61 protein-coding genes are annotated in these 56028 nt (G+C 62.7%); 58 read left to right on the top strand and 3 right to left on the bottom strand.

The genetic code is table 11. The features are described 5' to 3' along the window. Positions 1 to 277 precede the first annotated feature (277 nt). The gene (locus Q0J74_RS00590) at positions 278 to 1285 is read left to right on the top strand and encodes a hypothetical protein (RefSeq protein ID WP_297208996.1); all 1008 of its coding nucleotides are present in this window, start codon (positions 278 to 280) and stop codon (positions 1283 to 1285) included. Positions 1286 to 1447: 162 nt separating this feature from the next. On the opposite strand, the gene Q0J74_RS00585 is transcribed toward Q0J74_RS00590, so the two are convergent. Then, entirely contained in the window at positions 1448 to 3445 is a 1998-nt protein-coding gene (locus Q0J74_RS00585; protein ID WP_297208993.1) for an alkyl/aryl-sulfatase, read from the bottom strand. Positions 3446 to 3872: 427 nt separating this feature from the next. Here Q0J74_RS00585 and Q0J74_RS00580 point away from each other — a divergent pair, with 427 nt between their 5' ends. Beyond that, positions 3873 to 4136: a DUF6870 family protein gene (locus Q0J74_RS00580; protein WP_297208990.1), complete on the top strand. Its 264-nt coding sequence runs from the start codon at positions 3873 to 3875 to the stop codon at positions 4134 to 4136. A gap of 12 nt (positions 4137 to 4148) precedes the next feature. Beyond that, positions 4149 to 5831, top strand: a complete 1683-nt coding sequence (locus Q0J74_RS00575) for a recombinase family protein (protein WP_297208987.1) — start codon at positions 4149 to 4151, stop codon at positions 5829 to 5831. A gap of 15 nt (positions 5832 to 5846) precedes the next feature. Here Q0J74_RS00575 and Q0J74_RS00570 read toward each other — a convergent pair whose 3' ends face one another. Further along, positions 5847 to 6203, bottom strand: coding sequence for a hypothetical protein (locus Q0J74_RS00570; protein ID WP_297208983.1), 357 nt, complete (start codon positions 6201 to 6203; stop codon positions 5847 to 5849). Between the two features lie 195 nt (positions 6204 to 6398). Here Q0J74_RS00570 and trxA point away from each other — a divergent pair, with 195 nt between their 5' ends. The 52 genes from trxA (at position 6399) to spoIVA (ending at position 52664) form a co-directional block, all read left to right on the top strand. After that, entirely contained in the window at positions 6399 to 6713 is a 315-nt protein-coding gene (gene trxA, locus Q0J74_RS00565) for a thioredoxin (protein ID WP_297208980.1), read from the top strand. Positions 6714 to 6733: 20 nt separating this feature from the next. After that, a complete protein-coding gene (gene trxB, locus Q0J74_RS00560) occupies positions 6734 to 7651 on the top strand; it encodes a thioredoxin-disulfide reductase (protein ID WP_297208977.1) in 918 nt (305 codons plus the stop codon). Positions 7652 to 7667: 16 nt separating this feature from the next. Next, positions 7668 to 8096 (top strand): RrF2 family transcriptional regulator, encoded by a 429-nt coding sequence (locus tag Q0J74_RS00555; RefSeq protein WP_297208974.1) that lies wholly within the window; start codon positions 7668 to 7670, stop codon positions 8094 to 8096. A 4-nt stretch (positions 8097 to 8100) separates the two neighbouring features. Next, on the top strand, positions 8101 to 9381 hold the full coding sequence (locus Q0J74_RS00550) for a cytochrome c biogenesis protein/redoxin (RefSeq protein ID WP_297208971.1): 1281 nt from the start codon (positions 8101 to 8103) through the stop codon (positions 9379 to 9381). A 65-nt stretch (positions 9382 to 9446) separates the two neighbouring features. Continuing rightward, positions 9447 to 10577 (top strand): tRNA guanosine(34) transglycosylase Tgt, encoded by a 1131-nt coding sequence (tgt, locus tag Q0J74_RS00545; protein ID WP_297208968.1) that lies wholly within the window; start codon positions 9447 to 9449, stop codon positions 10575 to 10577. Positions 10578 to 10744: 167 nt separating this feature from the next. After that, positions 10745 to 11032, top strand: coding sequence for a preprotein translocase subunit YajC (gene yajC / locus Q0J74_RS00540; RefSeq protein ID WP_297209005.1), 288 nt, complete (start codon positions 10745 to 10747; stop codon positions 11030 to 11032). A gap of 64 nt (positions 11033 to 11096) precedes the next feature. Continuing rightward, entirely contained in the window at positions 11097 to 11522 is a 426-nt protein-coding gene (locus Q0J74_RS00535; RefSeq protein WP_297208965.1) for a TIGR04086 family membrane protein, read from the top strand. A gap of 58 nt (positions 11523 to 11580) precedes the next feature. Next, positions 11581 to 11721: a six-cysteine ranthipeptide SCIFF gene (gene scfA, locus Q0J74_RS00530; protein WP_007489363.1), complete on the top strand. Its 141-nt coding sequence runs from the start codon at positions 11581 to 11583 to the stop codon at positions 11719 to 11721. 65 nt (positions 11722 to 11786) lie between these two features. Beyond that, on the top strand, positions 11787 to 13166 hold the full coding sequence (scfB, locus tag Q0J74_RS00525) for a thioether cross-link-forming SCIFF peptide maturase (RefSeq protein ID WP_297208962.1): 1380 nt from the start codon (positions 11787 to 11789) through the stop codon (positions 13164 to 13166). Positions 13167 to 13478: 312 nt separating this feature from the next. Further along, complete coding sequence (locus Q0J74_RS00520) at positions 13479 to 14111, top strand: stage II sporulation protein M (RefSeq protein ID WP_297208959.1); 633 nt, start codon at positions 13479 to 13481, stop codon at positions 14109 to 14111. A 25-nt stretch (positions 14112 to 14136) separates the two neighbouring features. Continuing rightward, complete coding sequence (xerD, locus tag Q0J74_RS00515; protein ID WP_297208956.1) at positions 14137 to 15015, top strand: site-specific tyrosine recombinase XerD; 879 nt, start codon at positions 14137 to 14139, stop codon at positions 15013 to 15015. A 164-nt stretch (positions 15016 to 15179) separates the two neighbouring features. Continuing rightward, positions 15180 to 15890 (top strand): site-2 protease family protein, encoded by a 711-nt coding sequence (locus Q0J74_RS00510; protein ID WP_297208954.1) that lies wholly within the window; start codon positions 15180 to 15182, stop codon positions 15888 to 15890. 1 nt (position 15891) lies between these two features. Next, positions 15892 to 16728 carry a segregation and condensation protein A gene (locus Q0J74_RS00505; RefSeq protein ID WP_363315538.1) on the top strand — a complete coding sequence of 279 codons (837 nt, stop codon included), beginning with the start codon at positions 15892 to 15894 and terminating at the stop codon, positions 16726 to 16728. Next, positions 16719 to 17375: an SMC-Scp complex subunit ScpB gene (gene scpB / locus Q0J74_RS00500; RefSeq protein ID WP_297208950.1), complete on the top strand. Its 657-nt coding sequence runs from the start codon at positions 16719 to 16721 to the stop codon at positions 17373 to 17375. Before Q0J74_RS00505 ends, scpB begins: the two co-directional genes overlap by 10 nt. Continuing rightward, the gene (locus Q0J74_RS00495) at positions 17372 to 17977 is read left to right on the top strand and encodes a DUF2953 domain-containing protein (RefSeq protein WP_297208947.1); all 606 of its coding nucleotides are present in this window, start codon (positions 17372 to 17374) and stop codon (positions 17975 to 17977) included. Before scpB ends, Q0J74_RS00495 begins: the two co-directional genes overlap by 4 nt. Positions 17978 to 17979: 2 nt before the next feature. Further along, on the top strand, positions 17980 to 18393 hold the full coding sequence (gene ytfJ / locus Q0J74_RS00490) for a GerW family sporulation protein (RefSeq protein ID WP_297208944.1): 414 nt from the start codon (positions 17980 to 17982) through the stop codon (positions 18391 to 18393). A 37-nt stretch (positions 18394 to 18430) separates the two neighbouring features. Next, complete coding sequence (locus tag Q0J74_RS00485) at positions 18431 to 19528, top strand: D-alanyl-D-alanine carboxypeptidase family protein (protein ID WP_297208942.1); 1098 nt, start codon at positions 18431 to 18433, stop codon at positions 19526 to 19528. Positions 19529 to 19587: 59 nt separating this feature from the next. Beyond that, complete coding sequence (locus Q0J74_RS00480; protein ID WP_297208939.1) at positions 19588 to 20301, top strand: pseudouridine synthase; 714 nt, start codon at positions 19588 to 19590, stop codon at positions 20299 to 20301. A gap of 152 nt (positions 20302 to 20453) precedes the next feature. Next, positions 20454 to 21323 carry a MurR/RpiR family transcriptional regulator gene (locus Q0J74_RS00475; protein WP_297208936.1) on the top strand — a complete coding sequence of 290 codons (870 nt, stop codon included), beginning with the start codon at positions 20454 to 20456 and terminating at the stop codon, positions 21321 to 21323. Beyond that, complete coding sequence (locus Q0J74_RS00470; protein WP_297208933.1) at positions 21320 to 22579, top strand: NAD(P)/FAD-dependent oxidoreductase; 1260 nt, start codon at positions 21320 to 21322, stop codon at positions 22577 to 22579. The genes Q0J74_RS00475 and Q0J74_RS00470 overlap by 4 nt, the downstream gene beginning before the upstream one ends. Beyond that, on the top strand, positions 22576 to 23259 hold the full coding sequence (gene cmk, locus Q0J74_RS00465; protein ID WP_297208930.1) for a (d)CMP kinase: 684 nt from the start codon (positions 22576 to 22578) through the stop codon (positions 23257 to 23259). The genes Q0J74_RS00470 and cmk overlap by 4 nt, the downstream gene beginning before the upstream one ends. Then, on the top strand, positions 23256 to 23852 hold the full coding sequence (locus tag Q0J74_RS00460) for a lysophospholipid acyltransferase family protein (protein ID WP_297208927.1): 597 nt from the start codon (positions 23256 to 23258) through the stop codon (positions 23850 to 23852). The genes cmk and Q0J74_RS00460 overlap by 4 nt, the downstream gene beginning before the upstream one ends. Beyond that, a complete protein-coding gene (locus tag Q0J74_RS00455; protein WP_297208925.1) occupies positions 23849 to 25801 on the top strand; it encodes a bifunctional 4-hydroxy-3-methylbut-2-enyl diphosphate reductase/30S ribosomal protein S1 in 1953 nt (650 codons plus the stop codon). The genes Q0J74_RS00460 and Q0J74_RS00455 overlap by 4 nt, the downstream gene beginning before the upstream one ends. A 423-nt stretch (positions 25802 to 26224) precedes the next feature. Then, positions 26225 to 26701 carry a CarD family transcriptional regulator gene (locus Q0J74_RS00450; protein ID WP_297208922.1) on the top strand — a complete coding sequence of 159 codons (477 nt, stop codon included), beginning with the start codon at positions 26225 to 26227 and terminating at the stop codon, positions 26699 to 26701. 99 nt (positions 26702 to 26800) lie between these two features. Next, positions 26801 to 27535 carry a 2-C-methyl-D-erythritol 4-phosphate cytidylyltransferase gene (gene ispD / locus Q0J74_RS00445; RefSeq protein WP_297208919.1) on the top strand — a complete coding sequence of 245 codons (735 nt, stop codon included), beginning with the start codon at positions 26801 to 26803 and terminating at the stop codon, positions 27533 to 27535. After that, on the top strand, positions 27532 to 28005 hold the full coding sequence (ispF, locus tag Q0J74_RS00440; protein WP_297208916.1) for a 2-C-methyl-D-erythritol 2,4-cyclodiphosphate synthase: 474 nt from the start codon (positions 27532 to 27534) through the stop codon (positions 28003 to 28005). Before ispD ends, ispF begins: the two co-directional genes overlap by 4 nt. A 54-nt stretch (positions 28006 to 28059) precedes the next feature. Then, the gene (locus Q0J74_RS00435; RefSeq protein WP_297208913.1) at positions 28060 to 28314 is read left to right on the top strand and encodes a DUF3343 domain-containing protein; all 255 of its coding nucleotides are present in this window, start codon (positions 28060 to 28062) and stop codon (positions 28312 to 28314) included. Then, positions 28311 to 29432: an aminotransferase class V-fold PLP-dependent enzyme gene (locus Q0J74_RS00430; protein WP_297208911.1), complete on the top strand. Its 1122-nt coding sequence runs from the start codon at positions 28311 to 28313 to the stop codon at positions 29430 to 29432. Before Q0J74_RS00435 ends, Q0J74_RS00430 begins: the two co-directional genes overlap by 4 nt. A gap of 177 nt (positions 29433 to 29609) precedes the next feature. Next, complete coding sequence (cdaA, locus tag Q0J74_RS00425; protein WP_297208908.1) at positions 29610 to 30497, top strand: diadenylate cyclase CdaA; 888 nt, start codon at positions 29610 to 29612, stop codon at positions 30495 to 30497. Further along, on the top strand, positions 30478 to 31725 hold the full coding sequence (locus Q0J74_RS00420) for a CdaR family protein (protein ID WP_297208905.1): 1248 nt from the start codon (positions 30478 to 30480) through the stop codon (positions 31723 to 31725). Before cdaA ends, Q0J74_RS00420 begins: the two co-directional genes overlap by 20 nt. Before the next feature lie 17 nt (positions 31726 to 31742). Further along, positions 31743 to 32171, top strand: a complete 429-nt coding sequence (locus Q0J74_RS00415; RefSeq protein WP_297208903.1) for a SoxR reducing system RseC family protein — start codon at positions 31743 to 31745, stop codon at positions 32169 to 32171. Between the two features lie 11 nt (positions 32172 to 32182). Further along, the gene (locus tag Q0J74_RS00410) at positions 32183 to 33040 is read left to right on the top strand and encodes a DUF5685 family protein (RefSeq protein WP_297208899.1); all 858 of its coding nucleotides are present in this window, start codon (positions 32183 to 32185) and stop codon (positions 33038 to 33040) included. Then, positions 33037 to 33657: a J domain-containing protein gene (locus tag Q0J74_RS00405; RefSeq protein WP_297208893.1), complete on the top strand. Its 621-nt coding sequence runs from the start codon at positions 33037 to 33039 to the stop codon at positions 33655 to 33657. Before Q0J74_RS00410 ends, Q0J74_RS00405 begins: the two co-directional genes overlap by 4 nt. Positions 33658 to 33660: 3 nt before the next feature. Beyond that, positions 33661 to 34197 carry a hypothetical protein gene (locus tag Q0J74_RS00400; protein ID WP_297208890.1) on the top strand — a complete coding sequence of 179 codons (537 nt, stop codon included), beginning with the start codon at positions 33661 to 33663 and terminating at the stop codon, positions 34195 to 34197. An 86-nt stretch (positions 34198 to 34283) separates the two neighbouring features. Next, positions 34284 to 35162 carry a YicC/YloC family endoribonuclease gene (locus tag Q0J74_RS00395; RefSeq protein WP_297208887.1) on the top strand — a complete coding sequence of 293 codons (879 nt, stop codon included), beginning with the start codon at positions 34284 to 34286 and terminating at the stop codon, positions 35160 to 35162. A gap of 14 nt (positions 35163 to 35176) precedes the next feature. Beyond that, positions 35177 to 35449: an extracellular matrix/biofilm regulator RemA gene (gene remA, locus Q0J74_RS00390; protein ID WP_297208884.1), complete on the top strand. Its 273-nt coding sequence runs from the start codon at positions 35177 to 35179 to the stop codon at positions 35447 to 35449. Beyond that, positions 35446 to 36057, top strand: a complete 612-nt coding sequence (gene gmk, locus Q0J74_RS00385) for a guanylate kinase (RefSeq protein ID WP_297208999.1) — start codon at positions 35446 to 35448, stop codon at positions 36055 to 36057. The genes remA and gmk overlap by 4 nt, the downstream gene beginning before the upstream one ends. Before the next feature lie 6 nt (positions 36058 to 36063). Then, a complete protein-coding gene (gene rpoZ / locus Q0J74_RS00380; RefSeq protein ID WP_297208881.1) occupies positions 36064 to 36264 on the top strand; it encodes a DNA-directed RNA polymerase subunit omega in 201 nt (66 codons plus the stop codon). Positions 36265 to 36356: 92 nt separating this feature from the next. Further along, positions 36357 to 38837: a replication restart helicase PriA gene (gene priA, locus Q0J74_RS00375; protein ID WP_297208878.1), complete on the top strand. Its 2481-nt coding sequence runs from the start codon at positions 36357 to 36359 to the stop codon at positions 38835 to 38837. A gap of 12 nt (positions 38838 to 38849) precedes the next feature. Then, positions 38850 to 39353 carry a peptide deformylase gene (def, locus tag Q0J74_RS00370; RefSeq protein WP_297208875.1) on the top strand — a complete coding sequence of 168 codons (504 nt, stop codon included), beginning with the start codon at positions 38850 to 38852 and terminating at the stop codon, positions 39351 to 39353. After that, entirely contained in the window at positions 39350 to 40267 is a 918-nt protein-coding gene (fmt, locus tag Q0J74_RS00365) for a methionyl-tRNA formyltransferase (protein ID WP_297208874.1), read from the top strand. The genes def and fmt overlap by 4 nt, the downstream gene beginning before the upstream one ends. Positions 40268 to 40279: 12 nt before the next feature. Then, positions 40280 to 41527 carry a glycosyltransferase family 39 protein gene (locus Q0J74_RS00360; RefSeq protein ID WP_297208872.1) on the top strand — a complete coding sequence of 416 codons (1248 nt, stop codon included), beginning with the start codon at positions 40280 to 40282 and terminating at the stop codon, positions 41525 to 41527. 12 nt (positions 41528 to 41539) lie between these two features. Continuing rightward, positions 41540 to 42238 carry a zinc metallopeptidase gene (locus tag Q0J74_RS00355; protein WP_297208869.1) on the top strand — a complete coding sequence of 233 codons (699 nt, stop codon included), beginning with the start codon at positions 41540 to 41542 and terminating at the stop codon, positions 42236 to 42238. Position 42239: 1 nt separating this feature from the next. Next, positions 42240 to 43574: a 16S rRNA (cytosine(967)-C(5))-methyltransferase RsmB gene (gene rsmB, locus Q0J74_RS00350; protein WP_297208867.1), complete on the top strand. Its 1335-nt coding sequence runs from the start codon at positions 42240 to 42242 to the stop codon at positions 43572 to 43574. Between the two features lie 90 nt (positions 43575 to 43664). Continuing rightward, positions 43665 to 44705: a 23S rRNA (adenine(2503)-C(2))-methyltransferase RlmN gene (gene rlmN / locus Q0J74_RS00345; protein WP_297208864.1), complete on the top strand. Its 1041-nt coding sequence runs from the start codon at positions 43665 to 43667 to the stop codon at positions 44703 to 44705. 77 nt (positions 44706 to 44782) lie between these two features. After that, positions 44783 to 45514 (top strand): Stp1/IreP family PP2C-type Ser/Thr phosphatase, encoded by a 732-nt coding sequence (locus Q0J74_RS00340; protein WP_297208863.1) that lies wholly within the window; start codon positions 44783 to 44785, stop codon positions 45512 to 45514. Between the two features lie 16 nt (positions 45515 to 45530). Further along, positions 45531 to 47624, top strand: coding sequence for a Stk1 family PASTA domain-containing Ser/Thr kinase (gene pknB, locus Q0J74_RS00335; protein ID WP_297208861.1), 2094 nt, complete (start codon positions 45531 to 45533; stop codon positions 47622 to 47624). Position 47625: 1 nt separating this feature from the next. After that, a complete protein-coding gene (gene rsgA / locus Q0J74_RS00330; protein WP_297208859.1) occupies positions 47626 to 48519 on the top strand; it encodes a ribosome small subunit-dependent GTPase A in 894 nt (297 codons plus the stop codon). Beyond that, the gene (locus Q0J74_RS00325; RefSeq protein WP_297208857.1) at positions 48492 to 49151 is read left to right on the top strand and encodes a thiamine diphosphokinase; all 660 of its coding nucleotides are present in this window, start codon (positions 48492 to 48494) and stop codon (positions 49149 to 49151) included. Before rsgA ends, Q0J74_RS00325 begins: the two co-directional genes overlap by 28 nt. Before the next feature lie 58 nt (positions 49152 to 49209). Then, complete coding sequence (locus Q0J74_RS00320; protein WP_297208855.1) at positions 49210 to 49380, top strand: hypothetical protein; 171 nt, start codon at positions 49210 to 49212, stop codon at positions 49378 to 49380. A 144-nt stretch (positions 49381 to 49524) separates the two neighbouring features. Then, the gene (locus tag Q0J74_RS00315) at positions 49525 to 51051 is read left to right on the top strand and encodes a DUF3794 and LysM peptidoglycan-binding domain-containing protein (protein ID WP_297208853.1); all 1527 of its coding nucleotides are present in this window, start codon (positions 49525 to 49527) and stop codon (positions 51049 to 51051) included. A gap of 134 nt (positions 51052 to 51185) precedes the next feature. After that, positions 51186 to 52664: a stage IV sporulation protein A gene (gene spoIVA / locus Q0J74_RS00310; RefSeq protein ID WP_297208852.1), complete on the top strand. Its 1479-nt coding sequence runs from the start codon at positions 51186 to 51188 to the stop codon at positions 52662 to 52664. A 40-nt stretch (positions 52665 to 52704) separates the two neighbouring features. On the opposite strand, the gene Q0J74_RS00305 is transcribed toward spoIVA, so the two are convergent. Beyond that, positions 52705 to 53319: a Crp/Fnr family transcriptional regulator gene (locus tag Q0J74_RS00305; RefSeq protein ID WP_297208850.1), complete on the bottom strand. Its 615-nt coding sequence runs from the start codon at positions 53317 to 53319 to the stop codon at positions 52705 to 52707. A gap of 96 nt (positions 53320 to 53415) precedes the next feature. On the opposite strand from Q0J74_RS00305, the gene leuC reads away from it, so the two are divergent. From leuC to leuB, 3 genes are all read left to right on the top strand, one after another. Next, positions 53416 to 54675: a 3-isopropylmalate dehydratase large subunit gene (gene leuC / locus Q0J74_RS00300; RefSeq protein ID WP_297208848.1), complete on the top strand. Its 1260-nt coding sequence runs from the start codon at positions 53416 to 53418 to the stop codon at positions 54673 to 54675. A gap of 13 nt (positions 54676 to 54688) precedes the next feature. Continuing rightward, positions 54689 to 55174 (top strand): 3-isopropylmalate dehydratase small subunit, encoded by a 486-nt coding sequence (locus Q0J74_RS00295; RefSeq protein WP_297208846.1) that lies wholly within the window; start codon positions 54689 to 54691, stop codon positions 55172 to 55174. Further along, positions 55171 to 56028: 3-isopropylmalate dehydrogenase (gene leuB, locus Q0J74_RS00290; protein WP_297208845.1), on the top strand; the 858-nt coding region annotated here is incomplete at its 3' end. The genes Q0J74_RS00295 and leuB, both read left to right, overlap by 4 nt.

Below are 56028 nucleotides of genomic sequence, written 5' to 3'. Positions count from 1 at the left end.
GCAGTCAAAAACGAAGATGGAAATTATACAATGAAGAGTGGAGCGTGTACACCGGCTCGGTCACCAGCGAGGATGGCTGGAAGGATTATCAGGATTACTACTACGAAAACTGCGTCCATGTACCCTCTTGTACATCGTTCACCCGGAATATGAGGGTGGGCGGACGATCTCTGCCCTCACCAGCCATCTGGACCTGGCGCCCACCTTTTTGGATATGACCGGTCTGGACGATGCGGAAAAGGCGTAGCTCAGCCAGGGGCTTCCCGGCAGCAGCCTGATGGATCTGATGGACGGTTCCAAGGAGTCTGTCCGGGACGGCGCGCTGTTCTGCTATGAGTCGCTGCTGATGAGTGCGGTCCAGGTGGACGTAAATCCGGACAAGACGATGAGCTATCAGGCGGATCTCTCCATCCGGGGCATGGTGCGGGGACTGATCACGGAAGACTATAAGTTTGTGCGCTACTTCTCTCCGCTGGAGTTCAATACCCCCACCACAATTGAGGAACTCTATGAGAAAAACGATGTGCGGCTCTTTGATCTCAACCAGGACCCTGAGGAGCTCCACAATCTGTATCGAACGAGGGAGGACGGCTCCAGGTCCTTTCAAGCCACGATGGAAGGCGTCCGGCGGCTGCGGCGGCATGGCGTTCCCTTCAGCGCGCTGACCATGGTCAACCGGGCCAACATGAAATATCCCCTGGAGGTCTACCGCTTTCTGCGCGGGCTTACCGACTACATCCAGTTTCTTCCCGTAGTGGAGGCCCTGCCTGCTGCGTATGAGACGGATATGGGGCAGCGTACGGCCACCCCGCCCGGGATCCACCCGTTGGGAATGCCCCATCCGGTTGCCCCTTTCTCCGTCACGCCGGAGGGGTACGGCGAGTTTCTGTGTGCCGTCTGGGAGGAGTGGCTCCGACAGGACGTGGGGAAGCTCCATGTGAAGCTGTTTGATGTCACGCTGGGGCATCTCCAGGGCCTGCCCTCCATCCTGTGCGTCCACGACCCGCTGTGCGGCTGTGCTTCGGCGGCTGCCCAAAGGGCCGGCTCAGCGGGGGAAAAAATTACCTGTGCAAGGGCTATCAGCGCTTTTTTGCCCGGGTTTTGGCCGACTGGAAAGAAAGTACTTGAGCAGAATGGCCCACCATATGAAAAGGGATGGCGGACTGCATTTATGCAGTCCGCCATCCTGAGACTGTCGAAAAAGGCACATGTGCCTTTTTCGACAAGAGGCTGCATGACGGATGGGGCTCGATTTCTTGCGAAAAAGTCACCCCATCCGTCATGAGAAGTGTCATTTCCGAGGCACATGTCCCCGGAAATGACGGATTTTGATTTTATTCCGTCGCCTGCGGGCGACGGAACTCTGCGAGGCTTCCTCTGAGGAAGGTTTTTCGACAGACTGGGGATGGCGATGCAGTCCGCCATCCTTCTTGTAGGAGATCCATCGTTACGGCTCGATGATCGCAAAATCAGGCGTAAAGATCTGGATATGCGCACAGAGGGAGTCCAGCAGATCCTCGCCGCCCTGAAGCTGCGCTGCCTGCCGCACGCCGTCCGCATTGCCCTGGAGCAAGGCGAAGAGAGCCGCCTTGGGCATGCTCCAGGTGGCATCGGCCTCAGAGCTTTGAACGTCTTCCTGATAGAGGAGCACTCCAGAGCGCAGAGTGATCACATACGCTTCCTCCAGATCGGTGACCACCAGGTTGATGGTGCCGTTCAGGTCCTCCGCCGCATTGCTGTCCAGGCGGATGCCCAGATACTCCAGCATGAGATCCACGCCCATTTTCATCTGCATCTCCGCGGCACCGCTCATGGGATTGGAGGCAGGCGGCTGCATGCTGCGCAGTTCCTGGGCGCCGGTGAGGTAGGCGTTGCGCCAGGGGCCGGACTCGGCCTGATAACCCAGCTGCTCCAGAGCGTCGGCGCACAGGTAGCGGGCGTCCAGATTTTCCGGGTCCGCGTATACCAGGGCGTTGGTAATCTCCGCCACCCACTGGTACTCGCCCTTCTCAAAGTCCGCCTTGGCCATCTCCAGCACCTTGTCCGTGTCCCCCAGATATTCCACCAGCTTCTGGGCGTATTCCGTGGGAGCCAGCTCATCCAGGTGGATGGGGTTGGCATCGTACCAGCCCATGTACTTCTGGTAGACCGCCTTGACGTTGTGTTTCAGCGTACCATAGTACTGGCGGGTATACCACACTTTCTCCAGGTCCGCGGGCAGCTGGATCATATCTGTGATCTCGGTTTCGGTGTAGCCCTGATTGATGTATAGGAGAGTCTGATCGTGGATGAATTTGTACACCGCCGCCGTGTTCTCCATATACTCCTGGATCACGTCGCTGCCCCAGTGAGGCCAGTTGTGAGACTGGAACACTACCTGGGCCTGCCCGCCGTAGCGGGCCAGGGCCTCCATGATGTAGTTGGCCCAGGCATTGCCGTCCCGAACCTGGGCGCCCCGGAGGGTGTACAGGTTGTGCAGGGTGCCGGTGCAGTTCTCCGCCAGCCACAGGGCGTTCTTTTCGGGCAGCCAGGTGTTCATCTCGGCGGGGGCTTCGGTGCCGGGAGTCATCTGGAACTCAAAGGTAACCCCGTCGATGACCCGGATCTCACCGGTCTCACAGATGATGTCGGTGGGGGAGAGGTAGGACAGGGTACCCTTAGACTGGCCCATACCGATGCCGATACACATGGCGCCCTCCTCATCCTTGTCCAGCAGGGTGCCGTACTGGTAGGCCGCCCGGCGGCCCATGGCGGTTCCGGCGTACACGTTTTCGCTGATGGCATGCTCCTCAAAGCCCTCGGGGGCGATAATGGGAATGTTCCGCTCCGCCACCTCCTCCTCGGAGACAATGCCCTTGATGCCGCCGAAGTGGTCCACGTGAGAGTGACTGATAATAACGCCCATGATGGGATACTCACCCAGCTGCTCATCTACCAGCTCCTTGGCGGCCTGAGCACATTCCACCGACATGAGGGGATCAAAGACGATCCAGCCGGTTTCTCCCTTGACAAAGGTGATGTTGGACATATCGTAGCCCCGGACCTGGTAGATGCCGTCAATCACCTCAAACAGGCCGTAGATGTGGTTAAGCTGGGTGTTGCGCCACAGGCTGGGGTTGACGGTGTCGGGGGCGTCGGCATCCTCCAGGAAGGCGTAGGCGTCCTGGCTCCAGATCACTTTGCCGCTCTCGTCCCGCAGCTCCAAAGATTCCGGGGCGCTGATAAGGCCCCGCTGGGCAAACTCCAGCTCCTGCTGGTCGTCAAAGTCCAGCAAAGCGTATACCTCCTGGTTGAGCTGGGCGGTGATCTGGGTGGCGCCCTTCTGCTCCCCGTTCAGCGCGGATGCCTCGCTGTCCGCCGCCGGAGCCTCCCGGCAACCGGAGAGGAGGGAGACCGTCATACCCATCAGGCAGAGAACGGACACCCACGGTTTCCAATGCTTCATCTCTCATTCCTCCTTGTCTTTGCTTCAGATCCGATCTCAAAAGTTCCCTGAGAGTCCTGCCGGAAGCGGTCCGGACCACTGGCAGAGGTGGAAAAGCGCAGCTCATAAGTTCTGAGTCTGGTCCAGAGCTCCGCAGTTTGGCTTGATGAATTTTCCCCAGATGCAGACCGTTCGACCGAGCGAGGATGCCTGCGCGGAGGGCATAATCTGCCGCGGGCCTCCGGTTGTCTGCCTGGGCCGCATGAAACATCTCTGCTTTTGCAGCGATGGTGCCGCCAGATCCATAAGGGAAAATCGATCCAGCTCTTGCCGGTTATTATACCATCTGCCGCATCCCTTGACAACGCGGGAATCTCATACGGAATTGCCCGATCCATCATGGGACAAGCAATTGTGCCATAACTATGATTGGAAGGGGGGAATACGCATGAATGATCCCATCACGCGCTTGGAGCTGGCAAGTGTTGAGATTCAGAAGATAAACAAGGATGAATTAACGGATGTCAGCGGTCTGGCTCTTGATCCCGGCATCCCACGGAAACTTCGGGCGGGGCATCTCTTAAAAGCGACGGGGAATCCCTACTGTTTCCGCGTGGGAGACTTGGGTGTTCAGCTGGAGTTTCTGGACAGCGTCCCATCCTTACAGGATGCCCTTTTCGAGTTCTTTCGGCGAAAAAAGAGCGGACTTTAAGGAGGGAAGCGCATGGAGCGAACAAACAGAGCCGCCGTTCACGCCGCTGCTCCAAAGGAACGGGTGTGGAGGATCGCCATCTATATCCGCCTTTCCAGAGAGGACACTCGCTGTCTGTACGAATCCGAAAGCGTCACCAATCAGCGGGCAATCATTGAGGAGCATATCGCCGCCTTTCACGACGGCGACCAGTACATGATTGTGGACGAATATGTGGATGACGGCATTTCCGGCACAACGGATGATGAGCGGGATGATTTTCAGCGGATGCTGGCCGACATCAAGCGGGGACGCGTGAACTGCGTGATCGTCAAAGACCTGGCCCGTTCCTTCCGTAATTACAGCGATCAGGGCTATTATCTGGATGACTGGTTCCCCCGGTACAAGGTCCGTTTTATTTCTCTGTTTCACCAGCCCCTGGACAGCTACAAAGAGCCCCAAAATATGCGGAGCATCGCGGTTCCCATCCAGGGGGTGCTCAATGAAAACCATTGTGCGGAAACCTCTGACAAGGTGCGGGAGGTATTTGACATGAAACGCCGCAACGGGGAGCACATCGGCTCCTTCGCGGCCTATGGCTACCTCAAGGATCCGGGCGACAAAAACGCCTTGGTGGTGGACGAGGAAGCCGCTGCCGTTGTCCGGGAGATCTTCTCCATGTTCCTGGACGGCATGAGTAAAAATGCCATTGTCCACTATCTCAACGAGCACGGTGTTCTCTGTCCCGCCGCCTACAAACGGGAACGCCTGGGGCTGAACTACCAAAACCCCAGCATTGATCCCGCGAAACGGCCCTTGTGGTGCGCAATGTCGGTAACTACCATCTTGAAAAACCGGATGTACTGCGGGGATATGGTGCAGGGGCGCTACCGCAAAAAAAGCTACAAGGTGCATATTCAAGAGGTGGTTCCCAAAGAGGAATGGTACATCGTGGAAAACACGCACGAGGCAATTATTGACCGGGACACGTTTGAAAAGGTGCAGCGTCTCTTGAACCGGGCCACCCGCACAGGCCCCCGGCAGAAAAAGCTGTATCTGTTCAGCGGGTTTCTGAAATGTGCCGACTGCGGCAAGGCCATGAGCCGGAGCAAGGTGGACGGCGTGGTGTACTACTACTGCCGTACTTATAAAGACCAATCCAAAACAGCCTGCACCAAACATACCATCAAGCATGACCGCCTGGAGGCCGCTGTCCTCTGCGCCATTCAGCAGCAGGTCTATCTGGCGGTGGACTGTGCCGGGATCATTGAGCGGATCAGCCGGACCCCGCTGGAAAAAGGCCAGTCCCGGAAGGTAATGGATGCGATAAAACAAAAAGAACGGGAGCTATCGAAAATCTCCCGCTACAGGCAGTTGATCTATCAGGACTGGAAGGACGGAGAAATCAGCCGCTCGGAGTACCGACACATGAAAGAGGACTATGAGCAGCGGGCCCAGGCTCTGGAGAAAGTGCTGCAAACCCTCCGGGCAGAACAGTCGGAGCTGAAAAACGGCGTGGACACCGAAAACCCATGTTTGACCGCATTTCGCCAGAATCAGAATATCGACAGGCTGACGCGGGACATTCTCATTGAGCTGGTGGATCATATCAAGGTGTATGAGGGCGGAAAGATCGGCATTGTGTTCCGCTTTGCCGACGAGCTGCGCCGGCTGGAAGGATTTATGGAGCTCAATCCCCACAACGAGGCGGTTTGATAAGAAACCGCGTTTTTACAGGGCGTTGCCTTTCCTATGCAAAGCGCCCCGGTGGCGCCGTCCGGACCGGGGATACCCTGGGGGCCGGTTGGTCCGGTGGGACCAGTCGCTCCCGCTGGGCCGGTGGGGCCGGGGGTGGCGGGTCCGGCAGGTCCGGCAGGTCCGGTGGGACCCTGCGCACCGGTGGGTCCGGTGGGTCCGGCGGCTCCCGTGCCGGCGGGTCCGGTGGGACCGGTGGGACCAGTCGCTCCGGCAGCACCGGTGGGACCAGTGGGGCCGGTAGGACCTGGAATGGGACGGGGAGGTGGACAGGGGGGCGGGCAGCAGCCCGGCGGACAGCAGCAGGCTGCGCCCTCTTGCTTCCGTTTCCACTCCCAGTCGGTGGGATGATAGTGATTCATGATATACTCCTTTATCCGCTTGGCTTGTGGCTGTGCCACATGACAGTTTATGCCGGGAATAAAAAGGAGGTGTGCGGGCAAAAAAGGATTGACAAGGGGATCTGTAACTGTTATAGTTACAGTATAATTGAAACTAAAAAAGTTACAGATAGAAAGGACGTTTTATATGAACATCATCGACCTTACCAAAGAAAATTTCGACTCCGTGGTGCTCCAGTCCCAGGTGCCGGTACTGGTGGATTTTTGGGCGCCCTGGTGCGGCTACTGCCGGAGAATCTCTCCGGTGCTGGATCAGCTCTCCCAGCAATATGACGGCCGGCTGGCGGTGTGCAAGGTGAATATTGACCAGCAGCCCGAGCTGGAGGAGCGGTTCGGGGTGGAGGTCATCCCCACCCTGTATCTCTTCCGGAACGGGCAGGCGGGAGAGCCCATTGTGAATCCCGGCTCCAAGGCGCAGATTGTGGCGTGGGCCGGGCTGTAAAAGAGAGGGGGAGCGGCGTTGTGAAGAGCTATGATGTCATTGTGGTGGGCGGCGGCCCCGGCGGCTATACCGCGGCGCTGTACGCGGCCAGAAGCGGGCTGAGCGTGGCGGTGCTGGAGAAACTGTCCGCCGGCGGGCAGATGGCCACCACCTCCACCATCGAGAACTTTCCCGGCTTTCCCGACGGCGTGGACGGCTTCGAGCTGGGTGAGCGGATGGCGGAGCAGGCCCAAAAATACGGGGCGGAGACTATCTACGGCGAGGTGACGGAGGTAGAGCTGGCCGGAACGCCGAAGATCATCCGCAGCAGTGAGGGGGAGTTTGCGGGCCGGACGGTGATTCTGGCCACCGGAGCCTATCCCCGAGAGCTGGGACTGCCCGGGGAGCAGGAACTGCGGGGCAGGGGAGTGGCCTACTGCGCCACCTGCGACGGCATGATGTTCCGGGGCAAGACGGTGGTGGTAAACGGCGGGGGGAATACCGCGGTGGAGGACGCCCTCTACCTGTCCCGGCTGTGCGCCAAGGTTTACCTGGTCCACCGCCGGGATCAGCTCCGGGCCTCTCCGGTCTACCGTAAACGGCTGGATGAGCAGGGGGTGGAGATCCTGTGGAACAGCCGGGTCACCGCCCTGCGGAAGGATACGCGCCTCACCGGCGTGGAGCTGGAGGACGTGCAGACCGGAGCCAGGCGGGAGCTGGCCTGCGACGGCATTTTTGTGGCCGTGGGCCGTGTGCCGGACACCGGGCTGTTTGCCGGCCAGGTGGAACTGGACTCCGCCGGCTACCTTGTGGCGGACGAGAGCTGCCGCACCAGCCTGCCCGGCGTGTTTGCCGTGGGGGACGTGCGCACCAAGGCGGTGCGCCAGGTGGTCACCGCGGCGGCGGACGGAGCCAACGCCGCCTATTTTGCGGAAGCCTATCTTCTGAATAAACAGTAAAGGGTGACCGCCTGACATGAACGGACTGTTTTGCGTGGCGGTACACGCCCTGATCTATCTGGACAAGCGGGGATGTATGCTCTCCAGCGAAGAGCTGGCGGCCAACATCTGTACCAACCCCGCCCGGGTGCGGAAGGTGATGGCCAAGCTGAAAAAGGCTGGTCTGGTAGCCACTAAGGCGGGGAACGAGGGGGGGTACTGCCCGCTGCTGGCTCCGGGGGAGCTGACCCTGGACCGGATTGCCGCCGCGCTGGAGGTGCGGTTTGTGGAGCCGGCCTGGCACAGCGGCGGGGAAGTGGATTGCGGCTGTCTGGTGGCCTCCGGCATGGCCGGGGTGATGGACGGGCTGTTTGACGATTTGGACCGGCGGTGCCGGGCGCGGTTGGCCCAGCTGAGCCTGGCCGACCTGGAGGCCCGGCTGGAGCCGGCCGCCGGAAAGGAGTGAGCCTGTGGGCTTTGATCTTGAGACCAGCGTGCCGGCCATTACGGTACTGCTCCAGGGACTGCTGAGCTTTTTCTCCCCCTGCGTCCTCCCCCTGGTTCCCCTCTATGTGGGCTATCTGGCCGGCGGGACCGGCAGGGTGGACCCAAACGGCATCATCCGCTATCCCAGGGGAAAGGTGCTGCTGAACACGGTGTTTTTCGTCCTGGGGATCAGCTTTGCCTTTTTCCTGCTGGGTTTCGGCTTTACGGCGCTGGGCCGCTTTTTTACCCGGTATCAGACCTGGTTTGCCCGGATCAGCGGCATTGTGATGATCCTGTTCGGCGTATATCAGTTTGGCTTCTTCGGAAAGGCCGCCGCGCTGGAGCGGGAGCACCGGCTGCCCTTCCGGCTGGACCGGTGGAGGGTCAACCCCCTGGTGGCCCTGCTTCTGGGCTTTACCTTCAGCTTTGCCTGGACGCCCTGTGTGGGACCCACCCTGAGCAGCGTGCTGCTGATGGCCTCCTCCGCCTCCAGCGCCTCCCGGGGCTTTCTGCTCATCGGCGTCTACACCGCCGGCTTCATTCTCCCCTTCCTGGCGGTGGGCCTGTTTACAGGCACGGTGCTGGGCTTCTTTAAACGCCACCAGAAGGTGGTGCGCTACACGGTGAAGGTGGGCGCGGCCCTGCTGGTTTTTATGGGCGTGATGACCCTGACCGGCTTTATGAACGGAATCACCGGCTATCTCTCCGGGGTAGCCGGGACATCGGGGGCAGCGGAGAGCGCGGCGCCGGAGGCTGTGGAAAGCCAGGCAGCGGAGTCCCCGGAGCCGGAGGAGAGCCAGCTGCCGGTGATCCCCGCGCCGGATTTCACCCTCACCGACCAGTACGGCAATTCCCACACCCTGTCCGACTATGTGGGCAAAACGGTTTTTCTGAATTTCTGGGCCACCTGGTGCGGCCCCTGCAAAAGCGAGATGCCGGATATCCAGGCTCTCTACGAGGCCTACGGGGAGAACGAAGGGGACCTGGTGGTGCTGGGGGTGGCCACCCCCAGGACGGAGGAGAACCCCTTTACCAACGAGGGAACCCAGGAGGAGGTGGAGCAGTTCCTGGAGGAAAACGGCTATACCTTCCCGGTGGTGATGGATCTGACGGGGGAGCTGCTGTCCTACTACGCCATCTCCGCCTTTCCCACTACCTTTATGATTGATTCCAACGGCAATGTGTACGGGTACGTACCCGGCGCCCTGACCGGCGAGATCATGGAGTCCATCGTCCAGCAGACCATGGAGAGCGTGGCCGGATGACTCTTGTTATTTGCCTGCCGGTCTGGTATGATAAACACACTTGACGACAAAGGGGTTTCATTGCTGTGTTTGAAGTAATCAGGACGGAGGGCAAGGCCCGGCGGGGGATCTTCACCTGCGCCCACGGCACGGTGCAGACGCCGGTTTTCATGAATGTGGGGACTCAGGGCGCCATTAAGGGTGCGGTGTCCGCCTTTGACCTCAGGGAGATCGGCTGCCAGGTGGAGCTGTCCAACACCTACCACCTCCATCTCCGGCCCGGAGACCAGGTGGTGCGCCAGCTGGGGGGACTGCACAAATTCATGAGGTGGGACGGACCCATCCTCACCGACTCCGGCGGCTTTCAGGTGTTCTCCCTCTCCGGCCTGCGGAAGATCCGGGAGGAGGGGGTCACCTTTGCCTCCCACATCGACGGACGGCGGATCTTCATGGGTCCGGAGGAGTCCATGCAGATCCAGTCCAATCTGGGCAGCGATATCGCCATGGCCTTCGACGAATGCGTGGAGAATCCGGCCACCTACGAATATGCCAAGGCCTCCTGTGCGCGTACCCTGCGCTGGCTGGAGCGGTGCAAGGCGGAGCACGACCGGCTCAACGCCCTGCCGGATACGGTAAATCCCAGCCAGATGCTCTTCGGCATCAACCAGGGCGCCACCTATCCCGACCTGCGGATCTGGCACATGCAGCAGATCGCCGGGATCGATTGCCAGGGATACGCCATCGGCGGCCTGGCGGTGGGGGAACCCACTCAGGTGATGTATGAGATCATTGAGGCGGTGGAACCCTATATGCCTTCGGACAAGCCCCGCTACCTTATGGGGGTGGGTACACCCTCCAACATCATCGAGGGGGTGGCCCGGGGGGTGGATTTCTTCGACTGCGTCATGCCCGCCCGCAACGCCCGCCACGCCAAGCTCTTCACCTGGTCCGGGGCGCTGAACATCCGCAATGAGAAGTACAAACTGGACGAGGGTCCCATTGACCCGGAGTGCGACTGCCCGGTGTGCCGGAGCTTTTCCCGGGCCTATCTCCGCCACCTGTTTGTGGCGGAGGAGATGCTGGCCATGCGCCTGTCGGTGCTCCACAATCTGTATTTTTACAACAAGCTGACCCAGCGCATCCGGGAGGCGCTGGACGGCGGAGCCTTTGCCGCGTTTCGGGCGGAGTACAGCCAAAAGTTGGCGGGCCGGCTGTGAAGTTTTGGGAAAATAGCGGAAAAATGCTTGTCAAATCCTCAAATTCGTTTTATAATGTCCCATTGATGATGTACCACATCAAGTAACTATCGGAGGGGATCAATTTGCTGACACAGATTGCGGGCGGACTGCTGACCAATGTGGGAGGCACAGGCGGCGGGGTAAGCATGATCGTCATGGTTGTGGCCATGATCGCCATCTTCTATTTCCTGCTCATCCGTCCCGAGAACAAGAAGAAAAAGGCGGCCGCCAAGATGCGTTCCGAGCTGGCGGTGGGGGATCAGATCACCACCATCGGCGGAATTGTGGGAACCATCTGCGCCGTGAAGGAAGACACGATTGTGATTGAGACCAGCGCCGACCGGGTCCGCGTTGAGTTCACCAAGTGGGCCGTCTCCACCAAGGGAACTCAGGCTGTGGAGGACGGTGCCGGCGAGACCAAGGACAAAAAGTAAGACATAACAGCGCCCTCCCTGCATAGGCTTCCAGTAGGAACCGACGGCAAGGGAGGGAGTTTTTATGCGAAAAAGGGAGGAGGAGCAGAGCGCGCGGCTCATCCGCTGCGGCGTGGGAATTCTGCTGGGCGGCGTGATGGCGCTGGCAATCTGCTGCCTGTTTTTGCTGGGGGCCTCGGTGGCCATTTCCAGCGGCGTGGTGGGCGAAGGGCTGATCTACCAGCTCACCATTGTGGGGTGTGTGCTGGGGGGCTTCGGGGGCGGCATGTTCGCCGCCAGGCAGTGCAGCGGCGCGCTGCTCACCGGTCTGGCGGTGGGCGGAGTGCTGTTTCTGCTGCTGCTCACTATTGGAACGCTGTTTTTCCAGACGATAGAGCTGGAGGCGGGAGGGATCGGCCTGCTGTGCGGCGGCCTGTGCGGCGGCGCGCTGGCCGGCCTTCTGAACGGCGGGAAAGGGAGACCTGCCCGGAAAAAATACAGAAAACGTTGAAATCCGCCTGTTCCTGTGGTATAATGCCTCTAACCTTTGTTTGGGGAGGGAAATCGAAATGAAGCATGTTAAGACGCTCAACGGCGCGACCTTGAAGAAGAGCGCCGCCCACGGCGGCTGCGGCGAGTGCCAGACCTCCTGCCAGTCCGCCTGTAAGACCTCTTGCACCGTGGCCAACCAGAAGTGCGAGAACCAGTAACAAACACAGGGGAAAGGTGGGTGTGCAGCCCACCTTTTTCTATGCTCTGAGGAAGGAACAGACATATGGTACATACCTTTCGGTGCCTCGGCGTCAATGTGGCCGTGGACGTAAACAGCGGCGCCGTCCATGTGCTGGACGGCGTCATATTCGACCTGCTCACCGCGCTGGCGGAGCGGGATGACAATGGGGAGCTGCTGGCCGGTCCGCTGCCGGCGGAACTGGTGGCGCTGCTGCCCCAGCACGACCCCGCCGCCCTGGCCGACGCCTGGGCGGAGCTGGGCCAGCTGCGGGAGCAGGGTCTTCTGTTTGAGGAGGACGACTACATTGACCGGGAGAAGGCGGCCTCCATGCAGCAGCAGGCCTTGGTGAAGGCCCTCTGCCTCCACGTCTCCCACGACTGCAACCTGCGCTGTAAATACTGCTTTGCCTCCACCGGCGACTTCGGCACCGGCAGGCGGATGACCATGGATGTGGAGACCGCCAAAAAGGCCATTGACTTTGTGGTTGCCAAGTCGGGGGGGCGGCGCAATATCGAGGTGGACTTTTTCGGCGGAGAGCCGCTGATGGCCATGGACACCGTCAAGGCCACCGTGGAGTACGCCCGCTCCATCGAACAGGAGCACGGAAAGTGCTTCCGCTTTACCATTACCACCAACGGTGTGCTCCTCAACGATGACACCATCGACTATATCAACCGGGAGATGTCCAACGCGGTGCTCTCCCTGGACGGCAGGCGGGAGGTCAACGACGATCTGCGGCCCACCATCAGCGGCAAGGGCTCCTACGATGTGATCGTACCCAAGTTCAAAAAGCTGATTGCAGGCCGGGGCAAGAAGGACTACTACCTTCGGGGAACCTTCACCCGGTTCCACAAGGACTTTGCCCAGGATGTGAAGGAGCTGGCCGCCATCGGCAGAAATGTGTCGGTGGAGCCGGTGGTGGGGAAGGAGGAGGACCCTTATGCCCTCCAGGAGGCCGACTTGCCGGAGCTGAAGGCGGAGTACGAGCGCCTGGCGGAGTATCTGCGGGATCATCCGGAGACCAACTTCTTCCACTTCAATGTGGACCTGGCCCAGGGACCCTGCGTCATCAAGCGGCTGCGGGGCTGCGGCGCCGGGTGCGAATATGTGGCTGTCACCCCGGACGGGGAAATCTACCCCTGCCATCAGTTTGTGGGCAACCCGGATTACCGGCTGGGCAGCGTGTACGACGGCAGCTTTGACACGGCCCTCTCCGGACGATTCGCCGCCCTGAACATCTACACCCGGGAGGCCTGCTCCCGCTGCTGGGCGCGCTTCTACTGCTCCGGCGGCTGTTCGGCCTCCAACCTGCTTGTCAACGGCGACATAAAGCAGCCCCACAAGGTAGGCTGTGAGCTGGAGCGCAAGCGCCTGGAGTGCGCCATTGCCCTGCGGGCCATTGCCGCGGGTCTGGCGGACTAGCCTATACGGAGCGTAATTATACAAAGCGTAATCGCCTGGCGGGCCTTAAACCAGATCTATGCCGGGCCGGCGGCATCAAATACCACATCTTGAGCTTGGGGCGACGCATCCCGGGATGCGCCGTCCCTTTTCCTTTACTAAGTTTACATAATTAAGTATACATAATATTTCGGCATAATAGACAAAAATGGTGTTTTTCTTTGACGGTTCTTGCACAAGGGCCAAGGGTAAGCTATAGTAATATAAAATTGGGTGTGTTTTCCGGTTCTTGCGTTTGTCCAGGGGACATAAACTGCCCTGGGGGTGAGGCTGATGCGCAGAGCCGTGGGAGGCGCCTGGAATGTGCCGGAGGAGGGAATGCTGCCCGCGCTGGCGGTGATCTCGGTCAGCTTTTTTCTGGGCGGCGTAGCGGGCTGCTGTCTGTCCACTTTTGTGGGCGGGGCGGGCGCGGAGAGCCTCAGGCTGTATTTGGAGGCCTTTCTCACCACGGCCCAGGGAGAGGGGGCTGCCGCGCCCGGTCTGGCGGCTCAGCTGTGGGACGTGCTGCGCTGGCCCGCGCTTGCGCTGCTGCTGGGCTTTACGGCGCTGGGTGTGCTGGGCCTGCCGGTGCTGTTTGCGGCCAGGGGTTTTCTGCTGGCTTTTTCCATCTCGGCTTTTGTGCAGATGTTTGGCAGCGCCGGGTGTGTGCTGGCCTTCCTGCTCTTCGGCGTGGGGGGCTGCTTTTCGGTGCCGGCGCTGTTTGTGTTGGGGGCGCAGGGCCTGACGGCGGCCAGGGCGCTGGCCAGCCGTTTTTTAGGCGGAGGAAAGGCCCCATCCCCCTATGGGCGGGCCTATTTTCTCCGCTGCGGCGGCTGTGGGGCCGCGCTGTGTGTGTGTTTGCTGCTGGAGCGCTTTGCCGTGCCGGTGCTGGTGTCCGGTGCGGCGGGTATGATCCTGGGCGGATAGAGAAAGGTGAGAAGGTGTTGGATGGATGGAGTATCTGGCGGAATATGAACAATATTTAAAAGAGGAGAAGAAGGCTCTGCCCAATACCCTCAGTTCCTATCTGCGGGATATCCGGCAATATCTGTCCTGGCTGAATGGTGAGGGGCTGACGCCGGAGCAGGCCGCCCAGGGCGATGTGGAGGGATATATCAGGACCCTGAGCGCCAAGGGAAAGTCCGCCGCCACGGTGACCCGCTCCCTGGCGTCTCTGAAGTCCTTCTATACATACCTGATGGAGCGGGGGCTGGTGGTGGTCAATCCGGCCAGAGGGCTGGCGCCGGCCAAGGTGGAACGGAAGCTGCCCCGCATCCTCACCGCTAAGGAGGTGGAGGTTTTTCTGGAGCAGCCCGACGCCTCGGAGGCCAAGGGATGTCGGGACCGGGCCATGCTGGAGCTGCTGTATGCCACGGGAATCCGCGTATCCGAGCTGATCGGGCTGGATTTGGAGAACATCAACCTCTCCGCCGGCTTCATCCGGTGTACCGGCCACGGGAAGGAGCGCATCATCCCTCTGTATCCGGCGGCGGTGAAGGCCCTCCAGGACTATCTGGAGCATGTCCGCCCTCAGGTCATTGAGCACCCGGAGGAGCGGGCGCTGTTTGTGAACATGAACGGGGAGCGGATGAGCCGTCAGGGCTTTTGGAAGATCATCAAGCACTATCAGGAGACGGCGGGAATTCAGAAGGACATCACGCCCCATACGCTGCGCCACTCCTTTGCCGCCCATCTGCTGGAGAACGGAGCGGACCTGCACTCCATTCAGGAGATGCTGGGCCATGCCGATATCTCCTCCACCCAGATTTACGCCCAGCTGGTCAATCAGAAGCTGAAGGATGTCTACAACAAAGCCCATCCCAGGGCGTAGAGGGGCCGGCACCCGGTGGTGCCGGCTCTTTTGCCTGCCGGGGCTGGGATTGTCTCCCTTGTGTTTTGGGGAGGGGTTTGTTATAATAAGGACTGCTGAACAACTCCGTGGCGGCAGATTTGCAGCGGAACGGAGCCGGCGGATATGGATGGGGGAATTACACGGTGGCGTCTTTTGCGGAATTTGCACGGCAGATGGACTGGTGGGGGCTGATCACCCTGCTTATCAGCGCGGTGGCCGCCCTGCTGTGCATTACGCTCCACGAGCTCTCCCACGGCTTTGTGGCCTGGAGGCTGGGAGACCCCACCGCCAAGCAGGCGGGGCGCCTGACCCTGAACCCCATCAGGTATCTGGACCCGGTGGGGCTGCTTATGATGCTCATCGCCAAGGTGGGCTGGGCCAGACCGGTTCCGGTGGACATGCGGTATTTCAAGCGGCCCAAGGCGGGTATGGCGCTCACCGCCCTGGCGGGTCCGGCGGCCAATTTTCTCACCGCCCTGGCGGCGGTGGCGCTGGCCTCCCTGATCTGGAACTTCGGCCGGGTGAGCCACGCCGCCCTGCTGGTGCTGTGCTTTTTGTCCAACGTGGCGCTGCTGGGGGTGGGCATGGGCCTGTTCAACCTGATTCCCATTTCTCCCCTGGACGGCTCCAAAATCCTGTTTGCTCTGCTGCCCAGCCGGGTATATTACCGCATTCTCCGCTATGAGCGGTATGTGGGCATTGCGCTGTTCGTCCTGGTTATGCTGGGGGTGTTCAGCGGTCCGCTGAGCTTTTTGATGATCCATGTCCTCCAGGGCATGTGCCGGGCGGTGGGTATGCCGGCGGAGGTACTGTGGATTTGTCAGGATGTCTCCGCCATCCTGAATCTGTTTTGAGGTGAGTCCCATCGAAACGCCGATTTACCATCTGGAAAAAGTGGTGAAGAACCGGGAGGACATGGAGGACTTTGACGGTCCGCTGGACCTCATTCTCCACCTGCTGTCCAAGAACAAAATGGAAATCAAGGACATCCAGATCTCTCTGATTTTGGAGCAGTATCTGGCCTGGATGGACCGGCGCAAGCAGCTGGATCTGGAGGTAGCCAGCGAGTTTGTCACCATGGCCGCCCAGCTGGTGTTCATCAAAACCCGGATGCTGCTGTCCATCCACGACGAGGAGGCGCTGTCCGAGCTGGAACAGCTGATGGCCTCTCTGGAGGAGCATCAGCGGCATGAGAGCTTTGCCCGCATCAGGGCGGTGGTACCCCAGCTGTCCGACCGCTATGCCGTGGGCCGGGACTACCTGACCAAGACGCCGGAGGTGCTGCCGGTGAACAAGACCTACCGGTACGTCCACCATCCGGAGGATCTGCTGCGCGCCATGCAGAGCGTGTTGGCCCGGGCGGACCACCGGCTGCCGCCCCCCATGGCCGCCTTTGAGGGGATCGTGGGCCGGGAACCCTATCCGGTGGCGGACAAGGCGGATGAGATTCTGACCCGGCTGGCCCGGTTCGGGGTGACCCGGTTCCGGAGCCTGTTTCAGGGCAACCGCAGCCGCTCGGAGATTGTAGCCACCTTTATCGCGGTGCTGGAGCTGTGCAAGGCCCGCCGGCTGCGCCTGGCAGGCACCGAGACGGACTGCACGGTGACCTCCACCGACGGGGAAGAGGGGGAGCGGCTGGAATTTTCCACGGATGTATATGAACCGGCGGACGGGGGAATGACATGGAGCTGAAGGAACTGGAAGCCGCCATTGAGGGCATTCTGTTTGCCGCCGGGGAGCCGGTGGGTGTGGAGCGGCTGTGCCTGGCGCTGGACATTGACCGGAACACGGCGGACGCGGTTTGCCAGCGCTTGGCCGACTATTACAGCTATGAGCGGCGGGGCATCCGCCTGCTGCGGCTGGACAGCAGCTATCAGCTCTGCTCCGCCCCCCAGTTTGCCCCCAATATCCGCCGGGCCTTTGAGAGCCGGCGTCCGGCCCGGCTGAGCCAGCCGGCTTTGGAGGTGCTGGCCATCATCGCCTACTATCAGCCCGCCACCCGGGCCTATGTGGACCAGATCCGGGGGGTGGACAGCTCCTATACCGTGGGCCTGCTGCTGGAGCGGGAACTGATCGAGGAGTGCGGCCGCCTGGCGGTACCCGGCCGGCCCATCCAGTACCGCACCACCCAAAATTTCCTCCGCTCCTTCGGGCTGTCCAGCCTGGAGGAGCTGCCCGAGCTGCCCAACACCGCGCCGGAAGACGGCCAGCTCACCCTGGAGATGCAGGCGGCGGTGGCCCGGCTCCAGCAGTCTCAGGACGTGTCCGATGTGACGGAGGCTGAGCTGGAGCAGGCCGCCCGGGACATGGCCCGGACGGAGGGAGGCACGGAGCAGTGAAGGGAGTGCTTATCCTGGCGCTGATCGCGGCGGCGCTGGCACTTGTCAGTCTCCTCCGCCTTGGGGTCCAGGTGAGATGGAATTCCGACCAGCTGACCCTTCGGGCGTGGGTGGGGCCGGTGAGGCTGACCCTGCTGCCCCGGACCGGACGGAGGCGGCGCAAGCAGCCTCCCCGCCAGACGCCCTCCGCCCCGCCAAAGGGCAGGGGGGATATGCTGGAGCAGCTCCGCCGGATGCTGCCCCTTGTGGCGGAGGCGGCGGGGCATCTGCGGCGGAAGGTGCGCCTGGACCGGATCGAGCTGGACGTGACCGCCGCCGCGCCGGACCCCGCCAGCGCGGCCCTGGCCTTCGGTGGGATCAACGCGGCTGTGGGTATGATTTGGCCCATGGTGGAGCAAAATTTTAACGTGAAGGACCGGAACATCCGCACCCGGGTGGACTTTGAGGCCGACAAGCCCACCGCCAGCCTGAACGCGGAGGCCACCCTCACCGTGGGACAGGCCCTGGCGCTGGCAGTTTGGCTGGCGCCCAGGCTGCCCCAGGCAATGGGGAAAGAGCGGGGACGGAGCCGGACAGATACAGCACAGAAAGAGGCGGTTTGAACATGGAAAAGCAACATCCAATCGGCGATCTGATGACCACCACCATGCAGAAGATCCGGGAAATCGCGGACGTGAACACCATCATCGGCCAGCCCATCCAGGCGGGGGAGATCACCATCATCCCCATCTCCAAGCTGACGGTGGGCTTTGCCTCCGGCGGCAGCGATTTTGTATCCAAAAACCAGAAGCCGGAGAGCGACAACTCTTTCGGCGGCGGCAGCGGCGCGGGGATGAATCTCTCCCCGGTGGCTTTCCTGATCATCAAGGGGGACACGGTCAAGCTGATGCCGGTGGCGGCGCCGCCCTGCAACACGGTGGACCGGGTGGTGGAGCTGGTGCCGGAGGTCATCGACAAGGTGACGGACTTTGTGGAAAAACAGCAGGACAAAAAGGCGGGGAATAGTTCCCCCTTCTGAGGACCATACTAGGGGCATCAAGGTGAGGTGATGTTCCTTGCGGCGTGCGTGCGCTCTGCTGCTGGCCCTTCTGGTTCTGACCGGCTCCGCCCGCGGTGCGGCGGAGGTAACGCTCTCGGCATCCGCCGCCGTCCTGATGGACGGCGAGAGCGGCCGGGTTCTCTATGCCCGGAACCCGGACCAGCGGCGTCCCATTGCCAGCATCACCAAACTGATGACGGCGCTGGTGGCGGTGCGCCTGTGTCCGGACCTGTCGGCGGAGGTGACGGTGCGTCCGGAGTGGACGGGGGTGGAAGGTTCCTCCATGTACCTCAGGCCGGGAGAGCGGCTCACCAGGGAGGCACTGCTGTACGGGCTGCTGCTCTCCTCGGGAAACGACGCGGCCCTGGCCATTGCCGGCAGCTGCTGTGAGACGGTGGAGGCTTTTGTGGCCCGGATGAACGAGACGGCGGCCGGACTGGGCATGGACAACACCCATTTTGCAAATCCCAACGGCCTGGACGACCCGGAGCACTATTCCACCGCCTACGACATGGCGCTTCTGGCCCGGGCGGTGTTGGAGGAGGAGTCCCTGCGGCGGATTGCCGGCTCCAGAACCGCCGCTGTCGCCGGGCGCAGTCTGGCCAATCACAACAAGCTGCTGTGGCGGTATGAGGGCTGCACCGGCCTGAAAACCGGTTATACCGACGAGGCGGGGCGCACTCTGGTGTCCAGCGCCCTGCGGGACGGGCAGGAGCTGATCGCCGTCACCCTGAACGATCCCAACGACTGGGCGGATCACGAGGCGCTGTTTGACTACGGCTTTTCCACCTACCCCAGGACCTTGGCCGTGGAAGCGGGGACCGGCTGGCTGATCCCCTGCGGGGGCAGTCTGGGCCGGTTTGTCTCCGCCGGTTTGGAGCGGGAGGTATACTATCCGCTGGCGGAGGGGGAGCGCCTGTCCCCGGCGGTATCCCTGCCTCAGCGGGTGGAGGCGCCGGTGACCGCCGGCGCGCCTGCCGGGGAGCTGGTGCTCAGCCTGGAGGGGGAGCCGGTGATGCGTCTGCCCCTCTGCTATCAGACGGGCGCGGCGGATGACCGGGCGCCCGCCGGCTGGCTGGAACGGCTGCTGGGACTGACAGCCGCAATCGGATAAAAACAGGAGCAGAGGTCTGCCGCCAGGTTGCGGCAGACCTTTCCTGCGGGAGGAAGCAGATGGAAGAGAGACTGCAAAAAATTCTCTCCGCCCGGGGGGTGGCCTCCCGGCGGACGGCGGAGGCCTACCTGGAGGCCGGACGGGTGATGGTCAATGGCCGTCCCGCCGGGCTGGGCGACCGGGCCGACCCCCAGCGGGACGACATTCGGGTGGACGGCCGGCCCCTGCCGCCGCTGGAACGGCGCACCTACCTGATGCTCAACAAGCCCAGGGGCTGCGTGACCACCCTCTCCGATGAAAGGGGGCGGCGTACGGTGGCCCAGCTGGTGAGCGGCTGCGGCGCCCGGGTGTGGCCGGTGGGCCGGCTGGACCTGGATTCGGAGGGACTGCTGATCCTGACGGACGACGGCGCGCTGACCCAGCGGCTGCTCCACCCCAGCCACCAGGTGGAAAAGGAGTACCAGGTTTGGGTGGCGGGGGACGTGGAGCGGGGGCTGCCCGTTCTGCGGGGACCTCTGGCCCTGGATGGCGTGGCGCTCCACCCCGCCCGGGTGGAGGTGCTGGGTCCGGGTCTGCTCTCGGTGACCATCCACGAGGGCCGCAACCGGCAGGTGCGGCGGATGTGCCAGGCCGCCGGGCTGACGGTGCGCCGGCTGCGCCGGGTGCGGGAGGGCGGCCTGACCCTGGGGACGCTGAAAAGCGGCTGCTGGCGGCATCTGACGGCGGCGGAGCTGGAGCTGCTGCTGGAAGTACATGGGAATCAGGAGCGCTGATTTGCAGGAAAATTAGCCTTACTTGCAAAAAAGGATTGCTTTTCTGCCGGATTCCCGGTATCATAGTACGTGCTGAAATTTTTGCGTCAGACAGGATGCGTGGATGAGCCGGTCCGAGGCGGAATATGGGCCGGAATCCGGGAGGTTGGGACATGTCCAAGGACATTTTATCGGTGATCCAGAGCAATATGGGTACCTTTTCCAAAGGGCAGAAGCTCATTGCGAATTTTATCCTGGAGTCATACGACAAGGCCGCCTTTATGACGGCCAGCAAGCTGGGGAAGACCGTTCAGGTCAGCGAATCCACAGTGGTCCGGTTTGCCGCCGAGCTGGGGTATGACGGATACCCCGCCATGCAGAAGGCGCTCCAGGAGATGATCCGCAGCAAGCTCACCTCCATCCAGCGCATTGAGGTCTCCAACGACCGGATTGGGGACCATGATATTTTGTCCATGGTGATGCAGGCGGATATTGAGAAGATCCATATGACCATGGAGGAGACCGACCGGGCGGAGTTCAGCCAGGCGGTGGAGGCCATTGTCGGCGCCAAGAGGATCTACATTCTGGGCGTGCGCTCGGCCGCCGCGCTGGCCAGTTTTCTGGGGTTCTATTTCAACCTGATTTTTGAGCACGTCACCATCATCCACACCACCTCTATCAGCGAGGTGTTTGAGCAGCTGCTGCGCATCGGGCCGGGGGATGTGATCATCGGCATCAGCTTTCCCCGCTACTCCCGCCGCACGGTGTCCGCCATGCAGTTTGCCCATGACCGGGGCGCCACCGCCATCGCCCTCACCGACAGCGAGACCTCGCCCCTGGTCCCCTATTCCACCCACCGGCTGCTGGCCAAGAGCGACATGGCCTCTTTTGTGGACTCCCTGGTGGCTCCCCTCAGCCTGATCAACGCCCTGATCGTCTCCATCGGGCGGAAGAAGGATGAGGATCTGTCCAAGACCTTTGCGAACCTGGAGCGGATTTGGGATGCCTACGATGTCTATGAAAAGGCGGAAGCAAGCCGTTGAGTGATGTGGTTGTGATCGGCGGAGGGGCGGCGGGCTGCATGGCGGCGCTGTCCGCGGCGGAGCGGGGGGTCTCCGTCACCCTTCTGGAGCGCAACGCCAAGCTGGGCCGCAAGCTGTACATTACGGGGAAGGGCCGGTGCAACGTGACCAACGACTGCACGGTGCAGGAGGTATTGGAGCGCGTTCCCCGCAACGGCCGCTTTTTGACCAGCGCCATGACCCGCTTCCCGCCGGAGGCGGTGAAGCAGTTTTTTGAGCGGCGTGGCGTCCCCCTGAAAACAGAGCGGGGGGGACGGGTCTTTCCCCAGTCGGACCGGGCCGCGGATATCATTGACGCGCTGCGGGCCGCCCTCCGGCGGGCCGGCGTCTGCGTGGTGCAGGACCGGGCCGTGGCCCTGGAGCTGGACGGCGGAGTGCTGCGCGGCGTGAAGGGGGAGCGGGGCGCCTACCCCTGCCGGGCGGCGGTGGTGGCCACCGGCGGAGCCTCCTACCCCCTGACCGGCTCCACCGGGGACGGCTATGCCCTGGCGGAGGCCCTGGGCCACACGGTGCTGCCCCTCAGGCCCTCCCTGGTGCCGCTGGTGGCGGCGAAACAGGAGTTCTGCGGCCGGATGCAGGGCCTGAGCCTGCGGAATGTGGCCATCCGGGTAAAGACGGACCGGAACAAGGTGGTCTTTTCCGGGCAGGGTGAGCTGCTGTTTACCCACTTCGGCCTGTCCGGGCCGCTGATTCTCACCGCTTCCGCCCACATGACGGACTTTGCAGGGGAGCATTACCGCGTTTTGCTAGATCTGAAACCCGCTCTGGACGAGGAGACGCTGGACAAGCGCCTGCTGCGGGATCTGGAGGAAAACGCCAACCGAACGTTCCGGCACGTGCTGGAGGGTCTGGTTCCCCGGATGATGGTGCCTGTGCTGCTGGAACTCACCGGCATCCCGGGGAAGGAGCGGGCCAATTCCATTACGCGTCCCCAGCGGCGCAGGCTGCTGGAGACGCTGAAGTGCGTGGCCATCGATATCGCCGGCCCCCGTCCCCTGGAGGAGGCCATCATCACCTCCGGCGGAGTCAAGGTGTCGGAAATCAATCCCGCCACCATGGCGTCCAAACGGGCGGAGGGCGTTTTTTTCGCCGGCGAGGTGTTGGATGTGGACGCCTACACCGGCGGATTCAATTTGCAGATCGCCTGGGCCACCGGCCGGGCGGCCGGCCTGGGCGCGGCGGAGCAGGCGGCGGGTCAAGGAGGAATGGAGCTGTGACAAAGCAGCACAAGAGTATTGCCATAGACGGACCATCCGGGGCGGGAAAGTCCACCCTGGCCAAGGCCCTGGCGGAAGCGCTGGGCTACTTATATGTGGATACGGGCGCCATATACCGCACGGTTGGGCTTCAGGCCTGCCGCACCGGGACGGACCCCACGGACCCGGCGGCGGTGATGGCGCTGCTGGAGCGGCTTCAGATCCGCCTGGAGCATGGGAAAGACGGGCTCCAGCACATGTATCTCAACGGGGAGGATGTGAGCCAGGCCATCCGGCAGCATGAGATCTCCGCCTATGCCTCCGCTGTGTCGGCCATCCCCCAGGTGCGTGCCTTCCTGCTAGCCCAGCAGCGCAGGCTGGCGGAGGAGCACGACGTGGTGATGGACGGCCGGGATATCGGAACCGTGGTGCTGCCGGACGCGGATGTGAAGATTTTCCTCACCGCCGCGCCGGAGGCCAGGGCCCGCCGCCGCTGGCTGGAGCTGAAGCAGCGGGGCCAGGAGAGGGCGTATGAGACGGTGCTTCGGGACGTGCTGGAGCGGGACGACCGGGATACCCACCGGGCGGCCGCCCCGCTGCGTCAGGCGGAGGATGCGGTGCTGGCGGATACCACGGACAAGGATCTGGAGCAGAGTCTGGCGCTCCTCATACAGATTGCAAAGGAGCGTTTGCAGGCATGAATATCATGTATTGTTTGGCGTATCTGTTTCTTTGGCCGGCCTTCCGGATCTGCAAGCCCACCAAGTGCATCCACAGGGAGAATCTGCCCCAGGGGGGCGCGCTGCTGTGTGCCAACCACACCCGGATGAGCGACCCGCTGTTTGTGGCCTACGCTCTGGGGCTGCGCCATCAGATCCACGTAATGGCCAAGGAGGAGGTCATGCATTGGCCCCTCATCGGCTGGATCCTCAAGCAGGGGGGCATTTTTGGGGTCAAGCGGGGCCAGGCGGACATCGGCGCCATCAAAACGGCCATGAAGTATCTGAAAAACGGCGAGCTGCTGCTGATGTTCCCCGAGGGAACCCGGCATCAGGACGGGGACTTCGGCGATGCCAAAACAGGGGCCGCCATGCTGGCGGTGCGTACCGGAGTCCCCATTATTCCCATTTACATCCCCGCGGAGAAGCGGTGGCTGCGCTGGAACCAGGTGGTAATCGGCGAACCCTACCACCCAGTGGTGGCGGGCAAGCGGGCCACGCCGGAGGAATACCGTGCCATTGCCGACGAGGTTATGGCCCGGATTGAGGCCCTGAGGCCTCAGGTGGGCCGATGAAGCTGGAGCTGGCCAAGTCCGCCGGATTCTGCTACGGGGTCCGCCGGGCGGTCCACATGGCGGAGCAGGCCGCGGCGGAGGGCCGACCCTGCGTGATGCTGGGGCCGGTGATCCACAACAACAGCGTCATCGACTACCTGGCCTCTCTGGGTGTGGGGATGATCCGCAGCCCGGAGGAGGCCGAACCGGGTACGGCGGTGATCATCCGCTCCCACGGGGAGGGGCGGTTTGCCTATGAGACGCTGGAGCGGCTGGGCTGTCCTCTGGTGGACACCACCTGCCCCAATGTCTCCCGCATCCACCAGATTGTTTCCGCTGCGGAGGCCAACGGCCGGCAGGTGATTATCATCGGAACCCCCACCCATCCGGAGGTGGAGGCCATCGCCGGCTGGTGTACCCATTCCCTGATTTTTGAGGGGGTGGAGCAGTTCTCCGCCTGGCTGGAGCAGGATTCCAGGCACCGGGAGCTGCCGGTCACCATGGTGTCCCAAACCACCTCCACCCGGTCCATCTGGGACGGGTGCGTAGAAAAAGCAAAAAAAGAGTGTACAAACTTAAAAATTTTTGATACAATATGTAATGCTACGTATAAACGCCAGTCCGAAGCTCAGGCATTGGCTGCCCACTCCGATGCCATGGTCGTCATCGGAGGCCGGGAGAGTTCCAACACCAAACGGCTGGCGGAATTGTGCGCGGCGCTCTGCCCCAAGGTGGTTTGGATCGAACGGGCGGCGGAGCTGGAACCTTCCACCCTGTGTCGGAAGGCTTCTATTGGAATCACTGCGGGCGCGTCCACGCCTGAGTGGATTATAAAGGAGGTCTATGACAAAATGAGCGACGAAAACATTGAGATCGAGGAATCCTTTGCTGAAATGCTGGAGAAATCGATCAAGACTTTAAATACAGGGGAGAAGGTTACGGGCGTTGTCACTGGGATCACGCCCACGGAGATCTATGTGGATCTCGGTACGAAGCATGCCGGCTACATACCGGTATCCGAACTGACCGACGACCCTACGGTTAAGGTCGAGGATCTGGTAAAAGTCGGCGACGAGATTGAGACGTATGTCATGCGCGTAAACGACCAGGAGGGTGTGGTCACCCTCTCCAAGAAGCGTCTTGACACCGTGAAGAGCTGGGAGGACATCGAGCAGGCCAAGGAGGACCACACCACCGTGGAGGGCGTGGTCACCGAGGAGAACAAGGGCGGCGTGGTGGTTTCCATCAAGGGCGTGCGGGTGTTTGTTCCCGCCTCCCAGACCGGTCTGCCCCGGGACACTCCCATGAGCCAGCTGGTCAAGCAGAAGGTGCGCCTGCGCATCACCGAGGTCAACCGCGCCCGCAAGCGGGTGGTGGGTTCCATCCGCGCCGTGGAGGCGGAGGAGCGGGCCGCCCGGGCCGCCGAGGTGTGGAACAACATCGAGGAAGGCAAGCGCTACACCGGCACGGTGAAGAGCCTGACCTCCTACGGCGCCTTTGTGGATATCGGCGGCGTGGACGGTATGGTTCACATCTCCGAGCTGTCCTGGTCCCGGATCAAGCACCCCTCTGAGGTGGTCTCCGTGGGCGACACGGTGGAGGTGTATGTCATCTCCTTTGACAAGGAGAAGAAGAAGATCTCCCTGGGCATGAAGGACCGCTCCCAGAACCCCTGGGAGGTCTTTACCGGCAAGTATCAGCCCGGCGACGTGGCCAATGTCCGCGTGGTCAAGCTGATGACCTTCGGCGCCTTTGCCGAGATCGTGCCTGGTGTGGACGGTCTGATCCACATCTCCCAGATTGCCGACCACCGCATCGACAAGCCCGGTGATGTGCTCAGCGAGGGCCAGATGACGGACGTGAAGATCATTGACATCGACTATGAAAAGCAGAAGGTGTCTCTGTCCATTCGCGCCCTGCTGGAGGGTCCCGCCGCTGAGGAGCCTGCCGAGACTGACAACGAAGGGTAATCACGGCCGCGCCGCTTCCCTAGGGAAGCGGCGCGGTTTTTTGTATTTTTTCAGGAGCAAATCAGAAATTTACTTGCAATAATGCGAAAAAGTGTCTATAATAATGTCTGCTGAATAAACCGTAAAGCGGTTTATTCTCGCGGCGGCAGCCGCGCAATTCCATCAAAGCGGCGCAGAAGAGCCGCTTTGATGGAATTCAGCCATTGTTACAATGCGTATTTCCACTGGTGCGTGAAGACGCACCAGTGGAAGGTGCAAGGGTTTTGGGCGAAATGCTCCAAAACCCTTGCACGAGAACAAAGCTACTTGGCCTTGAAAGCCTTGGCTTTCAAGGCGTTCGGCTTTGTTCAGTACGCATTATAATAAATTCATAAGCACGCAAAGTTATACGAATTGGAGTTGATTGGACCGGGAGGTGGAATCGTGTTTCAGGTAGGGGACAAAATCGTGCACCCGATGCATGGTGCTGGTGTGATTGACAGCATCGTACAGAAGAAGGTCAACGGCGTAGTACGGGAATACTATATCCTCAAGCTACCTGTGGGTGGAATGCTGGTGATGATCCCCACGGAGCACAGCGAGGAGATCGGTGTGCGCCCCGTGGTGAAGCAGGAGGAGGCCGACCGGGTGCTCGCCGCCATACCCAACATTGATGTGGACATGACCCCCAACTGGAACCGGCGCTACCGGGAGAACATGCTCCGGCTGAAAAGCGGCGATCTGCTGGAGGTGGCCCGAGTGGTAAAGGGCCTGATGCTGCGGGAAGGGGAGCGGGGCCTGTCCACCGGGGAGCGGAAAATGCTCCACTCCGCCAAGCAGATTCTGATTTCAGAGATCGTCCTCTCCCAGAACGCCAGCTATGAGGATGTGGAAGCCCGCATCAACACAGCCCTGGCTTAATAAGGTAATGGTGTGGGCGGCCCGCCGCGGCCGCCCCGACTTTACATAGGTGATTGGAAAGGAGCCGGCGGGCTCCTTTTTTCAGGAAGGAGGAAAATCATGGCTGGACTGTTGTCACGGCTGCTGGGCAGGCGGGAGGAGCCGTCCATCCGGTGCGCGGCGGTGGTGCCGGCGGCCGGCAGCTCCACACGCATGGCGGGGCGGGACAAAATCCTGCTTCCCCTGGGGGACCGGCCGGTGCTGGCCCACACCCTGGGGGCGCTGGAGCGCTGTCCGCATATCACGGAGATTGTGGTGGTGGCCCGGCGGGATCTGATCGTCCCCATCGGCCAGCTGTGCCGGGACTGGGGGATTGGAAAGGTAACCAAGGTGATTCCCGGCGGGGAGACCAGGACCCGTTCGGTACTCAACGGGGTGTCGGAGGTAAGGGAAGGGGCGGAGCTGATCGCCATCCACGACGGCGCCCGTCCTCTGGTGAGCCAAAAGGTGCTGGAGGCGGTCATCACCCGGGCGGCCCAATGCGGGGCGGCCGCCCCGGCGGTACCGGTGAAGGACACCGTCAAGCGGGCCAGGGACGGGGTGGTGCGGGAGACTCTGGACCGCTCGGAGCTGTTTGCCATCCAGACCCCCCAGGTCTTTCAGGCCGACCTGATCCGCACCGCCCTCACCAAGGCTATTCAGGAGGGGGCGGAGCTCACCGATGACTGCGGCGCGGTGGAGCGGCTGGGCATCGGAGTGGCCCTGACCCAGGGGGATTACCGCAATTTGAAGCTGACCACGCCGGAGGACGCGGCCATGGCGGAGGCGCTGCTGAACTGGGAGGATGAGAGATGAGAATTGGACATGGCTATGACGTACATCGCCTGACAGAGGGCCGAAAGCTCATTCTGGGCGGGGTGGAGATTCCCTTTGAGGTGGGGTTGCTGGGCCACTCCGACGCGGATGTGCTCACCCACGCCGTGATGGACGCCCTGCTGGGCGCGGCTGGCCTGGGGGACATTGGAAAGGCCTTTCCCGACACCGATCCGGCCTATGCCGGCGCCGACAGTCTGAAGCTGCTGGACCGGGTGATGGAGATGCTGGCCGGGGCTGGCTTCCGGGTGGGCAATGTGGACGCCACCATCCTGGCACAGCGGCCCAAGCTGGCCCCCCACATCAAGCAGATGCGGGAGAATCTGGCCCGGCGGATGGGGGTTTCCCCCGACCGGGTCAATGTGAAGGCCACCACCGAGGAAAAGCTGGGCTTTACCGGCAGCGGGGCGGGCATGGCGGCCCACGCCGTGTGTCTGCTGGAGGAAACATAAGGGCGCAAAACGCTCCTCACGCACATACACTGGTGCGAGAGGAGCGTTTTTATTATGGTCTATTATCTGATCGTCTGCCGCTCCCTGACCTATGCCCAGCGGACGGCCGCCGCGCTGGAGCGGGCGGGGATTACAGCTCACATCCGCCGCTCACCCAGAGCCATAGACCGGGAGGGATGCAGCCACAGCGTCAAGGTGTCGGAGCGCAACCTGGCCAACGCGCTGCGCATCCTGGGCAGGGTGGGCCTGCCGCCCAAACGGGTCTACCTCATAGCGGGAGACGGCAGCTACAAGGAGGTGCTGCTTTGATCTACCTGGACAGTGCGGCCACCACCCTGCACAAGCCGCCGGCGGTTGCCCGGGCCACCGCCTGGGCGGTCGGGCATCTGGCCTCCCCGGGCCGTGGCGGACACCCGCCGGCCATGCGGGCGGCGGAAGCCGCCTTTGCCTGCCGGCAGGCGGCGGCGGAGCTGTTCGGCGTCTCCGACCCGGAGCGGGTGGTCTTCACCTCCAACGCCACCCACGGCCTGAATATCGCCATCCGCTCCCTGGTGCGGCCTGGGGACCGGGTGGTGATTTCCGGCTGGGAGCACAACGCCGTCACCCGTCCGCTCCACGGAATTGGGGCGGAGGTGGTGGTGGCCCGGGGGCCTCTGTTCGACCGGGCGGGCCAACTGGCCGCCTTCGAGGATGCCCTGGAGGGGGGCGCCAGAGCGGTGATCTGCAACCACGTCTCCAACGTCTTTGGCTTTATTCTGCCGGTGGAGGAGCTTGCCGACCTGTGCCGGGGCCGTGGAATCCCCCTGATTCTGGACGCCTCCCAGTCCGCGGGCTGTCTGCCGGTACGGCAGGACCGGTTGGGGGCCGAGTATATCGCCATGCCGGGCCACAAGGGACTTTACGGCCCCCAGGGAACCGGCCTGCTGCTCTGCGGCGGCCATCCGGAGCCGCTGCTGGAGGGGGGGACGGGGAGCGCCTCCGCGCTCCAGAGCATGCCGGACTTTTTGCCCGACCGTCTGGAGGCGGGGACCCACAACATGCCCGGAATCGCCGGACTGCTGGCGGGGCTGCGGTACGTCCGTACCCGGGGGACCCAGGCCATTTTCCGCCGGGAACGGGGCCTGATCCGGGGTGCGGCCCGGGCGCTGGCCCGCCTTCCCGGGGTGCAGGTTTTTTCGGCGGCAGACCCCGCGGCCCAGGCCGGGGTGCTGTCCTTCCGCCTGGAGGGCCGGGACTGCGAGGCGGTGGGGGAGGTGCTGGGCAGCCGCGGCATTGCGGTGCGGGCCGGCCTCCACTGCGCCCCCGCCGCCCATCAGTCCGCCGGTACGTTGGAGACGGGGACCATACGGGTCAGCGTGTCCGATTTCAACACCCCGTCGGATATCGACAAGCTGGTGCGGGCGGTATCCGGCCTGACCGGAGCATAAAGGCGGCGGCTGTCTGCGGAGAGCACTTCCGCAGACAGCCGCCGCTTTCATGGGATGTTTACAGAAAATTGATTTTCCTCCGGTTTGTAATACTTGTAAAGAGGCTGGGAATACAGTATAATAATTTAGTTAAAGGGAAGGGAAGGCCCCTGTGGGCTGAACGCGGGAGATGAGGAAATGGAAGTGATCTTATATCTGTTGCAGCAGTTTAAGGGGATGGTGACGCCCTTCGGTGTCCGTGATCTCATCGATATCCTCATCATGGCCTTTATCATCTACCGGGTCATTCTGTTTATCCGCCGCACCAGCACCGGGGCGGTGGCCAAGGGTATCCTGCTGCTGCTGCTGGCGCTGCTGGTCTCCGGTGTGCTCCAGCTCAACACGGTGAATTTCCTGATGGGCAAGATTGTGGAGTACGGCGCGCTGGCGCTGGTTATCCTCTTCCAGCCGGAGATCCGGCGGTTTTTGGAACAGGTGGGCCGGGCCAATCTGGGGGAGGTATTCACCCACGCCGAGGAGCGCAATGAGCTGGACAGCGCCATCACTCAGACGGTAGAGGCCTACGCCTCCCTGTCCAAGTCCAAGACCGGCGCACTGATGGTGTTTGAGCGGAAAAACATGCTGGAAGACGCCATCAAGACCGGCACGGCCCTGGACTGCACGGTAAATGCCGAACTGCTGAAGAATATTTTCTGGAACAAGGCGCCCCTCCATGACGGGGCGGTGATCGTCCGGGGAGGACGGATTGTGGGGGCCGGCTGTATGCTCCCCATGTCTGGCAATGTGAACCTGTCACGGGAGCTGGGCATGCGCCACCGGGCAGGTATCGGCGCCAGCGAGCACACCGACGCGGTGGTGGCCATTGTCTCGGAGGAGACCGGCTCCATTTCCGTGGCGGTGGGCGGCATGCTCAAGCGCCATCTGGCGCCGGAGACCCTGGAGCGGCTGCTGCGCAATGAGCTGCTGCCTGAGCTGGAGGATGTCGAGGTGGCGCCCAAGTTCAAATTGGCCAACCTGTTCCGGGCTGGAAAGGGGGAGAAGCAGAGTGGGGAAAAGAGTCACTGACAGCAGATGGTTTTATGTCATCGTCTCCCTTCTGCTGGCCTTTATTCTGTGGATTTATGTTGGAAAAGAGGCCAATCCCATTAAAACCAGCACTCTCAGCGGCGTTCAGGTGGTATTCAGCGGCCTGGAAAAGCTGGAAGAGCGGGGCCTGATGATTTCCGAGGGGGCGGACCAGGCAGTTTCCCTGCGGATTCGGACCCGGAAGGATGTGTGGGATCGCCTGAACCAGGGGGAGACCACTGTGATCATAGACGTCTCCGGCATCACCGAACCGGGGATGCAGAGCGTGAGCATCACCTCCCGCAACATCAACTATCCCCGCTCCATTACCACGTCCGACTCTGTTGATCTTCAGTACACCAGCCCAGGCGCGGTGTCCTTCACCATTTCCAAATGGAGCAGCAGGCAGGTGGATGTCCGGGGTTCTTTCGAGGGCAGTATTGCCGACGGCTATCAGCGGGGAGAGTTCTCCATGGCTCCGGAGCAGGTGACGGTCAGCGGCCCCCAGGAGCTGGTGGATCAGATTGACTACGCCAAAGTAACCGTAACCCAGACGGATATGAACGCCACCTACAGCCAGGACATCGGCTATGTGCTGATCGACCTGAACGGGGAGATCATGGACCCGGCGGGCCTGGAGCTGGACCCCAGCACGGTGCTGGTCACCCTGCCGGTGGAAAAGCTGAAGGAAGTGGAACTGACGGTAGACCTCATCCCCGGCGGCGGCGCGACAGAGGATGATGTGAAGATTGACATCGAGCCGGACAGCATCATGGTATCGGGCAGTGACGCGGATCTGGAGAACCTGGACCGCATCAGTCTGGGGGAGATCGACCTGTCCGGTGTGTTCAGCACCCTGACCCAGTCCATGCCCATTCAGCTGGATTCCGCCCTGACCAACGTCAGCGGCATTACGGAGGCGGAGGTGACGGTGACGGTGTACGGTCTGGACACCAAGGTTTTGCAGGTCAGCAACATCAGTTTCATCAACAAGCCGGAGGGTTATCTGGCCGAGGTTGTGACCCAGTCGTGCAGCGTGCAGATCCGGGGTACGCAGGAGGCGGTGGAGGCGGTGACCTCCTCCCAGCTGCGGATTGTGGCCGACCTGTCCGAGGTGGAGCTGTCCACCGGCAACCAGACCATTCCCGTCAAGGTCTATCTGGACGGCAGCAGCGACGTGGGCGTGGTTGGGGACTACAATATTGTGGTCTCTATTACGAGAGAATAACAAAAGGTGAGTATGGAATGATTCAAACGGCAAAGGTAACCCGGGTGCTGGACAACGGCACTGCGGAGGTGGCGGTGAAGCGGCAGTCCGCCTGCGGACACGACTGCTCCAAGTGCGGCGGCGGATGCAGCGAGCTGATGGTCAGCTCCACGGTGTCGGTGGTGGCGGCCAACCCGGTGCGGGCCATGCCCGGGGATATGGTGCGGGTGGAGTCCTCCACCGGCGGGGTGCTCAAGGCGGCGGTGGTGGTCTATCTGGTCCCCTTCCTCCTGTTCTTCCTGGGCTATTTTCTGTGTGCGGCGGCCCGGCTCAGCGGCGGCGTCAGCGCCGCCGTGGGCGGGTTGGGTTTTGCCGCCGGCGTGGCGCTGGCCATCCTTCTGGACCGGCAGGTGCGCCGCGACCAGTCCATTACCTTCCGCATCACGGCCATCAATCCCCAGGACTGATGTTCGGTTATGTGCGCCCATACCGGGACGAGCTGAAGGTACGGGAGCAGCGGGATTATGAGGCGCTGTACTGCGGCCTGTGCCGGGCGCTGGGCCGCCGGCACGGCTTTCTGGCCCGGATGTTTCTAAGCTACGATTTCGCCTTTCTGGCCATGCTGCTGGACGGGGACAAGCCCGCGGTGGAGCGCCGTCCCTGTCCCGCCCGGCTGTGGTGCCGGAAAAAGCGCTGTGCCGCCGGCGGGGGTGTGGACGCCGCCGCCGACGCAGGTACCATTCTGGCCTACTGGAAGCTGCGGGACACCGTGGCGGACGGCCCCTTTTGGAAGCGGCTCTGGGCCGGACTGCTCTCGGTGCTGTTCCGGGGCAGCTACCGCCGGGCGGCGGCAAACCGGCCGGACTTTGACCGAGCGGTGCGGGAGAATCTGGAGCGGCTCCAGACCCTGGAAGGGGAGAACTGTCCCTCTCTGGACCGGACGGCGGACACCTTTGCCCGGCTTCTGGCCGCCGCCGCCCCCGTGACGCCGGACTCCGGACGGGACCGGGCGCTGGAGCAGCTGCTCTACCACGTGGGCCGCTGGATCTACCTGGTGGACGCCTGGGACGACCTGGCGGAGGACCGGCGCCGGGGCAGCTATAACCCCATTGCCGCCCGCTTTTCCGGCCAGGCGGAGGAACATCGGGAGTATCTGCGCACCACCCTGCGCCACTCCCTCAACCTGGCCCGCTCCGCAGGGGGACTGCTGGAACTGGGCCACTGGCAGGGTACGGTGGAGAATATTTTATACCTGGGCCTTCCCGCAGTGGAGGAACTGGTATTTACCGGCCGCTGGAAGGCCGCCAATCACAGAAACAGGAGACAGAGTACATGAGCGATCCGTATAGCGTATTGGGTGTCAAGCCGGACGCCAGCGATGAGGAAATCAAGCGGGCCTACCGTGAGCTGGCGCGGAAATACCACCCGGACAACTATCAGAACAACCCCCTGGCCGACCTGGCGGAAGAGAAGATGAAGGAGATCAATCAGGCCTACGACTCCATCACCCGCATGCGCAGCGGAGGCGGCTCCGGGGGCTACCAGGGGCAGAGCACCTACCAGGGTGGCTATCAGCAGCAGCAGTATCAGCAGCAGTATGCCCGCAACTCCTCCGGCAGCCTGTATACCCAGGTCCGCCAGGCCATCAACATGGGGGACATCGGCCGGGCCGAGCAGCTGCTGCGCAGCGCCCCCGGCCAGGACGCGGAGTGGCACTTCCTCTCCGGCTCCATCGCCTACCGGAAGGGCTGGCTGGATGAGGCCACCCAGCATTTCCAGATGGCCTGCAATATGGACCCCTCCAACGGGGAGTACCGCCAGGCGCTGATGATGATGCGCCAGGGGGGACAGGCCTACCGCCCCTACGGCTATGGCGGCGGGATGGACGCCTGCGACATGTGTACCGCCTGTATGTGCCTCAACTGCCTGTGCGGCGGCTGCGGCGGGTACTGAGCCATGGCGGGGAAGAGAACTGGGGCGACCGCCCATGTGACGGCGCTGGTGGGCATTCTGACCGCGCTTTCCCTCCTTTTTCTGTATCTGTCCGCCGTATCCCCCGGGGCCAAGCTGGGACTGACGGCTGTGGCGGGTCTGTTTCCCGCGGGGGCGGTGATCTCCTCCGGGCTGCGGGCCGGCTTTTTCTGCTATGGCGCCACCGGCCTTCTGGGCCTGCTGCTGCTGCCGGGAAAGGGGAATGTGATCCTCTACCTGCTGTTTTTCGGCCTGTGGCCCATGTTGAAAAGCCTGCTGGAGCATCTGCCCGGCCGCGTGCTGGAGTGGGCGTGCAAACTGGCGGTGTTTTACGCAATCCTGTGCTTGTTCTGGTTCGGCCTGCGGGAGCTGCTGCTGCCCTTTCTGCCGCCTCTGCTGAACCGGAACTGGATGGTGTTTGCAGGGGGAGGCGTTGCTTTCGTGATTTACGACGTGGGTTTTTCCAAGCTCATCGGGTTCTATGAGGCGCGGGTGGACAGGGTCTTGCGAAAAGGGACCTGATCTGGTATACTTTTCAGGAGATTTTTTATCCGCCGGAGTTGGAGTGCGGGATCCATAGAGATTACCAGGAACAGGGGGAGCTGGCTTTGATCAAGAGCATGACAGGCTACGGCAGGGGGGAGGCTGTGCTCCACGGCCGGCCCATTACCGTAGAGGTCCGGTCGGTGAACAACCGCTACCTGGATTGCACCGTAAAGCTGCCGCGGATCTACGTCTTCGCGGAGGACGCCATAAAAGCGGCGGTGCAGTCCCATATTTCCCGGGGCAAGGTGGATGTATTTGTCACCATCGGCCCCTCCGAGGGCGGAGATGTGACCATCTCGGTCAACCGTCCCATGGCGGACGGCTATTACGCGGCCCTATGCGCCCTGCGGGACGCTTACGGCCTGAAGGACGATCTCTCCGTCTCCCTGCTCTCCCGGTTCCAGGATGTGTTTCTGGTGGAAAAGACCCAGGAGGATCTGGAGGCGGTGTCGGCGGATCTTTGTGCGGTGCTGGAGCTGGCCCTCAGCGATTTTGACGCCATGCGCCTGCGGGAGGGAGAGAAGCTGAGCCAGGACGTGCTCGGCCGCGCCGCCACCATTGAGGGGCTGGTGTCCCAGGTGGAGGTCCGCGCACCCGGCATTGTGGCCGATTACCGGGCGCGGCTGTGGGCCAGGATGTCGGAGGTGCTGAAAAACACCCAGCTGGATGAGAGCCGCATCCTCACCGAGGCGGCCATCTACGCCGACAAGGTGGCGGTGGACGAGGAGACGGTGCGCCTGCGCAGCCACCTGTCCCAGCTGCGTCATCTGCTGAATCAGGACGGCCCGGTGGGCCGCAAGCTGGACTTTCTCATTCAGGAGTTCAACCGGGAGGCCAACACCATCGGCTCCAAATGCAACGATATTGAAACCGCCGGCTATGTGGTGGACATCAAGGCCGAGATCGAGAAGATCCGGGAACAGATCCAGAACATGGAGTAAGGCGGTGGGTCGGGATGAAGCTCATCAATATCGGCTTTGGCAATATGGTCTCCGCGGGCCGGCTCATCGCTGTGGTCAGTCCCGAATCCGCCCCCATCAAGCGGACGATTCAGGAGGCCAGAGACCGGGGTGTGCTGATTGACGCCACCTACGGCCGCCGCACCCGGGCGGTGCTCATTATGGACAGCGACCACATTGTGCTCTCCGCCCTCCAGCCGGAGACGGTGGCCGGGCGTCTGGCCGGCAAGGAGTCCGAACCGGCGGCAGAGGAAAGTGAGGAGGCATAAGCGTGAAGAAAAAGACCCGCGGACAGCTGATTGTGGTTTCCGGCCCCTCCGGCGTGGGAAAGAGCACGGTGATTTCCGAGCTTTTGAGTGAGCGGCAAGACATTTACTTTTCCGTCTCCTTTACCACCCGGCAGCCCCGTGTGGGGGAAGCGGACGGCGTAAACTACCACTTCGTAACCCGGGAGACCTTCGAGGAGATGATCGCCAAGGGGGAGCTTCTGGAATACGCGGAATATGTCCATAATTACTACGGCACCTCACTGAAGGTCATTCAGGAAAAGCTGGACGCCGGGATTGACGTGCTGCTGGATATTGAGGTGCAGGGGGCGGCCAAGGTGCGGGCCAAGTGTCCCGACGCGGTGCTGATCTTCATTGTCCCCCCCTCCTTTGAGGAATTGTCCCGCCGCCTTCACCGCCGGGCCACCGACCAGGAAGAGGTCATCCAGGGCCGGCTGCGGAAGGCCAGGGAGGAGTACCAGCAGATCTGCCATTATGATTATCTGGTGGTCAATGACAAGGTGTCCGAGGCGGCGGGGGAGATCATCGCCATTTTGACCGCCGAGGACTGCCGCACCAAGAACCGCATGAATTTTGTAGAAGGAGTCTGATCCGATATGATGCTCGAACCTCCGATGAATAAGCTGCTCAAGCAGGTACCCAGCCGCTATATGCTGGTGAATGTGGTGGCCCAGCGGGCGCGCCAGGTGGCCAGCGAGGCGGAAGACGCCGGGCTGTCCCTGGAGGACAAGCCGGTGACCATTGCCATTCGAGAGGTGGCCGAGGGAAAGCTGAGCCTGACGGACGAAGAGGGCTGACCAGAGAGAGGGAGGCAAGCGGCGGGACGTAGGGTCTGCCGCTTGCCTCTGCCTGTGCAGGGAGAAAACGGCGCCGGGGGAGGTGGATGCGGATGGACGGCATAACGGTGGCCAAGATTGCGCTGAGCGCCGCTACCTACGCCATCGACAAGCCCTATGACTACGCTGTGCCGGAGCAGGTCCGGGACACGCTCCGCCCCGGTATGCGGGTGATGGTACCCTTTGGCGCAGGCAACCGGCGGGTGGAGGGCCTGGTTCTGACTCTGACCCCGGGCTGTCCGCCCGACGCCAGACGGAAGCAGATTGCCGCCGTGCTGGACGGCGAGCCGGTGCTGGACGGGGACGCTCTCCGGCTGGCCCTCTGGATGCGGGAGCGCTGGTTCTGCACGGTGTATGACGCCGCCAGGGCCATGCTGCCCGCGGGGCTGTACTTCTCCCTCCAGGACCGCTGGCAGTTTGCGCCCGGAGTGGATAAGCAGCAGGCGCTGACCGCCGCCGGCCGGTCGGAGCACGCCAGGCATCTGGTGGAGCTGCTGGCGGCCTGGGGCGGACAGGGAGACGTGGGGCAGATCAAGGAGGCATTCGGCCTGAAAGACCCCAACCCGGCTCTGCGGCTGCTGCATGAAAAGGGCATTGTGACCCTGGAGACCAGCATCTCCCGGGGCGTGGGCGACAAGACGGAACAGGTGGCCGTTCTGGCCATTCCCCCGGAGGAGGCCATGGCCCAGGTCTCCGGAAGGCGGCGCTCCGCCCCGCTCCAGTACGCCTTGGTGGAGCTGCTGTGCAGCCTGGGCAGTGCCTCGGCCAAGGAGCTGTGCTACTTCACCGGCGCCACCGGCGCCACCCTGCGGGCCTTGGCCAAGCGGGGCATCCTCACCCTGGAGCAGCGGGAGACCTACCGGCGGGTGGCAATCCCCCAGGGGCTGGTCCCGGCAGAAGAGCCCCGGCTCAACGAGGAGCAGCAGCTGGCATACGAGGGGCTGGACGCTCTGGCCCGCTCCGGGCAGGCCGCCGCCGCCTTGCTCTACGGGGTGACGGGCAGCGGAAAGACCCAGGTCTATCTGAAGCTGATCCGCCGGGTGCTGGAGCGGGGAGGCTCCGCTCTGGTACTGGTGCCGGAAATCGCCCTCACGCCTCAGCTGCTGCGGCTGTTCTCCGCCCACTTTGGGGAAAAAATCGCCGTGCTCCACTCCTCCCTTCGGGCGGGGGAGCGGTACGACGAATGGAAGCGTATCCGGGCCGGCCAGGCCCGGGTGGTGATCGGCACCCGCTCCGCCGTGTTTGCCCCCCTGAGCCGGCTGGGGCTGATCATCCTGGACGAGGAACAGGAACCCTCCTACCAATCAGAAAATACCCCCAAATATCACGCCAGAGATGTGGCAAAATACCGCTGTGTCCAGCACAAGGCCCTGCTGCTGCTGGGCTCGGCCACCCCGTCGGTGGAGAGCATGTACCGGGCCAGGCAGGGGGCCTATCATCTGTTTACCATGTCCAGACGCTACAATACCAGGCCTCTCCCTCCGGTGGAGATTGTGGATATGAAGCGGGAGCTGCGCGCCGGCAACGGCACCGACCTCAGCGGCCCCCTGCGGGCCGGACTGGAGGAGGCGATGGACCGGGGAGAGCAGAGCATTCTGTTTCTCAACCGCCGGGGCGCCAGGCGCATGGTGTCCTGCGGGGAGTGCGGGGAGGTACCCACCTGTCCCCGCTGTTCGGTCCACCTGACCTATCACTCGGCCAATGGGCGGCTGATGTGCCACTACTGCGGCCACTCCCAGCCGCTGCCCGACGCCTGCCCCTCCTGCGGCGGCAGGCTGAACTTCATCGGCACCGGCACCCAGCGGGTGGAGGAGCAGCTGCGGGAGGCATTCCCCCAGCGGGAGGTCCTGCGGATGGACACCGACACCATCTCCGCCGCCCAGACCCACGAAACGCTGCTCACCCGGTTTGAGCGGGAGAAGATCCCCATTCTGGTGGGGACTCAAATGGTGGCCAAGGGTCTGGACTTTGAGAACGTCACCCTGGTGGGGGTGATTTCCGCCGACCTCTCCCTGTACGCGGACGACTATCGAGCGGGGGAGCGCACCTTCTCCCTGCTGACCCAGGTGGTGGGCCGGGCGGGCCGGGGCGCCAAGGGCGGACGGGCGTTGATTCAGACCTTCACCCCGGAAAATGATGTGATCCGCACCGCCGCCCGCCAGGATTACGACGCCTTTTATGCCCATGAAATTGAGCTGCGGCGGCTGCGGGGCTGTCCGCCCTTTCAGGACCTGTTTGTACTCACCGCCTCCGCCAGGTCGGAGGGGGCGGCCCTGCGGGCCTGTATGCGCCTGCGCCAGACGCTGGAGAGCTGGCTGGCCCGGCCTCCCTTTGACCGCGTCCAGGTGCGGGTTCTGGGACCTGCGCCCGCCGGCATCGCCAAGGTGAACGACCGGTACCGCTACCGTCTGACCCTGGCCTGCGCCAATACCAGAGAGAGCCGCACCCTGGTGGCCGAGCTGCTCCGGCGTGCTCAAACCGATAAAGAAAACAAGGGGACTTCCATCTTTGCGGATGTCAATCCCCTGGACTAGGAGGAAGCACACATGGCACTGCGTACCATACTGACTGACAATGATCCCGCCCTTCACAAGAGCTGCCGGCCTGTGACCCGCTTTGACGGACGGCTCCACGATCTGATTGACGACCTGAAAGAGACTCTGGCCCAGGCCAACGGCGCGGGTCTGGCCGCGCCCCAGGTGGGTATTCTCCGCCGGGTGGTCATTGTGGTGGACGACCAGGAGAACATGCTGGAGCTGGTGAATCCGGAGCTCATCGCCCAGGAGGGGGAGCAGGAGGGATTCGAGGGCTGCCTCTCCGTCCCCGGCCGCTGGGGTGTGGTCAAGCGGCCTCAAAAGGCCAGGGTGCGGGCTCAGGACCGCAACGGCGCCTTTTTTGAGGTGGAAGGGGAGGGCATTGTGGCCCGCTGCTTCTGCCACGAACTGGAGCATCTGGACGGCCACCTGTTTACCGAGCACACCGACCGGCTGTATACCAGCGAGGAGCTGGATGAGCTGCTCCAGGCCCAGGAGGAGGAAGAGGAGGCATGAGAATCCTGTTCATGGGAACCCCCGATTTTGCCGTACCCTCTCTGGAGGGTCTGGTGGAGGCGGGACATTGCGTGTGCGGCGTGTTCACCCAGCCGGACAAGCCCAAGAACCGGGGTATGAAGCTGCTGCCCCCGCCGGTGAAGGTGTGCGCCCAGCACCATAATATCCCGGTATATCAGCCCGTCAAGCTCCGGGACGGTACCGCTCTGGCCCTGATCCAAGCGCTGGCGCCGGAGCTTATTGTGGTGGCGGCCTACGGCCGCATTCTGCCCGACGACATTCTGGCCGCGCCGCCGGTGGGCTGTATCAACGTTCACTCCTCACTGCTCCCCGCCTACCGGGGGGCCGCCCCCATCAACTGGGCGGTGCTCAACGGAGACCGGGAAACCGGCGTGACCATTATGCATATGGCCCACGATCTGGATGCCGGCGACATCATTGCCCAGCGCTCCACTGAAATCGGCCCGGACGAAACCGCGCCGGAGCTCTATGACCGGCTGGCCCGGCTGGGGGCGGAGCTGCTGGTGGAGGCGGTGGCCGACCTGGCCGCCGGCACCGCCAGGCGCACCCCCCAGGACCACAGCAGAGCCACCCTGGCCCCCATGCTGTCCAAAGAACTCTCCGCCATGGACTTTACCCGTCCCGCCGGGCAGCTCCACAACCAGGTCCGGGGCCTGCTCCCCTGGCCCGCGGCAGTGACTACTTTGAACGGCAATCGATGTAAAGTATTTTCCACTACCATACTGGAGACCGGTACCGACGCCGCTCCCGGCACCATCCTCCGGGCGGACAAAGCGGGGATTGACGTGGCCTGCGGCGGCGGCACGGTGCTGCGGATCGACCAGCTCCAGCCAGACGGGGGCAAGCGGATGAAGGCAGCCGATTATCTGAGGGGCCACCCCATTCCGGTATAACGGAGGACCGCCATGGAGCTGTTGTGGACCGTCCTGGTATCCGGGGCGGTGATTGCGCTGGGGCTGGGCCTGGTGCTGCGCTGGCTGGGCGCCGCCGGCGTGCCGGTCCCCCTGGCCGCCCGGACCCCAGCTTCCGCCTGCTGCCAGGTGGGCAGGGAGGAGGAGGCCGCGGTATTTCTTCTGGCCCTGGTGTTCCGGCTGGTGATTTTTGCGCTGGTGGGATTGTTTGCCTGTCTGGTGCTCTATCCCGGCTCCGGAATGGACACCGCCCTGGGAATCTGGAAGCGCTGGGATGCCCTGCATTACGTCAATCTGGCGGAGCTGGGCTATTCTGGATACGTGGAGGACGGAAAGCATCTGTTTTTGGTCTTTTTCCCCCTGTATCCCTGGCTGATGCGGTTGGTTTCCGCCTTTACCGGCCATACTATGGCGGCAGGGCTGCTGATTTCCTTTCTCTCCTACGCCGGCGGCTGCGTCTACTGCTACAAGCTGGCCGCCTGGGAACTGGGGAGGGGGGCCGCCCGCCGGGCGGTGCTGTTTCTCTCGGTCTTCCCCTATGCCTTCTTTTTCGGCGGGATCATGACGGAAAGCCTGTTTCTCCTCACCACCGCCGCCGGCCTGTGGTATATCCGGCGGCACCGCTGGTGGCTGGCGGGGCTGGCAGGTATCCTGGCCGCCATGACCCGGATGCATGGCATCCTCCTTATCGGTGCGGCGGCGGCCGAGCTGGTGGAGGACCGTGGCCGGTTTGACTGGAGGGAGATTGGCCGCCGCCTGCCCGCCCTGCTGCTGCCGGCAGCTGGTACCCTGGTCTACCTGCTGCTCAACTGGCGGGTGGGGGGAGACCCCTTTACCTTTACCATCATGCAGGAGCACTGGAGCCAGGGATTCTGCTGGATCTCCGACACGCTGTGGTACGTGCTGCAAAATGCCCTGTACTACGCCTCAGAGGCGGTGCGGTATCAGATCTGGATTCCCACCCTTGTCCTCTTTCCCATCTTTTTTGCCCTGGCCGTGTATGCCCGGCGGCGGTTTCGCAGTATGTATACACTGTACGGCTTTGTCTACCTGGTTCTGAATTACTCGTTATCCTGGCTGCTCAGCGCCGGGCGGTACCTGTCCTGCGCGCTGCCCTTTTTCCTGTTTGCCGCCGCCCTGACAGAAAAGCGGCGCTGGCTTACCGCCCTGCTCCTGGGCGGGATGTCCCTCGGTTTTGGACTCACCCTCTATGGCTACCTTACCGGCGGCCAGATTATGTAAAGGAAGACTGCTATGCCCTTTTTTTATTACTATGACCCCTATTACTGGATGATTTTAGTTCCGGCCATGCTGATCGCCCTGCTGGCCCAGCTCAACGTGTCCTCCACCTTCAACCGCTATTCCCGAGTGGGCAGCGCCCGGGGCTTTACCGGCGCCCAGGCGGCGGAGGCTGTGCTGCGGACCCATGGGGTGTATGATGTACGCATTGAGCGGGTGGCCGGCCGGCTCAGCGACCACTACGATCCGCGAAGCAATGTGATCCGCCTGTCCGACGCCGTCTACGGCTCCACCAGCATCGCTTCGGTGGGTGTGGCTGCCCATGAGGCGGGCCACGCGGTGCAGTATGCCCAGGGTTACGCGCCCATCAGGCTGCGCACCGCCATTATTCCGGTGTGCAACATCGGCTCCCAGCTGTCCATCCTCCTGATTGTGGTGGGGCTGCTGCTCTACTCCCAGCCGCTGTTCGGCCTGGGGGTGCTGCTCTTTTCCCTGGCAGTGGTGGGCCAGCTTGTCACCCTGCCGGTAGAGTTCAACGCCTCCCGGCGGGCTATTGTCAGCCTGCGGGAGACTCGCCTTCTGGACGAGGAGGAGCTGCGCGGGGCAAAGAAGGTGCTGGGTGCCGCCGCCCTGACCTATGTGGCCGCCCTGCTGGTATCCCTGGCCCAGCTGCTCCGGTTCCTGCTGGCCTTCGGCGGACGGCGGAGGGATTGAGATGGAACAGGGAAGCCGCTCAGCCCGCCAGGTGGCGCTGGATGCGCTGACGGCCTGTGAGAGGCAGGGCGCCTGGTCGGACGGCTATCTGAAAAAGGCCCTCCGGTCCGCCGGCCTGGACAGCCGGGACGCCGCCCTGGCCACCCGGCTGTGCTTCGGTGTGCTCCAGAACCGTCTGCTGCTGGACGATTATCTGGGCAGACTCTCCACCATGAAGCTGGAGAAGATGGAGCCTGTTGTCCGCAACTCTTTGCGGCTCGGCGCCTATCAAGTACTTTTCCTTAACAGAGTTCCCCACCATGCCGCTGTCAGCGAGGCGGTGGAGCTGGCCAGGTGCGGGTCCAAAAATCCCCGCTCCGCCGGACTGGTCAACGGCGTGCTCCGTACCCTGGTGCGGCAGCGGGACACGCTGGCGCCTCCGGCGGACCCGGCGGTGCGGTACAGCCATCCCCGGTGGCTGGCGGACGCCTTTGCCGCCCGGCTGGGCGGGGAGGAGGCGGAGCAGCTCATGGCCGCTGACAACAGCCAGCCTCCCACCTGCGCCCAGGTCAACACCACCAAAGCCTCCGGGGCGCAGGTCCTGGCCGCCCTCCAGGCGGAGGGCGTGGAGGTGCAGCCCCACCCCTGGCTGCCGGACTGCCTGCTGCTGTCCCACACCGGCAGCCTGGAGGCGCTGGGCGCCTTTCAGGAGGGCCTCTTTTACATCCAGGACGCCGCCGCCCGGCTGGCGGTGCTGGCCGCCAATCCCCAGCCGGGCATGCGGATACTGGACGCCTGCGCCGCTCCCGGGGGCAAATCCTTCGCCGCCGCCATCGCTATGGAGAACCGGGGACAGATTGTCTCCTGCGACATCCACCCCCATAAGATGGCGCTGATTCAGGCCGGAGCCGGACGGCTTGGCCTGGATTGTATTTCGGCCGAGCTGTTGGACGGCAAGACCTGTAAGGAAGAATACCTTGACGGATTTGATCTGGTGATTGCCGATGTCCCCTGCTCCGGACTTGGGATTATCCGTAAAAAGCCGGACATCCGCTATAAGGACCCGGGTCCCTTGGAGGGGCTGCCCAGGGTGCAGAGTGCCATTCTGGACAATGTGTGCCGCTATGTCAGACCGGGCGGGACGCTGCTCTACGCCACCTGCACCCTGCTGGAACGGGAGAATGAAGACATGGTGAGCTGTTTTTTAGAAAGGCATAAGGACTTTACATTGGAGCGATTTGAACTGCCAGACGGCTTTGACGGCGCCGATCAGGGCATGGTGACCTGCTGGCCTCACCGCCACGGCACCGACGGCTTTTTCTTTGCCAGGCTGAGAAGAACTGCCCCGCTGTCCTAGCAGAACTGCCGCTGCGTCCGAAGTATTTGGGGACGCTTGCCCAGAAATATGGATTAAAACCGCCGGAGCGTCCGGGCGGGGGAGCGTAACATGACTGATTTGAAATCCATGAATCCGGCGGAGATGGCCGCCTATTTCAAAGAGCTTGGAGAACCCGCCTTTCGGGCCGGACAGGTCTTCCAGTGGCTCCACCGGGGGGCGCGCTCCTTTGATGAGATGACCAATCTCTCCAAATCGCTGCGGGAGAAGCTGAAAAGCAGCTGCACCCTCTGCCCGCCCCAGGTGGAGCGCAGGCAGGTCTCCGCTCTGGACGGAACCATCAAGTACCTGTGGCGGCTGGGAGACGGCAACTGTATTGAGACGGTTTTGATGCGCTACCATCATGGGAATACTGTATGCATCTCCTCTCAGGTGGGCTGCCGCATGGGCTGCGCCTTCTGCGCCTCTACCCTGGGCGGGAAGGTGCGGGACCTGACGGCGGCGGAGATGCTGGACCAGGTGCTCTTTACTCAGCTGGACTCCGGGCTGCCGGTCAGCAACATCGTGCTCATGGGCATTGGAGAGCCGCTGGATAATTTTGACGCAGTGCTCCGCTTTCTGGAGCTGGTGAACAGCCCGGAGGGACTGAACATCGGCATGCGGCACATCTCCCTGTCCACCTGCGGGCCCACTGAAAAAATTGACAAACTGGCGGAATATCAGTTACAATTAACATTATCCGTTTCCCTTCACGCCCCGGACGACGAGACCAGAAGCCGGATCATGCCGGTGAACCGCGGGGTGGGAGTGGAGCAGCTGTTTGCCGCCTGCCGGCGGTATTTTGAAAAAACCGGCCGGCGGATCTCCTATGAATACGCCATGATCGACGGCGTCAACGACGCCGACTGGCAGGCGGACCTGTTGGCGCGCCACCTGAAGGGGACCCACGGCCACGTGAATCTGATTCCCCTGAACAATGTGGCGGAGAGTCCCCTGAAACCCAGCCGCCGGGTGGCCGCCTTTCAGCAGCGGCTGGAGAGCCACGGGATCCCCACCACGGTGCGCAGAAAGCTGGGGGGCGACATCGACGCCTCCTGCGGGCAGCTCCGCCGCAAGCGGCTTCAGGAGCAGCAGGCCGGTCAGGCAGAATAGATATCGGCCCCTCCACCCAACCGTACAGGGTGGGGGAGACGCCTTCCAATTTTGTACGGGAAAGAGGCGGTTTCACAATGATACATGCATGGGGCGTTACCGACAAGGGCGCGATCCGGACACAAAACCAGGACGGCTATTACTTAGACATCCCCTCGGACCATCTGGCCGTGGGCGTGGTTTGCGACGGCATGGGCGGCGCCAAAGCGGGCAACATCGCCAGCCTGATCGCGGTGGAGACCTTTGTGGACACCTTGCAGGGCATGGGACCGGAGGAGGAGTCCGGCCCCCCCGCGGTTTTGAGCCGGGCGGCGGAGGCGGCCAACTCCGCCGTGTTCCGCCGGGCTTGTTCCGACCCGGACTGCCGGGGCATGGGGACCACCATGGTGGCGGTGCTCATTGTGGAGGAGGTGGCCTACCTGCTGAATATCGGCGACAGCCGCGCCTATCACATCAATGAGAACGGCATCACCCGCCTGACCCGGGACCACTCCGTGGTGGAGGACATGGTGGCCAGGGGAGACATCACGCCGGAGCAGGCCCGCACCCACCCCAGAAAGAACCTGATTACCCGGGCGCTGGGGGCGGAGGAGCGGATTCGGGCGGATCTGTACGAAAAACAGCTGGAGGCCGGGGATTATCTGCTGCTCTGCTCGGACGGGCTGAGCAATATTGTGACAGACCAGGAGATTTTGTATGAGGTGATCCACGGCGGGGAGGCGGCGGAATGCTGCCAGCGGCTGCTGGACATCACCCTGTCAAGAGGCGCGCCGGACAATGTGACGGCCGTCCTCTTTCAGATCGTTTAAAAGGGGGTAATGAACTATGGATCAGTACATAGGGAAATTACTCGACAACCGATATGAGATTCTGGAGCGGATCGGAATCGGCGGCATGGCGGTGGTGTTCAAGGGCCGGGACCACCGGCTCAACCGGCTGGTAGCCATCAAGATTCTCAAGGAGGAGCTGGCCCAGGACGCGGAGTTCCGCCGCCGCTTCCATGACGAGTCCCAGGCCGTGGCCATGCTCTCTCATCCCAATATCATGGCGGTGTACGACGTGTCCCACACGCCGGAGCTGGACTATATTGTAATGGAGCTGCTGGACGGCATCACCCTCAAGCAGTACATGCAGAAGAAGGGGGGCAAGCTGGCCTGGCGGGAGGCGCTGCATTTCATCACCCAGATCATGAAGGCCCTCTCCCACGCCCACAGCCGGGGGATCATCCACCGGGACATCAAGCCCCATAATGTGATGGTGCTGCGGGACGGCAGTTTGAAGGTGGCCGACTTCGGCATCGCCCGACTCACCTCCGCCGCTCAGGCCACCCTGACCCAGGAGGCGCTGGGTTCGGTACACTATATCTCGCCGGAGCAGGCCCGGGGCAGCCACATTGACGCCCGCAGCGACATCTACTCCGCCGGCGTGGTGCTCTATGAGATGATCACCGGCCGTCTGCCCTACGAGGGGGATTCCCCGGTGGCGGTGGCCATTCAGCATATCAATTCCATCCCGCTCTCCCCCAGAGAGATTGACCCCGAGATTCCAGAGGCGCTGGAGGCCATTACCATGAAGGCCATGGCCTCCGACGTCAACCAGAGGTACATCTCCGCCGACGCCATGCTGGCCGATCTGGAGGAGTTCCGCAAAAATCCCTCCATCAACTTTGACTACACCTCTGCGGACCTGCTGGTGAACGACGGGGAGGAGCCCACCCAGGTGCTGGGGGCCAACACCCCCCACAGCGTGCGCCCCCAGCCCGCCCACAACGCCAAGTACGGCCAGGAGGCGCCGGAGCCTCAGCACCAGAAGCGGCCCCGCAGGCCGGAGCGGGAGGAGCCCTACGACGACTATGCCGACCGGGGGAGCAGACTGCCCATCATTCTGGCCATCATCGCCGTGGTGGTGTTTCTGGTTGGCATCAGCGTGTTCCTGTTTGTCTCCTTCTTCAGCGGCCTGGGGATCACCGGAACCCCGACTTACAGCGTTCCCAACCTCTATAACAAGACCGTGGAGGAGGCCCTGGCGCTGGATGAGGTAATTGAGGCCCAGTTCCAGATCGTCCAGGGGGACACGGTGGCCAGCGACCTGCCCGCCGGCCATATCGTCAGCCAGACGCCGAAGCACGGCCTCAACGCCTCTCCCGGTACCACCATTACGGTGGAGGTCAGCGACGGCAGCCAGAGCAGTCAGGCGGGAGACACCATGCCGGACGTGGAGAATCTGGACTACCGCATCGCCATGGACCGGCTGGAAAAACTGGGCTTCTCCAAAGCCGCCGGAAATCTGGTTTTGGAAGAGCAAAATTCCGACGATGTGAATGAGGACTACGTGATCTCCCAGGACCCCGCTCCTGAGACCCCTCTGGACCAGGTGGAGCAGGTGAAGCTGGTGGTCAGCCTGGGCAAGAAAACGGAAATGGTTACGGTGATTACCTTTGTGGGTATGCCGGAGGATGAGGCCCGCCAGAAGGCGGAGGAAAACCTGGAACTGGTGGTGTCCAGCGTTACGGAAGAGTTTAGCGAGATGGAGGCCGGACTGATTACCTGGCAGAGCATTGAAAACGGTACCTCGGTGGCCAAGGGCAGCTCCATCCAGTTCCGGGTGAGCAAGGGGCCGGACCCCAACGCCACCGCAGAACCCAGCACAGAACCCAGTGCGGAGCCCAGTCCTTCACCCGTCTCCACGCCGGAGAGCGGCGTAACGGAGAACACCATCAGCGTCGAGGTGGACCTGCCCAGAGACGGGCGGGAGTCTGTGTCGGTGGTGATCACTGTGGACGGGCAGCAGCAGTACAGCGACACAGTGGAAACCAAAATGCAAAAGGTGCTGATCCCGCTGACCGCCAGCGGGACCAGGACCGTCACGGTCTATATTGACGGCCAGGAGTCCTGGACCAGACCCATCAACTTCAACTGACATGGAAGGCGTCATTTTGAAAGCCCTCAGCGGCTTCTACTACGTGGACGGCGGGGACGGCCGCCTTATCGCCTGCCGGGGCAGGGGAAAGTTCCGCCATCAAAAGCTGACTCCACTGGTGGGGGACCGAGTGTCCTTCACCCCGCTGGAGGGGGAGAGCGGCATTCTGGATGGCATTCTCCCCCGAAAAAACCAGTTCCAGCGCCCTGCGGTGGCTAACATTGACCAGCTGGTGGTGGTGGCCTCCGGGGCGGTCCCGGTGACCGACCCTTTCCTCATCGACCGGGTGGTGTCCATGGCCGAGGGCCGGGGGTGCGAGAGCATTGTCGTGCTGAACAAGTGCGACCTGGACGGGGCGGAGGAGCTGTACCGAACCTATGTGCAGGCCGGGTTCGCCACCCTCCGGGTAAGCGCGGAAACCGGGGAGGGCATTCCTGCCCTGGCCCGCCTGATTGCCGGAAAGGTTTCAGCCTTTACAGGAAATTCCGGCGTGGGCAAGTCCAGCATTCTCAACGCCCTTCAGCCGGGATTCCGCCTGCGGGTGGGGGAGATTTCGGACAAGTTGGGCCGGGGCCGGCACACCACCCGGCATGTGGAGCTGTTTCGGCTGGACAACGGCGCCATTGTGGCGGATACTCCCGGGTTCTCCTCCTTTGACACTGAGGAGATGGAGACGCGCCGGCCGGAAGAGCTGGCACGCACCTTTCGGGAGTTCGCCCCCTATCTGGAGCAGTGCCGCTTCACCGGCTGCTCACATGTAAAGGAAAAAGGCTGTGCAGTGTTGGAGGCGGTAAAGCTGGGGGCCATTCCCAAAAGCCGCCACACCAGCTATGTGCGGCTGTATGAACAGGCAAAGGAAGTGCCGCAATGGCAACGGAAGGGATCTGCGGACTGATTGTGGGCGCCGCCCCCTGGACGGACGGCGCCTTCCTGACCCCCTATCTGGAAAAGGGCCGGTGGACGGTATTCTGCGCCGACGGAGGGTACGCCAACGCCCTATCCGCCGGGCTGAGGCCGGATTTTCTCATCGGAGACTGGGACTCCGGGACGCAGCCGGAGCTGGAGGTTCCCTGTATCACCCTCCCGGTGGAGAAGGACATGACCGATCTCCAGGCCGCCATGGACCAGGCTCTCTCCATGGGGATTACCCAGCTGCTGCTGTGCGGCTGTACCGGCGGACGGCTGGACCACACCGCCTCTAACCTGCTCCTGCTGGAGTGGCTGGCAGACCGGGGCGGGCAGGGCATGATTGTGGATGGGGACAACGAGGTGCGGCTTTTGACCCCAGGGCATTTTCTGGTGGAGGACCGGCCCCACTACCACTATCTCTCTCTGATTCCCCTGGACCGCACCGTGTCCGGCGTTACCCTACGGGGCATGAAGTATCCGTTGGAGCAGACCGATCTGACCCGGGGAGACACTCTGTCCATCAGCAACGAGCCCAGGCGCGGTGTGGTGGAACTCACCATTGCCCAGGGCCGGGCGCTGCTCATCCGCAGCCAGCGGGAGGAGACAGCTGGATATTGAACACAAAAGCCGCCCCCTGCGTATACTGGCTCAGAACCAGTAAAGGGGGGCGGCTTTTATGACGGTTTCAGGCAAAAGGCGGCTGGGCGCGGCGGCGGTCTGCGGGGCGGGCGCGGTCCTGCTGTTCCACCCGCTGTGGCTGGCCGCCTTCTGCGCAGGCGCCTGGGTGGGATACCGGGGCAAGAGCTGGCTCAGACGAATTTGGAGCGACAGGGAGGCAATGCTATGAAGATCGTGGTGGTAAAATCTCCAAAGGCCCTGCGGGGAATCCTGAAAACCTTATTCGGCATCCGGGGCTGAGGCATACCGGACACTCCTTGGACATATAGTCTCTTAGCAGGACTGCATCAGACCATACAAGGAGTGGAACAATATGGAGCTGGAACTGGAACGAACCGAGCTGAACGGCTGGGATACCGTACTGGACACCACGGTTTGCCGTGAGGAGACGATGGAGGCCATCGTGCCGGACGCCTGCCCGGATATTCTGCGGATCTGCGACGTGGAGGGGACGGTCTGTCTGGCGGGGAAGGAGGCCCAGGAGGGGCGGGCGGAGCTGTCCGGCACGGTTCGGGCGGTCCTGCTCTACGTGCCGGACGGCGCGGAGGGAGTCCGGCGTATGGAGGTCTCGCTGCCCTTTACCTGCACCGCCGACGCGCCGGCCATTACGCCCGCCTGCCAGATCACCGCCCTGCCCAGGGTGCAGGGGGCGGACGCCAGGCTGCTCAATCCCAGAAAGGTACTGGTCCGGGTAAGCCTGGCTGCGGATGTTCAGGTGTTCTGTCCCGGCAGCGTTTCGGTGTGCAGCGGCATACCGGAGGCGGAGCGCTTCGGCATGGAACAGATGTGGGAGCGGTACGATACTTATACTACCGTATGTGTACGGGAAAAACCCTTTACGTTTTCTGACGATCTGACTCTGTCCGGTGGCAAGCCGGAGGCGGAGGAGCTGCTGAAAAGCCGGGCCTATGTGCGCTGCAACGAGGCCAAGGTGATCGGCAGCAAGCTCATCTTTAAGGGCGAGGCCCAGCTCCAGCTTCTCTGCCGGGGTGTGGACGGCGACCTGTTCACCACGGAATTTGAACTGCCCTTCTCCCAGATCATGGAGGTCAGCGGGGCGGGGGAGGAGGCCGGCTGTGGGGTCCAGGTCATCCTCACCGACCTGGAGTGTACCATGGACGGCGGGGACGGACGGATGTTCAGCGTCTCCCTCGGACTGCTGGCCCAGGCGGTCATTCGGGAGGAGCGGACGGTGGAGCTGCTTACCGATGCCTACTCCACCGCCTATCCCATGGCGGTGCAGCGGTGCAGCCATACCCTGGAGCGGCTGATTGACCGGGGGGAGAAGGAGATCACCGTTCGGGAGCTGCTGGAGACAGGGGCGCTGCTGAAGGACGCAGCCGACGCCTATGCCTCCATCGGTGCGCTCACCCAGAGCAGGGACGGGGAGCGGGTGACCGTCACGGCCCAGGTCAATGTCACCGCCCTGTATCAGGCGGAGGACGGGAATATGGGGTCGATCACCCGGCCGCTGTCGGTGGCCTGTACCCTGGAGCTGCCGGAATACGCCGGATGTACCTGCCAGTGCTGCTGTACGGCGCCGGTCTTCGCGGTGGCGGCGGCGGGGGGACTGGAGGTGCGCTTTCCGGTGAGCTTCCGCTATGCCGCCCTGGCCTCCCGGACTGTGTCGGATATCTCCGGCATCACCGTCGAGGAGAATCAGCCCCTGGACCACAGCCAGCGGCCTTCCATTGTTCTGCGTATGGTAGGACCTGGCGAGCGGCTGTGGGACATTGCAAAGGCCTACGGCACCACCGCCGGGGACATCGTCCAGGCCAACGACCTGGAGGAGGACGCGCCGGTGGGGGGCAGGCTGCTGCTCATTCCCCGGAAGCGCTGATCTGAGCAGGGACCCACGGGCATCCGCCATGGGTCCCTGCTCACTTTTGGCCGGGCGGACGCATATTTTATGGCTTATCCCCATAGGTATGTAGAGAAAACGACCGGCTTACGGGGCCGAAGGAGGAATTGCCAGTGGAACAACGCAAGCTCTATGAGGATATCGCCCTGCGTACCGAGGGGGATATCTATATCGGCGTGGTGGGGCCGGTGCGCACGGGAAAGTCCACATTTATCAAACGGTTTATGGAGACCATGGTCATCCCCAACATTGACAACGTATACCGGAAGGAGCGGGCCAGGGATGAGCTGCCCCAGAGCGGCTCCGGCCGCACCGTGATGACGGCGGAGCCCAAGTTTGTCCCCGAGGAGGCCGTCCGGATTGACCTGGAGAACGGCGCCTCCTTTTCCGTGCGGCTCATAGACTGCGTGGGCTATCTGGTGCCGGGCGCCGTGGGTTCCATGGAGGACGACAGCCCCCGCATGGTGACCACTCCCTGGTTTGACTATGAGATTCCCATGACGGAAGCCGCCGAGATCGGCACCCGGAAGGTGATTGCCGAGCACTCCACCATCGGCATTGTGGTCACCACCGACGGCACCATTACAGACATTCCCCGAGAGGACTATCTGGAGGCAGAGGAGCGGGTGATCCACGAGCTGAAGGAGCTGGGAAAGCCCTTTCTGGTGGTGCTCAACTCTGCTGACCCCAGTTCCGACCGGGCCAGAGCCATCCGGGCGGACCTGGCCTCCCGCTATGACGTGACGGTGGTGTGCGCCGACTGCCTTCAGCTGGACGAGGAGGCGGTGACCAGGATCATCAAGGGAGTGCTCTATGAGTTCCCAGTAAAGGAGCTGGACCTGTTTCTTCCCCCCTGGGTGGATGCGCTGCCCTATGACCACCCCATCAAAAGCGGCCTGTACGCCGCCATCCGGGAGGGGGCCGCCGGTATGCGCCGGGTGCGGGACGTGGAAAAAACGGTGGAGGCCATCGGCGGCTGCGACTGGGTGAGCAGCGCCGCCATCACCAACATCAGCCTGGGTACCGGCCTGTCGGCCGCCCGTCTGGAGCTGCCCAGGGAGCTGTTCTACGACACCCTCTCCCAGCAGTCCGGCTTTGCGGTCCACGACGACGGCGACCTGCTGGAGCTGCTCAGCCAGCTGTCCCACGTAAAGGCGGAGTACGACAAGGTCTCCGGCGCCCTGGAGGAGGTCAAGGCCACCGGCTACGGCATTGTGGTCCCCAGCACCGACGAGCTGGTGCTGGAGGAGCCGGAAATCGTCAAGCAGGGGGGGCGCTACGGAGTGCGGCTGAAGGCCTCCGCCCCCTCCATCCATATGATCCGGGCGGATATTGAGACCGAGGTCTCGCCCATCGTGGGCAACGAGAAACAGAGCGAGGAAATGGTTAATTTCCTTCTCCAGGAGTTTGAGGGGGACACCAAGGCCATCTGGCAGTCCAACATTTTCGGAAAGTCCTTCCATGAGCTGGTGAGTGAAGACCTCAACGGCAAGCTCAAACGGATGCCGGAGGACGCCCGGGCCAAATTGCAGGAGACCCTCCAGCGCATCATCAACGAAGGCTCCGGCGGCCTTATCTGTATCATATTGTGACAAAGGGCATGGGAAACCTTTCCGTTTCCCATGCCCTTTTTTAGCTGTCCTGCAAAAAGCGCTCCAGCGCCTGCCGGTCCAGCAGCCGCAGCAGCTTGTAGCCGGTCTGAACCCAGCCTCTTTTGTCAAACTCCCCCAGCACGCGGCTGACGGTTACCCGGCTCACCCCCACTGAGGCGCCGATCTCCTCATGGGTACACCGCAGCCTGCCGTCCGCCTCCGGAATGAGCGACAGCAGGTGGCGGGCAATCCGCTTATCCGCCTGGAGGAACTCCCCGTCCACATGGCTGGAGAGCAGCCTCACCCGGCGGGCCAGATCCTCCAGCATGGCAATGGCCAGGCCGGGCCGGGCGGAGAACACCTGCTCCAGCCGCTGCCGGTCCACTGAAACCAGTGCGCATTTCGTCACCGCCATGGCGGAGGAGACTCGGGGCTGCTGATCAAAAAAGGAGGCCTCGCCGATCAGCTCCCCCGCGTGGGGCAGGGTGAGGATGCGCTCCTCCCCCTCCGGCGAGCTGATGAAACACTTTACCGTACCGGAGACAATGTAATAAAAACAGTCCGCCCGGGTGTCCTGCAGATAGATCAGCTGTCCCGGCTGCTTGTGCAGAATGGGCTGGCCGTCGGCCAGCGGAGTCCAGTTGTTGCGCAGCATGGCCATCCCTCCTTTTTTAATTGTAGCATGGTTTACATTCTTTTGGCAACCCCCTGTGGTATCCTGACCTCAAATCAAGTAAGGAGGCTCTCAACCATGGGAATGACCATGACGCAGAAGATCCTGGCCAGGCACGCCGGTCTGGATCACGTTGTCCCCGGCCAGCTGGTGGAGGCGAAGCTGGATCTGGTGCTGGGCAACGACATCACCGCGCCGGTTGCCATCACGGAGTTTGACAAGGCGGGCCTGACCCAGGTCTTTGACAAGGACAAAATCGCCCTGGTGCTGGACCACTCCACCCCCTGCAAGGATATCAAATCCGCCCAGCTGTGCGCCCAGGCCCGGGCGTTTGCCGAGCGGTTTGACATCACCCACTTTTATGACGTGGGGTGCATGGGCGTGGAGCACGCCCTGCTGCCGGAGCAGGGGCTTACCGCCCCCGGCGAGTGCATGATCGGCGCCGACTCCCACACCTGCACCTACGGCGCCGTGGGAATGTTCTCCACCGGCGTGGGTTCCACCGATATGGCCGCCGGTATGGCCACCGGTCTCGCCTGGTTCAAGGTACCCGCCGCCATCAAGGTCACCCTGAAAGGCAAGCTCCAGCCCTATGTGTCCGGCAAGGACGTGATTCTCCACCTCATCGGCACCATCGGCGTGGATGGAGCCCTGTACAAGTCCCTGGAGTTTGCCGGGGAGGGGGTCGGAGAGCTGTCCATGGACGACCGCTTCACCATTGCCAACATGGCCATCGAAGCGGGGGCCAAGAACGGGATCTTCCCGGTGGACGACAAGACCCGGGCCTATCTGGCAGGCCGGGTGACCCGCCCCTGGGAGGCGGTGGAAGCTGATCCGGACGCAGTGTATGACCAGGAGGTGGTCATCGACCTGTCCACCCTCCAGCCCACGGTGGCCCTGCCCCACCTGCCCTCCAACACCCGCACCATTGACCAGGTGGAGGGGACCCCCATCCAGCAGGTGGTCATTGGTTCCTGCACCAACGGGCGGCTGGACGACCTGCGCCAGGCTGCGGCGGTGCTGAAGGGCCGGAAGGTGGCCAAGGGTGTGCGGTGTATTGTGCTCCCCGCCACTCAGCAGATCACCCTGGACGCTATGGCGGAGGGTCTGATTCAGATTTTCATTGAGGCGGGCTGCGCCGTGTCCACCCCCACCTGCGGCCCCTGTCTGGGGGGACACATGGGGGTGCTGTCCGACAACGAGCGGGCCATCTCCACCACCAACCGAAATTTTGTGGGGCGGATGGGTCCCGTATCCTCCGAGATTATTCTGGCCAATCCTGCGGTGGCCGCCGCCTCCGCCGTGGCGGGCTGCGTGGCCGACCCCAGGAAGCTGTAAGGGAGGTTTTGGTATGAAAGTATATAAGTATGGCGACAACGTGGATACCGACGTGATTATCCCCGCCCGGTATCTCAACGCCCCTGACGAGAAGTCCCTGGCCTCCCACTGCATGGAGGACATTGACGCCGCCTTTGCCTCCACGGTGGAGACGGGCGACATCATCGTGGCGGGCAGCAACTTCGGCTGCGGCTCCTCCCGGGAGCACGCCCCCCTGGCCATCAAGGCCTGCGGTGTCAAGTGCGTCATCGCCCCCTCCTTTGCCCGCATCTTCTACCGCAACGCCATCAACATCGGCCTGCCCATTATGGAGAGCGCCGAGGCCGCCGCGGCTATTCAGGCGGGGGATACCGTCAGCGTGGACTTTGCCACCGGTGTCATCACCGATGAGACCCAGGGCAAGACCTGGCAGGCAGCGCCCTTTCCGGACTTTGTGGACGGCATCATTCAGGCCGGCGGCCTGCTCAACTCTCTGAAAGCGCGAGGTGTGGCGAAATGAACTATAAGATTGCCCTCATCCGGGGGGACGGCATCGGACCCGAAGTGGTGGAGGAGGCCGTCAAGGTTCTGGACACCGTGGGGAAGAAGTTCGGACATACCTTTGCTTATGAGGACGTCCTGCTGGGCGGCTGCGCCACCGACGCGGTGGGGAAGAGCTACCCCGACGGGACCGCCGAGAAGTGCCGGGCCTGCGACGCGGTACTGCTGGGCGCCGTGGGCGGCCCCAAGTGGGGCAGCGACAAGCCCGCCGAGCAGCGGCCGGAGACCGCCCTTCTGGCCATCCGCAAGGACCTGGGCCTGTACGCCAACCTGCGGCCTGCGGCTCTGCGGCCCGCCATGGCCGACGCCTGTCCCCTGAAAAAGGAGACGGCGGAGAAAGGCATTGATCTGATGATGGTCCGGGAGCTCACCGGCGGCATCTACTTCGGCAAGCGGGACAAGTACCAGACCCAGGACCGGGGAATGGAGGCCACCGATTTGATGGCCTACTCCGAAAAGGAGATTGAGCGCATCGGCCGCCGTGCTTTTGAGCTGGCCCGGCTGCGCCGGAAGAAGGTGTCCAGCGTGGACAAGGCCAACGTACTAGAAACCAGCCGCCTGTGGCGAAGCGTAATGCACCGCCTGGCAGCAGAATATCCAGACGTGGCGTATGAGGACGTGCTGGTGGACAACTGCGCCATGCAGCTGGTCCGGGACCCCGGCCAGTTTGATGTGGTGGTCACCGAGAATATGTTCGGCGATATCCTGTCCGACGAGGCCTCTATGGTCACCGGCTCCATCGGCCTGCTGCCCTCCGCCTCCATCGGGGATACCGCCCCCGGCCCGTATGAACCCATCCACGGCTCCGCCCCC

The sequence above is a fragment of the uncultured Flavonifractor sp. genome (genome assembly GCF_944387675.1).
Taxonomy (GTDB): domain Bacteria; phylum Bacillota; class Clostridia; order Oscillospirales; family Oscillospiraceae; genus Flavonifractor.
Note: the sequence above shows the minus strand (reverse complement) of the source record. Positions and strands in the feature narration are given on the sequence as shown.

What these genes read in the sequence shown, in the direction of transcription:
- Q0J74_RS00590 (WP_297208996.1), top strand. Translation starts at nt 278, where the DNA reads ATGGATCTGATGGACGGTTCCAAGGAGTCTGTCCGGGACGGCGCGCTG.
- Q0J74_RS00585 (WP_297208993.1), bottom strand. Translation starts at nt 3,445, where the DNA reads ATGAAGCATTGGAAACCGTGGGTGTCCGTTCTCTGCCTGATGGGTATG.
- Q0J74_RS00580 (WP_297208990.1), top strand. Translation starts at nt 3,873, where the DNA reads ATGAATGATCCCATCACGCGCTTGGAGCTGGCAAGTGTTGAGATTCAG.
- Q0J74_RS00575 (WP_297208987.1), top strand. Translation starts at nt 4,149, where the DNA reads ATGGAGCGAACAAACAGAGCCGCCGTTCACGCCGCTGCTCCAAAGGAA.
- trxA (WP_297208980.1), top strand. Translation starts at nt 6,399, where the DNA reads ATGAACATCATCGACCTTACCAAAGAAAATTTCGACTCCGTGGTGCTC.
- Q0J74_RS00555 (WP_297208974.1), top strand. Translation starts at nt 7,668, where the DNA reads ATGAACGGACTGTTTTGCGTGGCGGTACACGCCCTGATCTATCTGGAC.
- yajC (WP_297209005.1), top strand. Translation starts at nt 10,745, where the DNA reads ATGATCGTCATGGTTGTGGCCATGATCGCCATCTTCTATTTCCTGCTC.
- Q0J74_RS00535 (WP_297208965.1), top strand. Translation starts at nt 11,097, where the DNA reads ATGCGAAAAAGGGAGGAGGAGCAGAGCGCGCGGCTCATCCGCTGCGGC.
- scfA (WP_007489363.1), top strand. Translation starts at nt 11,581, where the DNA reads ATGAAGCATGTTAAGACGCTCAACGGCGCGACCTTGAAGAAGAGCGCC.
- scfB (WP_297208962.1), top strand. Translation starts at nt 11,787, where the DNA reads ATGGTACATACCTTTCGGTGCCTCGGCGTCAATGTGGCCGTGGACGTA.
- Q0J74_RS00520 (WP_297208959.1), top strand. Translation starts at nt 13,479, where the DNA reads ATGCGCAGAGCCGTGGGAGGCGCCTGGAATGTGCCGGAGGAGGGAATG.
- xerD (WP_297208956.1), top strand. Translation starts at nt 14,137, where the DNA reads ATGGAGTATCTGGCGGAATATGAACAATATTTAAAAGAGGAGAAGAAG.
- scpB (WP_297208950.1), top strand. Translation starts at nt 16,719, where the DNA reads ATGGAGCTGAAGGAACTGGAAGCCGCCATTGAGGGCATTCTGTTTGCC.
- ytfJ (WP_297208944.1), top strand. Translation starts at nt 17,980, where the DNA reads ATGGAAAAGCAACATCCAATCGGCGATCTGATGACCACCACCATGCAG.
- Q0J74_RS00480 (WP_297208939.1), top strand. Translation starts at nt 19,588, where the DNA reads ATGGAAGAGAGACTGCAAAAAATTCTCTCCGCCCGGGGGGTGGCCTCC.
- Q0J74_RS00475 (WP_297208936.1), top strand. Translation starts at nt 20,454, where the DNA reads ATGTCCAAGGACATTTTATCGGTGATCCAGAGCAATATGGGTACCTTT.
- Q0J74_RS00460 (WP_297208927.1), top strand. Translation starts at nt 23,256, where the DNA reads ATGAATATCATGTATTGTTTGGCGTATCTGTTTCTTTGGCCGGCCTTC.
- Q0J74_RS00455 (WP_297208925.1), top strand. Translation starts at nt 23,849, where the DNA reads ATGAAGCTGGAGCTGGCCAAGTCCGCCGGATTCTGCTACGGGGTCCGC.
- ispD (WP_297208919.1), top strand. Translation starts at nt 26,801, where the DNA reads ATGGCTGGACTGTTGTCACGGCTGCTGGGCAGGCGGGAGGAGCCGTCC.
- ispF (WP_297208916.1), top strand. Translation starts at nt 27,532, where the DNA reads ATGAGAATTGGACATGGCTATGACGTACATCGCCTGACAGAGGGCCGA.
- Q0J74_RS00435 (WP_297208913.1), top strand. Translation starts at nt 28,060, where the DNA reads ATGGTCTATTATCTGATCGTCTGCCGCTCCCTGACCTATGCCCAGCGG.
- cdaA (WP_297208908.1), top strand. Translation starts at nt 29,610, where the DNA reads ATGGAAGTGATCTTATATCTGTTGCAGCAGTTTAAGGGGATGGTGACG.
- Q0J74_RS00415 (WP_297208903.1), top strand. Translation starts at nt 31,743, where the DNA reads ATGATTCAAACGGCAAAGGTAACCCGGGTGCTGGACAACGGCACTGCG.
- Q0J74_RS00405 (WP_297208893.1), top strand. Translation starts at nt 33,037, where the DNA reads ATGAGCGATCCGTATAGCGTATTGGGTGTCAAGCCGGACGCCAGCGAT.
- Q0J74_RS00400 (WP_297208890.1), top strand. Translation starts at nt 33,661, where the DNA reads ATGGCGGGGAAGAGAACTGGGGCGACCGCCCATGTGACGGCGCTGGTG.
- remA (WP_297208884.1), top strand. Translation starts at nt 35,177, where the DNA reads ATGAAGCTCATCAATATCGGCTTTGGCAATATGGTCTCCGCGGGCCGG.
- rpoZ (WP_297208881.1), top strand. Translation starts at nt 36,064, where the DNA reads ATGATGCTCGAACCTCCGATGAATAAGCTGCTCAAGCAGGTACCCAGC.
- priA (WP_297208878.1), top strand. Translation starts at nt 36,357, where the DNA reads ATGGACGGCATAACGGTGGCCAAGATTGCGCTGAGCGCCGCTACCTAC.
- def (WP_297208875.1), top strand. Translation starts at nt 38,850, where the DNA reads ATGGCACTGCGTACCATACTGACTGACAATGATCCCGCCCTTCACAAG.
- fmt (WP_297208874.1), top strand. Translation starts at nt 39,350, where the DNA reads ATGAGAATCCTGTTCATGGGAACCCCCGATTTTGCCGTACCCTCTCTG.
- Q0J74_RS00360 (WP_297208872.1), top strand. Translation starts at nt 40,280, where the DNA reads ATGGAGCTGTTGTGGACCGTCCTGGTATCCGGGGCGGTGATTGCGCTG.
- Q0J74_RS00355 (WP_297208869.1), top strand. Translation starts at nt 41,540, where the DNA reads ATGCCCTTTTTTTATTACTATGACCCCTATTACTGGATGATTTTAGTT.
- rsmB (WP_297208867.1), top strand. Translation starts at nt 42,240, where the DNA reads ATGGAACAGGGAAGCCGCTCAGCCCGCCAGGTGGCGCTGGATGCGCTG.
- rlmN (WP_297208864.1), top strand. Translation starts at nt 43,665, where the DNA reads ATGACTGATTTGAAATCCATGAATCCGGCGGAGATGGCCGCCTATTTC.
- Q0J74_RS00340 (WP_297208863.1), top strand. Translation starts at nt 44,783, where the DNA reads ATGATACATGCATGGGGCGTTACCGACAAGGGCGCGATCCGGACACAA.
- pknB (WP_297208861.1), top strand. Translation starts at nt 45,531, where the DNA reads ATGGATCAGTACATAGGGAAATTACTCGACAACCGATATGAGATTCTG.
- rsgA (WP_297208859.1), top strand. Translation starts at nt 47,626, where the DNA reads ATGGAAGGCGTCATTTTGAAAGCCCTCAGCGGCTTCTACTACGTGGAC.
- Q0J74_RS00325 (WP_297208857.1), top strand. Translation starts at nt 48,492, where the DNA reads ATGGCAACGGAAGGGATCTGCGGACTGATTGTGGGCGCCGCCCCCTGG.
- Q0J74_RS00320 (WP_297208855.1), top strand. Translation starts at nt 49,210, where the DNA reads ATGACGGTTTCAGGCAAAAGGCGGCTGGGCGCGGCGGCGGTCTGCGGG.
- Q0J74_RS00315 (WP_297208853.1), top strand. Translation starts at nt 49,525, where the DNA reads ATGGAGCTGGAACTGGAACGAACCGAGCTGAACGGCTGGGATACCGTA.
- Q0J74_RS00305 (WP_297208850.1), bottom strand. Translation starts at nt 53,319, where the DNA reads ATGCTGCGCAACAACTGGACTCCGCTGGCCGACGGCCAGCCCATTCTG.
- leuC (WP_297208848.1), top strand. Translation starts at nt 53,416, where the DNA reads ATGGGAATGACCATGACGCAGAAGATCCTGGCCAGGCACGCCGGTCTG.
- Q0J74_RS00295 (WP_297208846.1), top strand. Translation starts at nt 54,689, where the DNA reads ATGAAAGTATATAAGTATGGCGACAACGTGGATACCGACGTGATTATC.